This is a genomic window from Sphingobium sp. DC-2, from assembly GCF_000722555.1.
Taxonomy (GTDB): Bacteria; Pseudomonadota; Alphaproteobacteria; order Sphingomonadales; family Sphingomonadaceae; genus Sphingobium; species Sphingobium quisquiliarum.
In genome coordinates, this window is the sequence record NZ_JNAC01000026.1 from 165,251 (window position 1) to 221,201 (window position 55,951).

52 protein-coding genes (1 of these 52 only partly in view) are annotated in these 55,951 nt (G+C 64.9%); 19 read left to right on the plus strand and 33 right to left on the minus strand.

Translation table 11 applies throughout. From position 1 onward, the window contains the following. The 3 genes from glmS to glmU form a co-directional block, all read right to left on the minus strand. Positions 1-521, minus strand: partial view of a glutamine--fructose-6-phosphate transaminase (isomerizing) gene (glmS, locus tag ET21_RS0104575; protein ID WP_030538761.1) — the 5' end (the start) only. 1,303 nt of this gene lie to the left of the window's left edge; 521 of the gene's 1,824 nt are visible here — the first part of the coding sequence; it begins with the start codon at positions 519-521; the stop codon falls past the left edge of the window. 95 nt (positions 522-616) lie between these two features. Beyond that, a complete protein-coding gene (locus ET21_RS0104580; protein ID WP_237751488.1) occupies positions 617-1,444 on the minus strand; it encodes a metallophosphoesterase in 828 nt (275 codons plus the stop codon). A 26-nt stretch (positions 1,445-1,470) separates the two neighbouring features. Beyond that, the gene (gene glmU, locus ET21_RS0104585) at positions 1,471-2,763 is read right to left on the minus strand and encodes a bifunctional UDP-N-acetylglucosamine diphosphorylase/glucosamine-1-phosphate N-acetyltransferase GlmU (RefSeq protein ID WP_237751489.1); all 1,293 of its coding nucleotides are present in this window, start codon (positions 2,761-2,763) and stop codon (positions 1,471-1,473) included. A gap of 158 nt (positions 2,764-2,921) precedes the next feature. Between glmU and ET21_RS0104590 the strand changes: the two genes are divergently transcribed. Further along, a complete protein-coding gene (locus ET21_RS0104590) occupies positions 2,922-3,596 on the plus strand; it encodes an HAD family hydrolase (RefSeq protein ID WP_030538764.1) in 675 nt (224 codons plus the stop codon). Positions 3,597-3,731: 135 nt separating this feature from the next. After that, the gene (locus ET21_RS0104595) at positions 3,732-4,904 is read left to right on the plus strand and encodes a GGDEF domain-containing protein (protein ID WP_037470223.1); all 1,173 of its coding nucleotides are present in this window, start codon (positions 3,732-3,734) and stop codon (positions 4,902-4,904) included. Between the two features lie 59 nt (positions 4,905-4,963). On the opposite strand, the gene lpdA is transcribed toward ET21_RS0104595, so the two are convergent. The 10 genes from lpdA to ET21_RS0104645 form a co-directional block, all read right to left on the minus strand. Beyond that, complete coding sequence (lpdA, locus tag ET21_RS0104600; RefSeq protein ID WP_021237512.1) at positions 4,964-6,364, minus strand: dihydrolipoyl dehydrogenase; 1,401 nt, start codon at positions 6,362-6,364, stop codon at positions 4,964-4,966. 109 nt (positions 6,365-6,473) lie between these two features. Continuing rightward, positions 6,474-7,718, minus strand: a complete 1,245-nt coding sequence (gene odhB, locus ET21_RS0104605) for a 2-oxoglutarate dehydrogenase complex dihydrolipoyllysine-residue succinyltransferase (RefSeq protein ID WP_030538766.1) — start codon at positions 7,716-7,718, stop codon at positions 6,474-6,476. Between the two features lie 8 nt (positions 7,719-7,726). Continuing rightward, the gene (locus ET21_RS0104610) at positions 7,727-10,522 is read right to left on the minus strand and encodes a 2-oxoglutarate dehydrogenase E1 component (RefSeq protein WP_021237514.1); all 2,796 of its coding nucleotides are present in this window, start codon (positions 10,520-10,522) and stop codon (positions 7,727-7,729) included. Between the two features lie 89 nt (positions 10,523-10,611). Next, the gene (gene sucD / locus ET21_RS0104615; RefSeq protein ID WP_021237515.1) at positions 10,612-11,496 is read right to left on the minus strand and encodes a succinate--CoA ligase subunit alpha; all 885 of its coding nucleotides are present in this window, start codon (positions 11,494-11,496) and stop codon (positions 10,612-10,614) included. A 106-nt stretch (positions 11,497-11,602) separates the two neighbouring features. Further along, positions 11,603-12,565, minus strand: a complete 963-nt coding sequence (gene mdh / locus ET21_RS0104620) for a malate dehydrogenase (protein WP_021237516.1) — start codon at positions 12,563-12,565, stop codon at positions 11,603-11,605. 284 nt (positions 12,566-12,849) lie between these two features. Further along, positions 12,850-13,962 (minus strand): cell division protein ZapE, encoded by a 1,113-nt coding sequence (gene zapE / locus ET21_RS0104625; RefSeq protein ID WP_021237517.1) that lies wholly within the window; start codon positions 13,960-13,962, stop codon positions 12,850-12,852. Continuing rightward, positions 13,959-14,420: a PaaI family thioesterase gene (locus tag ET21_RS0104630; RefSeq protein WP_223308058.1), complete on the minus strand. Its 462-nt coding sequence runs from the start codon at positions 14,418-14,420 to the stop codon at positions 13,959-13,961. The genes zapE and ET21_RS0104630 overlap by 4 nt, the downstream gene beginning before the upstream one ends. A gap of 4 nt (positions 14,421-14,424) precedes the next feature. Continuing rightward, positions 14,425-15,213, minus strand: coding sequence for a succinate dehydrogenase iron-sulfur subunit (locus ET21_RS0104635; protein WP_021237519.1), 789 nt, complete (start codon positions 15,211-15,213; stop codon positions 14,425-14,427). Positions 15,214-15,349: 136 nt separating this feature from the next. Further along, a complete protein-coding gene (locus ET21_RS0104640) occupies positions 15,350-16,135 on the minus strand; it encodes a nucleotidyltransferase family protein (RefSeq protein WP_030538768.1) in 786 nt (261 codons plus the stop codon). Positions 16,136-16,174: 39 nt separating this feature from the next. Next, complete coding sequence (locus ET21_RS0104645; RefSeq protein WP_030538769.1) at positions 16,175-17,740, minus strand: M23 family metallopeptidase; 1,566 nt, start codon at positions 17,738-17,740, stop codon at positions 16,175-16,177. Positions 17,741-17,946: 206 nt separating this feature from the next. Between ET21_RS0104645 and ET21_RS0104650 the strand changes: the two genes are divergently transcribed. From ET21_RS0104650 to ET21_RS0104665, 4 genes are all read left to right on the plus strand, one after another. Then, positions 17,947-20,595 (plus strand): helicase-related protein, encoded by a 2,649-nt coding sequence (locus ET21_RS0104650; RefSeq protein WP_030538770.1) that lies wholly within the window; start codon positions 17,947-17,949, stop codon positions 20,593-20,595. Further along, a complete protein-coding gene (locus tag ET21_RS0104655) occupies positions 20,588-20,884 on the plus strand; it encodes an RNA-binding S4 domain-containing protein (protein WP_030538771.1) in 297 nt (98 codons plus the stop codon). The genes ET21_RS0104650 and ET21_RS0104655 overlap by 8 nt, the downstream gene beginning before the upstream one ends. A gap of 84 nt (positions 20,885-20,968) precedes the next feature. Next, entirely contained in the window at positions 20,969-21,307 is a 339-nt protein-coding gene (gene fdxA / locus ET21_RS0104660) for a ferredoxin FdxA (RefSeq protein ID WP_021237681.1), read from the plus strand. Positions 21,308-21,599: 292 nt separating this feature from the next. After that, entirely contained in the window at positions 21,600-22,127 is a 528-nt protein-coding gene (locus tag ET21_RS0104665) for a CarD family transcriptional regulator (protein WP_021237680.1), read from the plus strand. A gap of 275 nt (positions 22,128-22,402) precedes the next feature. On the opposite strand, the gene ET21_RS0104670 is transcribed toward ET21_RS0104665, so the two are convergent. The 10 genes from ET21_RS0104670 to ET21_RS0104715 form a co-directional block, all read right to left on the minus strand. Then, the gene (locus ET21_RS0104670) at positions 22,403-22,639 is read right to left on the minus strand and encodes a hypothetical protein (protein ID WP_030538772.1); all 237 of its coding nucleotides are present in this window, start codon (positions 22,637-22,639) and stop codon (positions 22,403-22,405) included. 106 nt (positions 22,640-22,745) lie between these two features. Beyond that, a complete protein-coding gene (locus ET21_RS0104675) occupies positions 22,746-23,255 on the minus strand; it encodes an asparaginase domain-containing protein (protein WP_021237678.1) in 510 nt (169 codons plus the stop codon). 54 nt (positions 23,256-23,309) lie between these two features. Further along, on the minus strand, positions 23,310-24,122 hold the full coding sequence (gene proC, locus ET21_RS0104680; RefSeq protein ID WP_030538773.1) for a pyrroline-5-carboxylate reductase: 813 nt from the start codon (positions 24,120-24,122) through the stop codon (positions 23,310-23,312). A gap of 11 nt (positions 24,123-24,133) precedes the next feature. Then, a complete protein-coding gene (locus ET21_RS0104685) occupies positions 24,134-24,640 on the minus strand; it encodes a YbjN domain-containing protein (RefSeq protein WP_021237676.1) in 507 nt (168 codons plus the stop codon). Between the two features lie 110 nt (positions 24,641-24,750). Then, positions 24,751-25,050 carry an accessory factor UbiK family protein gene (locus ET21_RS0104690; protein ID WP_021237675.1) on the minus strand — a complete coding sequence of 100 codons (300 nt, stop codon included), beginning with the start codon at positions 25,048-25,050 and terminating at the stop codon, positions 24,751-24,753. Positions 25,051-25,097: 47 nt separating this feature from the next. Continuing rightward, on the minus strand, positions 25,098-25,646 hold the full coding sequence (locus ET21_RS0104695) for a TspO/MBR family protein (protein WP_030538774.1): 549 nt from the start codon (positions 25,644-25,646) through the stop codon (positions 25,098-25,100). Positions 25,647-25,668: 22 nt separating this feature from the next. Then, positions 25,669-28,773 (minus strand): efflux RND transporter permease subunit, encoded by a 3,105-nt coding sequence (locus ET21_RS0104700; RefSeq protein ID WP_030538775.1) that lies wholly within the window; start codon positions 28,771-28,773, stop codon positions 25,669-25,671. 12 nt (positions 28,774-28,785) lie between these two features. Then, entirely contained in the window at positions 28,786-29,847 is a 1,062-nt protein-coding gene (locus tag ET21_RS0104705; protein ID WP_030538776.1) for an efflux RND transporter periplasmic adaptor subunit, read from the minus strand. Between the two features lie 89 nt (positions 29,848-29,936). Continuing rightward, positions 29,937-30,674: a TlyA family RNA methyltransferase gene (locus tag ET21_RS0104710; protein WP_021237671.1), complete on the minus strand. Its 738-nt coding sequence runs from the start codon at positions 30,672-30,674 to the stop codon at positions 29,937-29,939. Then, the gene (locus tag ET21_RS0104715) at positions 30,674-32,695 is read right to left on the minus strand and encodes a protein-disulfide reductase DsbD (protein WP_030538777.1); all 2,022 of its coding nucleotides are present in this window, start codon (positions 32,693-32,695) and stop codon (positions 30,674-30,676) included. The genes ET21_RS0104710 and ET21_RS0104715 overlap by 1 nt, the downstream gene beginning before the upstream one ends. A 78-nt stretch (positions 32,696-32,773) precedes the next feature. On the opposite strand from ET21_RS0104715, the gene ET21_RS0104720 reads away from it, so the two are divergent. After that, positions 32,774-34,423 carry an alkaline phosphatase family protein gene (locus ET21_RS0104720; protein ID WP_030538778.1) on the plus strand — a complete coding sequence of 550 codons (1,650 nt, stop codon included), beginning with the start codon at positions 32,774-32,776 and terminating at the stop codon, positions 34,421-34,423. On the opposite strand, the gene epsC is transcribed toward ET21_RS0104720, so the two are convergent. The 9 genes from epsC to ET21_RS27570 all read right to left on the minus strand — a co-directional run bounded on the left by epsC (position 34,424) and on the right by ET21_RS27570 (position 42,863). Then, positions 34,424-35,425 carry a serine O-acetyltransferase EpsC gene (gene epsC / locus ET21_RS0104725; protein ID WP_021237668.1) on the minus strand — a complete coding sequence of 334 codons (1,002 nt, stop codon included), beginning with the start codon at positions 35,423-35,425 and terminating at the stop codon, positions 34,424-34,426. Between the two features lie 110 nt (positions 35,426-35,535). Continuing rightward, entirely contained in the window at positions 35,536-36,867 is a 1,332-nt protein-coding gene (locus ET21_RS0104730) for an ATP-binding protein (protein WP_030538779.1), read from the minus strand. Further along, a complete protein-coding gene (locus ET21_RS0104735) occupies positions 36,864-37,574 on the minus strand; it encodes a response regulator (RefSeq protein WP_021237666.1) in 711 nt (236 codons plus the stop codon). Before ET21_RS0104735 ends, ET21_RS0104730 begins: the two co-directional genes overlap by 4 nt. 175 nt (positions 37,575-37,749) lie before the next feature. After that, positions 37,750-38,589, minus strand: coding sequence for a TorF family putative porin (locus ET21_RS0104740; protein ID WP_021237665.1), 840 nt, complete (start codon positions 38,587-38,589; stop codon positions 37,750-37,752). Between the two features lie 309 nt (positions 38,590-38,898). Then, the gene (locus ET21_RS0104745) at positions 38,899-40,395 is read right to left on the minus strand and encodes a SulP family inorganic anion transporter (protein WP_030538780.1); all 1,497 of its coding nucleotides are present in this window, start codon (positions 40,393-40,395) and stop codon (positions 38,899-38,901) included. A 5-nt stretch (positions 40,396-40,400) separates the two neighbouring features. Beyond that, positions 40,401-41,099, minus strand: a complete 699-nt coding sequence (locus ET21_RS0104750; RefSeq protein ID WP_021237663.1) for a carbonic anhydrase — start codon at positions 41,097-41,099, stop codon at positions 40,401-40,403. Between the two features lie 128 nt (positions 41,100-41,227). Next, positions 41,228-41,938 (minus strand): response regulator transcription factor, encoded by a 711-nt coding sequence (locus ET21_RS0104755; RefSeq protein ID WP_021237662.1) that lies wholly within the window; start codon positions 41,936-41,938, stop codon positions 41,228-41,230. 145 nt (positions 41,939-42,083) lie between these two features. After that, positions 42,084-42,638: a hypothetical protein gene (locus ET21_RS0104760; RefSeq protein WP_030538781.1), complete on the minus strand. Its 555-nt coding sequence runs from the start codon at positions 42,636-42,638 to the stop codon at positions 42,084-42,086. Between the two features lie 75 nt (positions 42,639-42,713). Continuing rightward, the gene (locus tag ET21_RS27570) at positions 42,714-42,863 is read right to left on the minus strand and encodes a hypothetical protein (RefSeq protein ID WP_156029018.1); all 150 of its coding nucleotides are present in this window, start codon (positions 42,861-42,863) and stop codon (positions 42,714-42,716) included. A gap of 57 nt (positions 42,864-42,920) precedes the next feature. Here ET21_RS27570 and ET21_RS0104770 point away from each other — a divergent pair, with 57 nt between their 5' ends. From ET21_RS0104770 to ET21_RS0104805, 8 genes are all read left to right on the plus strand, one after another. Next, complete coding sequence (locus tag ET21_RS0104770; protein WP_030538782.1) at positions 42,921-44,021, plus strand: glycosyltransferase family 4 protein; 1,101 nt, start codon at positions 42,921-42,923, stop codon at positions 44,019-44,021. 10 nt (positions 44,022-44,031) lie between these two features. Then, a complete protein-coding gene (locus tag ET21_RS0104775) occupies positions 44,032-46,251 on the plus strand; it encodes an amylo-alpha-1,6-glucosidase (RefSeq protein ID WP_030538783.1) in 2,220 nt (739 codons plus the stop codon). A gap of 56 nt (positions 46,252-46,307) precedes the next feature. Further along, a complete protein-coding gene (locus ET21_RS0104780; RefSeq protein WP_051768001.1) occupies positions 46,308-47,333 on the plus strand; it encodes an NADP-dependent oxidoreductase in 1,026 nt (341 codons plus the stop codon). Positions 47,334-47,336: 3 nt separating this feature from the next. Next, positions 47,337-47,633 (plus strand): GNAT family N-acetyltransferase, encoded by a 297-nt coding sequence (locus tag ET21_RS0104785; protein ID WP_021237657.1) that lies wholly within the window; start codon positions 47,337-47,339, stop codon positions 47,631-47,633. Between the two features lie 4 nt (positions 47,634-47,637). After that, positions 47,638-48,096: an NUDIX domain-containing protein gene (locus ET21_RS0104790; RefSeq protein ID WP_037470224.1), complete on the plus strand. Its 459-nt coding sequence runs from the start codon at positions 47,638-47,640 to the stop codon at positions 48,094-48,096. Between the two features lie 106 nt (positions 48,097-48,202). Next, a complete protein-coding gene (locus ET21_RS0104795; RefSeq protein WP_021237655.1) occupies positions 48,203-48,394 on the plus strand; it encodes a hypothetical protein in 192 nt (63 codons plus the stop codon). A gap of 384 nt (positions 48,395-48,778) precedes the next feature. Then, positions 48,779-49,069: a hypothetical protein gene (locus ET21_RS0104800; protein ID WP_030538787.1), complete on the plus strand. Its 291-nt coding sequence runs from the start codon at positions 48,779-48,781 to the stop codon at positions 49,067-49,069. 143 nt (positions 49,070-49,212) lie between these two features. Further along, entirely contained in the window at positions 49,213-49,974 is a 762-nt protein-coding gene (locus tag ET21_RS0104805) for an energy transducer TonB (RefSeq protein WP_051768004.1), read from the plus strand. Positions 49,975-50,074: 100 nt separating this feature from the next. Here ET21_RS0104805 and ET21_RS0104810 read toward each other — a convergent pair whose 3' ends face one another. Beyond that, positions 50,075-51,424 (minus strand): alginate export family protein, encoded by a 1,350-nt coding sequence (locus ET21_RS0104810; RefSeq protein ID WP_237751486.1) that lies wholly within the window; start codon positions 51,422-51,424, stop codon positions 50,075-50,077. Positions 51,425-51,470: 46 nt separating this feature from the next. On the opposite strand from ET21_RS0104810, the gene ET21_RS0104820 reads away from it, so the two are divergent. The 4 genes from ET21_RS0104820 to ET21_RS0104835 all read left to right on the plus strand — a co-directional run. Next, a complete protein-coding gene (locus ET21_RS0104820; protein ID WP_030538790.1) occupies positions 51,471-52,427 on the plus strand; it encodes a chromate resistance protein ChrB domain-containing protein in 957 nt (318 codons plus the stop codon). Beyond that, positions 52,424-53,824, plus strand: a complete 1,401-nt coding sequence (gene chrA, locus ET21_RS0104825; RefSeq protein ID WP_030538791.1) for a chromate efflux transporter — start codon at positions 52,424-52,426, stop codon at positions 53,822-53,824. Before ET21_RS0104820 ends, chrA begins: the two co-directional genes overlap by 4 nt. A 316-nt stretch (positions 53,825-54,140) precedes the next feature. After that, positions 54,141-54,617 carry a hypothetical protein gene (locus ET21_RS0104830; protein ID WP_030538792.1) on the plus strand — a complete coding sequence of 159 codons (477 nt, stop codon included), beginning with the start codon at positions 54,141-54,143 and terminating at the stop codon, positions 54,615-54,617. Beyond that, positions 54,614-55,951, plus strand: a 1,338-nt coding sequence (locus ET21_RS0104835) for an N-6 DNA methylase (RefSeq protein WP_030538793.1), incomplete at its 3' end; no start/stop codon positions are given. The genes ET21_RS0104830 and ET21_RS0104835, both read left to right, overlap by 4 nt.

Sequence of the window (55,951 nt, forward strand, 5' to 3'; positions counted from 1 at the left end):
AGCCGCGCGCCGATCAGCATGTCTGGGCTGCTGCGGAACAGGATGGCGAGCGCAAACGCGCCATGCAGCCGGGGAAGCACCTGCGCCACCGCGTCCTTGGGCGATATCCCCTGCTCCACCAGTTCGCTCACCAGATGGGCGACGACTTCCGTGTCCGTCTCGCTGTCGAACACCCGGCCGCGCGCCGTAAGCTCCTCCCGCAGCGCCTTGAAATTCTCGATGATGCCGTTGTGGACGAGCGCCACTTCCTTCGTGGCATGGGGATGCGCATTGTTCGTCGTCGGCGCGCCATGGGTCGCCCAGCGCGTATGGGCGATCCCGGTCGTCCCCGGCAACGGATCGCGGTCAAGCTCCTTCACCAGATTGGCGAGCTTTCCCTCCGCACGCCGCCGCTCGATCGCGCCATCGTGGATGGTCGCCACGCCCGCGCTGTCATAACCACGATATTCCAGCCGCCTCAGCCCCTCGACAAGCCGTTCCGCCACGTCGTCCTTGCCGATGATGCCGATGATGCCACACATGGATTCGGATGCCCCAAAACTGAAAAACAGACGGCTGGAAGCCGCCGCAGCCGCAGCTACCATGATCGGGCGGCAAGCGACAATGGCCTGTCACATCACTGCGGACGAATTGTGACCAGCCAGATATCGGGGGGCGCGAGCATGCGGATGGGAAGGCCGCTGGTGCCGACACCGGCCGACACCACCAGCGTCCTCTTTCCCTCATGATAGGCACCGCAGGCAAAGCGCTTTCCCAGCCGCGAAGGGACATAGACGATGCCCAGAAAAGGCAGCGCCACCTGCCCGCAATGCGTATGCCCGGCCAGGGTCAGCGACGGCCGGTCGGGCAAGGCGGGCAGGATATCGGGGCCATGCGTCAGGATCACCGGCGCGCCGCCCAGCGCCTTCATCGCCGCCAAGGTGCCGGGAATGTCCGGCCTGCCGGTATACAGGTCCCGCAGGCCCCCGATCGCCAGAGGCCCCCGCCGTACGGCCTGATTGTCCAGCAGGCGAATACCGATCCGGGCGAACAGGGTGCGCCAGTCCTTCCGCCCGGCCAGCGAATGGTGGCTCGCGTCATGGTTCCCCAATATCGCGACGACCCCCAGCGGCGCGCGCAGAGCGGCAAAGTGAGCGATGCTCTGCAACGCATCATAAGTCGCGCCACCCTTGTCATCGCCGATATAGTCGCCGCCCAGCGCGATCAGGTCGGGCTTGAGGCCATTCACCATTCCGGCGATGCGCGCCATCCGCTCCGGACTGTTGTCCGGCCCCGACAAATGCGTGTCCGTGATCAGGGCGACGCTCACCGCCCGGCGTGGCGCATCCTTGGGAAACGGCAGGGCGACATCCAGACGCCGCACGACCGGCATGGCGCGAGCATTGTCCACCAGCCAAAGGCCAAAACCGATTGCAAGCAGCAGCGCGACCAGAAACGCCGCCAGCCAGCGCCTGGTCCGGGAAATACCCTTCACTTGGCTGCTTTGCGCGCCTGCATCTTCGCCCTGAACCGGCTTGCCCAGCCCGGCTTGGCATCCTGTGCTGGCCGGACGAGACATAGAGCGTCGGCGTCGACATTCTTCGTCACGACACTGCCCGCGCCCACAATCGCCCCGTCGCCAATCTTTACCGGTGCGACCAGCGCACTGTTGGAGCCGATAAAGGCCGCTGCTCCGATCTCCGTCCGATATTTGAAGAAGCCGTCATAATTGCAGGTGATCGTCCCCGCACCGATATTCGCGCCAGCGCCGATGATGGCGTCGCCAATGTAGGAGAGGTGATTGACCTTCGCGCCTTCGCCCAGTTCCGCTTTCTTGATCTCGACGAAATTGCCGACCTTCGCCTTGGGGCCGACCTTGGCTCCCGGCCGCAACCGCGCATAAGGTCCGACCTCTGCCCCCACCCCGATATCCGCGCCTTCCAGATGCGAAAAGGCGCGGATGGTGGCATTGTCCGCCACCGTGACACCGGGGCCGAACACGACATTCGGCTCGATCAGGACGTCGCGGCCCAGAACCGTATCATACGCAAAGAAGACGGTATCCGGCGCAACCAGCGTAACGCCGTCGCGCATCGCTTCCGCACGGCGGCGGTCCTGCCAATCCGCTTCCACGCTGGCCATTTCGGCGCGGCTGTTGACGCCTGCCACTTCCCACGCCTCCGCTTCGATCACTGCGCTTTGCGCGCCGGGCAGCATGACGATGTCCGGCAGATAATATTCGCCTGCCGCATTATCGTTGCCGATCTTGTCGAGCAGCACGAACAGGTCGGTCGAACGCACCGCCATCAACCCGGAATTGCAGAGCGTCACTGCGCGTTCCGCCGCATCGGCATCCTTATATTCAACCATTTTTTCAATGACGCCCTGGCCATCGGCGATGATCCGGCCATAAGCGGCGGCATCGGCGGGCCGGAAGCCAAGGACCACGGCACGCGGCTCGTCACCCTGGTTCAGCCGGTCCAGCATCGCGCGCATCGTTTCGGCCCGCACCAGCGGCACGTCGCCGTAAAGGATCAGGATGTCGCCAGCAAAACCAGCGAGCGCGTCATGCGCCTGCGCGACCGCATGGCCGGTGCCTAGCTGCTTGTCCTGCACCGCGATCACCGCCCCCGTGCCCGCGACCGCCGCCTCCACCTGCTCGCGTCCGGCCCCGGCCACCACGACCTGCCGTTCAGGCTTCAGTTCCGAAACGCTTGCAAGCAGATGGAGCAGCATGGGCCGTCCCGCGACGGGATGCAGCACCTTGTGCCTGGCGGATTTCATGCGCGTTCCCTGTCCGGCGGCAAGGATGATGACGGCGACGGGGCGGGTGGCGGTCACGGGGAACGCGTCCTTCCTGAAAGATGAAGAGGCAAGAATCTGGAGGCTCTCTGCCACGTTTGACTTGCCTTTGCCACCGTCCAGGCCGCATGAGCCCGGCCATGTCACGGATTCCATTTGACGTCGTCGGCTTCGACCTGGACGGCACCTTGCTCGATACCAGCGGCGATCTGGCTGCGGCGGTCAATTATGCGCTCGCCACCATCGATCGGCCGCCTTTCGCCGTGGAAGCCATCCAGCCGTTTGTCGGAAAAGGCGCAAAGGTGATGCTGCAACGCGCGCTGACGGCGTCAGGCGGATATGACGACGAACTGATCGCCACAACCTTGCCGGTCCTGCTCGATTATTATGAGCAGAATCTCGCCATCCACTCCGTTCCCTATCCCGGCCTGATCGCGGCGATGGACCAGTTGGACCAGGCAGGCGTGAAGCTGGCGATCTGCACCAACAAGTCGAAGCGCTTCACCATTCCGCTGATGCACCAGATCGGCCTGTCGGACCGCTTCGCCAGCATCGTCTGCGGCGATACGCTGCACGTGTCCAAGCCCGATCCTGCTCCCATCCTGGAAATGGTGGCGCGCGCGGGCGGCGGCAGGGCGATATTCCTGGGCGACACGATCAACGACATTGCGGGCGCGCGCAATGCAGCGATCCCCAGCATTGCCGTCAGCTTCGGATTCCTTGACGGCCCGGTCGAAAATCTGGAGGCCGACGCAGTGATCCATCATTTCGATGAACTGCTGCCGTTGCTTGAAAGCTGGCCATCTAGCTGCTGAGCGGCCGATTATGTCCATATCGGACGAATAATCGTTCCATTCTGGAAGTATTTGTTAAGCCTCAGATTATAGGCGCAACTCTGGCTGCATTAGTCAGGCGGCAATCACCAGCTAGTGAAGGATGAGGCGACCGGCATGGGAGAAAATTTCGCTTTCTTCCTGCCCGTCATGATGGCCAGCTTTAGCATCGCCTTCCTCGCGCTCTATAGCCGGGGCGTACGTGTCGCAGGCTGGTGGAGCGCCGCCTATTTTTGCGTCAGCGCTGGCTTTTCCGTTCCCCTTGCTTATGCCGCCGTGGCCGCCCCTGTGTGGAGCCTGCTCGCCGACCTGCTGTTCGCGACCGGGTTCCTGTTCTTCAGCGAAGCGCTGCTCCAGCGCTGGCGGCCCTATTGGCTGCTGCGGACCCGCATCGCCATCTGGGGGCTGTCTTGCCTGCTTTGCACCACGGCCATCGCTATCGGCAATCTACCGCTGGAACTGGCTGCGTCCGATTTCGGCTGCTTCCTGCTGACCGCCCTTCCGCTGGTCGCTGCGCGCGCCCGGTTGAAAAGCGGAGCCGACCGCATCCTGTTCGGCGCGGCCGTGCTGGTCGCGCTCGACCATCTGGTGAGGGGCAGTACCGTCCCGATCACCATCACCCAGGGAACCGCCTTTCTGGGCAGCGAATATGCTTTCCTGACACAGGCGCTTGCCTGCATATTCGGGCTGTTCCTCGCTCTGGCGGCGCTCGCAACCCAGGTTTTCGATCTGCTGGCCCGCTATGAACGCCAGGCGATGATCGACCCGCTGTCAGGCTTGCTCAACCGCCGTGGCTTCGATGAGGCAGTGGGACAGCTACGCTCGAAAGCCCGTTCGGGCAGCCTCATCGTTTGCGACATCGATCATTTCAAGGCTGTGAACGACGAATTCGGCCATGCCCTGGGCGACCGGGTCATCATCGCGCTGGCCAGGCGGCTGGAAGCAGCCGCGCTCAAGCACGGGATTAGCGCCCGCTTCGGCGGCGAGGAATTCGTCCTCTTCCTCCCCGGCGCCGATGCCGCCCGCGCCGCCGCGATCGCCGACGACGTGCGCGAAGGCTTCACGCGCGAGATCGGCTCAACCTTGCCGATCACTCGCAAGGTGACCGCCAGTTTCGGCCTGTCCACCGTACAGCACGCCGACGCCTCGATCCATGACACCATCGCCCGCGCGGACAAGGCGCTGTACGAGGCGAAATCGCGAGGGCGGAACCGCGTCTGCGTGCGGCGCGCCCTTTCCTCGCCAGAAGCGCCGCCTCGCCCCTCTGCTCCCGCCGTCATCCACGCCTGACATGAAAAAGGCCGCTCGTCAGGAGCGGCCTTTTTCGTCCTTGCCGCAGCGGCGGCCGATTACATATGGATGGGCTTGCCGGTAACGGCCATCGCTGCTTCCTTGATCGCCTCGCTATGCGTCGGGTGCGCGTGGCAGGTATAGGCGATGTCCTCGCTGGAGGCGCCGAATTCCATCGCCTGGGCCGCCTGCGCGATCATCGTTCCCGCCACGGAGGCGATGATCCACACGCCCAGCACCTTGTCGGTTTCCGCATCGGCGATGATCTTCACAAAGCCATCGGGTTCGTGATTGGTCTTCGCCCGGCTGTTGGCAAGCATCGGGAACTTGCCGACCTTGATCGCGCCCTTTTCCTTGGCCGCTTCCTCGGTCAGGCCCACGCCCGCGATTTCCGGGCTGGTATAGACGACCGACGGAATGACATCATGGTTCACGATGCCGGTCAGGCCGGCGATGTTTTCCGCAACGGCAATGCCTTCATCTTCGGCCTTGTGCGCCAGCATGGGACCGGGGATCACGTCGCCGATCGCCCAAACGCCCGGCACCTTGGTCGCAAAGTCATGATCCGTCTCGATCTGGCCACGGCCATTCAGTTCCAGCCCGATCTTGTCGAGGCCAAGGCCTTCCGTGTTCGGGCGGCGACCGATGGATACAAGCACGACATCGGCTTCGATCGTTTCCGAAGCGCCACCGGCCGCCGGTTCGACCGTCAGGGTGACGCCCTTCTTATGCGCCTGCGCGCCGATCACCTTGGTGCCGAGCTTATATTCGAAGCCCTGCTTCTTGAAGATCTTGTGCGCTTCCTTACGGACTTCGCCGTCCATGCCGGGCAGGATCTGGTCGAGATATTCGACCACCGTGACCTTCGCGCCCAGACGGCGCCAGACCGAACCCAGTTCCAGCCCGATGACGCCGCCGCCGATGACGACAAGGTGATCGGGCACCTTGTCCAGCTCCAGCGCGCCGGTGGAATCGACGATCAGGCCCTTGTCATTATCCACTTCGACGCCGGGCAGCGGCGTGACGGACGATCCGGTGGCGATGACGATATTCTTCGCCGTCACCGTCTTGCCCGCCACCTCGACCGTGTTTGCGCCGGTGAAGCTGGCGCGGCCCTTCAACCAGTCGACCTTGTTCTTCTTGAACAGAAACTCGATGCCGCCGGTCAGGCCCTTGACCGCATCCTTGCGCTGCCCCTGCATCGTGTCGAGGTCGAGGCTCATCTTGTCGATCTTGACGCCCAGCTTGGCAAGCGCGCCGTTCGCGGCTTCCTCATACAGCTCGGAAGCATGCAGCAGCGCCTTGGACGGGATGCAGCCGACATTGAGGCAGGTGCCGCCCAGCGTCTCGCGGCTTTCAGCACATGCGGTCTTTAGGCCCAGCTGCGCCGCACGGATCGCGGCCACATAGCCGCCCGGGCCCGCGCCGATCACCAGGACATCATAATCGAAGTCTGCCATACCAATCTCCGTTCGCCCTGAGCCTGTCAAAGGGCATTACTTCTTCTTTTGTCCTGTAGGAAGGACGGGGCTTCGACAGGCTCAGCCCGAACGGGACGATAGGTTGATCTTACAGGTCGATCAGCAGCCGGGTCGGGTCCTCGATCGCGTTCTTCACCGCGACCAGGAAGGTCACGGCTTCGCGGCCGTCGATCAGGCGATGGTCATAGCTGAGCGCCAGATACATCATCGGCCGGATGACGATCTGACCGTCGCGGACAACCGGACGATCCTCGATCCGGTGCAGGCCCAGAACGGCCGACTGCGGCGGGTTGATGATCGGGCTCGACAGCAGCGATCCGAACACGCCGCCATTGGAGATGGTGAAGGTGCCGCCCTTCATATCGTCCATGGTCAGCGTGCCTTCCTTGGCCTTCTTGCCGAAGCTGCCGATCGTCTTTTCAATGTCGGCAACGCTCAAGGATTCAGCGTTGCGGATGACCGGTACGACCAGGCCGTTCGGGGCGGACACTGCCACCGAGATATCGGCGAAGTCGTTATAGACGATCTCGTCACCCTCGATCTGTGCATTGACGCCGGGAATGTCCCTCAGCGCCATGCAGACGGCCTTGGTGAAGAAGCCCATGAAGCCAAGGCGCACGCCGTGCTTCTTTTCGAACAGGTCCTTATATTTGGCGCGCGCCTCGATGACGTTGGTCATGTCGACGTCATTATAGGTGGTAAGCAGCGCCGCGGTGTTCTGCGCTTCCTTGAGGCGCTTGGCCACGGTCTGGCGCAGGCGGGTCATCTTGACGCGCTCCTGCTTGCGGCTCGGGCCAGCGGCGGGCGCTTCGGCGGCGGGCGCTGCGGCAGAAGCCGAAGCGGTCGCCTTGGCAGTGCCCGCGGCAACGGCGGCCATCACATCGTCCTTGGTCAGGCGGCCGTCCTTGCCGCTACCCCTGATCTTGCTGGGGTCCAGTCCATGCTCCAGCACCAGGCGGCGCACGGCGGGGGACAGGGTGAGGTTGCCGCCCTCCTCCTCATCGGCCGGAGCCGACGCGGCAGGCGCAGGCGCAACGGCTTCCGCCTTGGCGGCCGGAGCGGGAGCAGCAGTCGCGGGAGCCGAGGTTGCGGCAGCGCCCTCGTTGATCATCGCCAGCAACGCGCCGACATTCACCGTATCGCCTTCCTTGGCGATGATGTCGCCCAGCGTTCCGGCGACCGGCGCAGGCACATCAACGGCGACCTTGTCGGTTTCCAGGCTGACGATCGGCTCATCGGCCTTTACCGCCTCGCCGGGCTTCTTCAGCCACTGGCCAACGGTCGCTTCGGTAACGGATTCGCCCAGGGTGGGGACTTTGACTTCGGTAGCCATGAGCTGTGTCAGCCTTTCTTCTGGCGGCGGATTTCTTCACGAACGCTGTGACCCAGCGCATCGGCGACGAGCGCGCCCTGTTCGGCGACGTGGCGCTTGGCAAGCCCGGTAGCGGGCGAAGCGGACGCCTTGCGTCCCGCATAGCGCGCACGCGCCGGAGCCCTGCCCGCCTGTGCCAGCGCTTCCTCGATATAGGGTTCGACAAAGAACCAGGCGCCGTTGTTGCGCGGTTCTTCCTGGCACCAGATCACCTCCTCCAGGTTCGTCATGCGCTTCAGGCGCACGGCAAGGGCCTCGGTCGGGAAGGGATAGAGCTGTTCGATGCGGATGATCTGGGTGTCCTTGTCACCCGCCGCGTCGCGCGCTTCCATCAGATCATAGGCCACCTTGCCCGAACAAAGGACAAGCCGCCTCGTTTCCGCATCCGGCGCCGGATTGATGTCCGACAGGATGCGCATGAAGTGCGTTTCGCCCAGGAAATCCTGCGTCTTGCTGACAGCCATCTTGTGCCGCAGCAGCGACTTGGGCGTCATCATGATCAGCGGCTTGCGGAACGGCCGCAGCATCTGCCGCCGCAGGATGTGGAAATAGTTGGCCGGCGTCGTGCAGTTGGCGACCTGGATATTCCCTTCGGCGCAAAGCTGGAGAAAGCGTTCCAGACGCGCCGAGCTATGTTCAGGCCCCTGCCCTTCATAGCCGTGCGGCAACAGGCAGACGATGCCGTTAGACCGCAACCACTTGGTTTCCGACGATGCGATATACTGGTCGAAGATGATTTGCGCGCCGTTGGCGAAGTCGCCAAACTGCGCCTCCCACAGCACCAGGCTCTTGGGGTCAGCGAGCGCATAGCCATATTCAAAGCCCAGCACGCCATATTCCGACAATGGGCTGTCAAGCACTTCGAACCGGCCATGGGGAACGGTCGACAGCGGAATATATTTACTCTCGTTGTCCTGATCCACCCAGACGGCATGGCGCTGGCTGAAGGTGCCACGGCCTGAATCCTGGCCCGACAGACGGACGCCATAGCCCTCCGACAGCAGCGATCCGAAGGCCAGCGCCTCCGCCGTCGCCCAGTCGAAATTCTCGCCGGTCTTGAACATCTCCGCCTTGGCGTCGATCACGCGGCGCAGCGTCTTGTGGACATTATGACCTTCGGGAATGGTGGTCAGAGTCTTGCCCAGGCTGTCGAACAGCTTCTGGCTGATTGCGCTCTCGACATTCTGCCGCGCGGTTTCCGCGTCGGCGGGCTTGTGCAGGCCCGACCAGCGCCCGGCGAACCAGTCGGCCTTGTTCGCCTTGTAGCTCTTGGCCGCCTCGAACTCTTCCTCCAGATGATTGACGAAGTCGCCCGTCACCTGCGTGACGAAATCATCGTCGACCACGCCTTCTGCTTTCAGCCGCGCCGAATAGACGTCGCTGACCGGAGCATGCTGGCGGATCTTCGCGTACATCTGCGGCTGGGTAAAGCTGGGCTCGTCGCCTTCATTATGGCCAAAGCGGCGATAGCACCACATGTCGATCACGATGTCGCGATGGAAGGTCTGACGATATTCGATCGCCAGCTTGCACGCAAAGGTCACGGCTTCGGGATCGTCGCCATTGACGTGCAGGATCGGCGCCTGAACACCCTTCGCCACGTCGCTGGGATAGGGCGAGCCACGGGAGAATTGGGGCGAAGTGGTGAAGCCGATCTGATTGTTGACGATGAAGTGGATGCACCCGCCAGTATTGTAGCCGGACACACCCGAAAAGCCGAGGCATTCCCAAACGATACCCTGCCCGGCAAAAGCCGCGTCGCCATGGATCAGTACCGGCAGCACCTGCTCATGCCTGCCCAGATCGTCCCGGAAGGTCTGCTGCGCGCGAACCTTGCCCAGCACGACGGGATCGACCGTTTCAAGGTGCGACGGGTTGGGGACCAGCGACATATGGACCTTGACGCCGTCAAACTCACGGTCGGTCGACGTGCCAAGGTGGTATTTCACGTCGCCCGAACCGCCGACATCCTCGGGATTTGCGGTGCCGCCCGAAAATTCGTGGAAGATGACCCGGAAACCCTTGGCCATCACATTGGCGAGCACGTTCAGGCGGCCGCGATGGGCCATGCCGTAGACGATCTCGCGAACGCCCAGCGCTCCGCCATATTTGATGATGGCTTCAAGAGCCGGGATCATGGACTCGCCGCCGTCCAAGCCAAAACGCTTGGTGCCTACATATTTGCGGCCCAGGAACTTTTCATATTGTTCGGCCTGGATGACCTTGGACAGGATCGCCTTCTTGCCTTCGGGCGTGAACTGGATTTCCTTGTCCTTGCCCTCCATGCGGTCTTGCAGGAAACGGCGCTCCTCCACATCGGCGATGTGCATATATTCAAGACCGACATTGCCGCAATAATTGGCGCGCAGGATCGCAACGATCTCCCGCACGGTGGCATATTGAAGGCCGAGAGAACCACCGAGATAGACCTTCTTCTCAGGGTCATTAAGGCCGTGATATTCCGGCGTCAGGTCGGCAGGCAGGTTACGCTGGGACAGGCTCAGCGGGTCAAGATTGGCAGCCAGATGGCCACGTACGCGATAGGTGCGGATCAGCATCTGCGCCCGGATGGCGTCGTCGGCCGCGCTTACGGCGTCCGCATCCGTGACCGCCTTGCCCGAAGCCTTGGCCGCCGCCTTCACCGCGACCTGCATCTGCGTCGGGTCCATCGCCCCGGTCAGGTCATCCGTCTCACTCAGCGGCCAGTTGCTGCGAGCCCAGCTCGGCCCCTGTTCGACTTCGAAATCCTGATTCTCGTAACCCATTTTCCAGCGTCCCATGCCACCCGCGTGCAGTCACGGATCGGGGGTAACAAGCGGCCGGGGTGCAGCCCGGCCGCCTTGTCAGGCCTAGATCAGCCCTTGAGGACTTCGACCAGAGTCGAGCCCAGTTCCGACGGGCTGGCCGCAACCTTGATGCCCGCGGCTTCCATCGCGGCGATCTTGCTTTCCGCGTCGCCCTTGCCGCCCGACACGATTGCGCCGGCATGGCCCATGCGGCGGCCCGGAGGCGCCGTGCGGCCAGCGATGAAGCCAGCCATCGGCTTCTTCCGGCCGCGCTTGGCTTCGTCGATCAGGAACTGCGCCGCCTGCTCCTCAGCATCGCCGCCGATCTCGCCGATCATGATGATCGACTGAGTGGCGTCGTCGGCCAGGAACAGTTCCAGCACGTCGATGAAGTTCGTGCCGTTGACCGGATCGCCGCCGATGCCGACAGCCGTGGTCTGGCCCAGACCCGCGTTGGAGGTCTGGAACACGGCCTCATAGGTCAGCGTGCCGGAACGCGACACGACGCCGACCGAACCCTTTTTGAAGATGCTGCCGGGCATGATGCCGATCTTGCATTCGTCAGGGGTCAGGACTCCGGGGCAGTTCGGGCCGATCAGGCGCGACTTGCTGCCCGAAAGCGCGCGCTTCACGCGCACCATGTCGAGCACCGGAATGCCTTCGGTGATGCAGACGATCAGCGGGATTTCGGCGTCGATCGCTTCCAGGATCGAGTCAGCGGCGAATGGCGGCGGAACATAGATCACCGACGCATCCGCGCCCGTCTTCGCCTTCGCTTCGGCAACCGTGTCGTACATGGGCAGGCCGATATGGCTCGTGCCGCCCTTCCCAGGAGTCACGCCCGCGACCATCTGGGTGCCGTAGGCCAGCGCCTGTTCCGTGTGGAAGGTGCCAGTGGCACCGGTCATACCCTGAGTGATGACCTTGGTGTTCTTGTTCACCAGAATGGACATTATCGCCCCTTCATCTCAATGGCGTGGCATTTTGAGTTAGGGCGGCCCGCGTCAGGCTGCGCACTTACCTGAAGCGGACCGGTGCAGGTCGTTAGGACGCGAGCCGTCAGGCCAGCGAGGAATCGATGCCCTTGCAGGCGTCCAGCAGTTCCTTGACGGCATCGACGGACACCTGGAGGTTCGACTTGGCTTCGGCGTCGAGTTCGATCTCGACCACCTGCTCGACACCGTCCTTGCCGATAATCACGGGCACGCCGACATAGAGGTTGTCGACGCCATATTGGCCGGTCAGGTGCGCAGCGCAGGGCAGCAGGCGCTTTTGATCAAACAGATAGGCCTCAGCCATGGCGATGCCGCTCGTCGCGGGCGCGTAGAAGGCCGAACCGGTCTTGAGCAGGCCGACGATCTCGCCGCCGCCCGAACGGGTGCGCTGCACGATTGCGTCAATACGCTCCTTGGTGGAACGGCCCTGCTTGATGAGGTCGGGGATCGGGATACCGGCGACGGTCGAATATTGCACCACGGGAACCATCGTGTCGCCATGGCCGCCCAGAACGAAGCTGTTCACTTCCTTCACCGATACCTGGAACTCTTCGGCCAGGAAGTGGCTGAAGCGCGCCGAGTCCAGCACGCCCGCCATGCCGACGACCTTGTTGTGCGGCAGGCCGGAAAATTCGCGCAGCGCCCACACCATCGCGTCGAGCGGATTGGTGATGCAGATGACGAAAGCGTTGGGGGCGTTGTTCTTGATGCCCTCGCCTACAGCCTTCATGACCTTGAGGTTGATGCCCAGCAGGTCGTCGCGGCTCATGCCCGGCTTGCGAGCGACACCGGCGGTGACGATGATGACGTCGGCGTCCTTGATGTCGGCATAGTCGTTGGTGCCGGTGATCTTCGCGTCGAAACCTTCGACAGGGCCGCATTGCGACAGGTCCAGCGCCTTGCCCTGCGGCACGCCTTCCACCACGTCGAAGAGGACGATGTCGCCCAGGCCCTTCAAGGCGGCGAGATGCGCGAGCGTACCGCCGATATTGCCAGCGCCGATGAGCGCGATCTTCTTACGGGCCATGTGCAATCATCCTCCAATCACGGAAAACAAGGAATTGCCCGCCCGCTTAGGCCGATATCGTTAAGGTTTCAACCGCGGATGAGCCCCGCTGCCAAATTATCTTTGCAATTCATTCGCAGTTTCATTAAGAGCGGTTTTGCCCTGTCGGCGCGCGTTCCTACCCTGACGCACGGCCATTCCCGCAGAGGCCACCTGCCGGGCGCTTCCCTCCCTTGGGGAAGCGTCCGGGCCATTTCAAGACAAGGATAAATAGGCGAGCCGCGTCTTCTGTCGGCCAGCCGGAGCTATTTGGGCCCGTGACCCAGCGCCAGATAATCGTCCGACTGCATTTCCATCAGCCGGGACACGGTGCGCTCAAATTCGAAGGCCCCGTCGCCTTCTGGATAAAGCCTCGCGGGCTCCGCATCGGCGGACGCGAGCAGCTTCACCTTATACTCGTATAGCGCATCGATCAGGGTCACGAAGCGCGCCGCCTCATTGCGCTTTTCCGGGCCCAGCACCGGAATGCCGACCAGGATCACCGTGTGAAAGCGGCGTGCGATAGCGAGATAATCGGGCGCGCCGCGCGCCTCCGCACAAAGCCGCTTGAAGGAGAAGACGGCGACGCCCTTGAGGCTCTTTGGCACGTGCAGCGTGCGGCCGCCCTGTACCGCAATGTCCTCCGCCGGAACCTTCGCGCGATCCTCCACCGGATAATCGGTCAGCCGGAAAAAGGCTTCCGACAAAGCCTTGGTCGCTTCGGCGCCGTTGGGCGAATGCCACAGCTTCGCGTCGCCCAGGCGATCGAGCCGGTAATCGGTCGGCCCGTTCAGCGGCAGCACGTCCAGCCGCTCCTTGATCAAGTCGATGAAGGGCAGGAAAAGCTGGCGGTTAAGGCCATTTTTGTAAAGCTCGCCCGGTTCCCGGTTCGATGTCGTGACGACGGTCATCTGCCGGTCGAGCAGCCCCGCGAACAGGCGCGACATGATCGCGGCATCGGCCATATTGTTGACGACCATCTCGTCAAAGCACAGCAACCGCGCTTCGTCCGCCAGCGAATCTACCACTGGCGGGATGGGATCGCCCTTTTCCGACTTGCGCGCTTCGGCCAGCCGGGCATGCACGTCCAGCATGAATTCGTGGAAATGCGCCCGCTTCTTGCGATCGATCTGCACCGTGTCGAAGAACAGGTCCATCAGCATGGATTTGCCCCGTCCCACGCCGCCCCACATATAAAGGCCGCGCGGGGCTTCCGCCTGCTTGCCGAGCAGCCGCGACAGGAAGGACGTGCGCGGCGCGGCGGCTTCAAGCTGCTGCTGCAACTGGTCCAGCCTCGTCGCGGCGGCTTCCTGATCGCGGTCGGCCCGAAGCTCGCCAGCAGCCACCAGCGCGCGGTAACGCTCGATCACGCTGCTCATCTGGGCGTCGGCACCTTGCGCACCGTCGCGGTCGACGCCGCCACCATCCTGTCGTCCTGATGGAGGGTCAGGCGCATGAAAAACAGCCGCCCGGTTTCCTGCAATATCTCGACATCGGCGCGCAGCGGCCGCCCGATTTCACCCGATCCGCAATATTGCATGGAAAGATCGACCGTCACCGCCGCGGCTTGTTCCGGCCGGCCCACCGCGGCCAGCGCGGCGAAATAGGCATGATCGGCAAAAGCGGCGAGGAAGCCGCCATGCAGCGCGCCGTTGCGGTTGGCGTGCGACTGGAGGGTTTCCAGCATCACCGTCGCCCGGCGTTCGCCATCACCGCGCGAATAGCTGGGGCCGATCGACGTGTCGAGAAAAGTCCCCGGCACCGGATCGCTCCATCGCAGCCAGCCAGCCCAGGGGCCGTCCGGCACCCGGCTTACAGGCTCAGCATCACCGGTCACTGCATCAAAGCTGCCGTTCGACCATCATCTTCTTGGTCTCAGCGATCGCCTTGGCGGGGCTGAGACCCTTGGGGCACACATTGGCGCAGTTCATGATGGTGTGGCAGCGATAGAGGCGGAACGGATCTTCCAGCTCGTCCAGGCGCTCGCCGGTATATTCGTCGCGGCTATCGGCCAGCCAGCGATAAGCCTGGAGCAGGATCGCCGGGCCCAGGAACTTGTCCGAATTCCACCAATAGCTGGGGCAGCTGGTCGAACAGCAGGCGCACAGGATGCACTCGTACAGGCCGTCCAGCTTCTCACGGTCGGCGGGCGACTGGAGCCGCTCCTTGCCGCTGGGTGCGGGGCTGACGGTTTGCAGCCACGGCTTGATCGAGTTGTACTGCGCATAAAAGTGCGTGAAGTCGGGCACCAGATCCTTGATCACGTCCATGTGCGGCAGCGGCGTGATCCGCACTTCCTTGCCCGCGCATTCATCAATGGCGGTGGTGCAGGCAAGGCCGTTCTTGCCATTCATGTTCATCGAGCAGGAACCGCAAATGCCTTCGCGGCAGGACCGGCGGAAGGTCAGCGTCGGATCATATTCATTCTTGATCTTCAGCAGCGCGTCCAGGACCATCGGGCCGCAATTGTCCAGATCGATCTCGAACGTGTCGTACCGCGGATTCTGCCCCGAGTCGGGATCGTAGCGATAGACCTTGAAGCTCTTGACGTTGCTCGCACCGTCAGGCGCCTTGTGGGTCACGCCCTTACCGGAAATCTTGCTGTTCTTGGGCAGAGAGAATTCGGCCATGGGTTTACGATGTCCTCCATCCGCGCCGATAATCGTTCGGCTCGCGCAGGCGAAGCCCTTAGCGGCTGATCTCGCTCTTTGCTACCCATCAAAGGGCAAAAGCGAACAGTTGGCCGGATAAGGCGCGATCGGCGGCTCAGCCGCGCCTTTCGCCCAATATCCGTTCGATCAGCGCCACATCGTCGGGCTTGTCGGCATCGATGCAGGCCTCTGCCCGGTTCATCGCCACCAGCCGCGCGATGAGGCCAAAGCGCCGCCCCACCCGCGCGATCCCGCCCCTCAGGGTCGATATCCGCAGCATCGCGCCCAGCAGGGCGACCGGCCCGAAGGCGGACAATATCTTCCACCCCTTCTTCCGGTCCTGCTCCACCTCCTGCCACAAAGCGACCACAGGCCGCGCCTTGACGCTGCCGAACCAGAAGAGATTGGCCCCGGACCACCAGCCATCGCGGAACTTGAGCCAGGTGCGCCGCGAATCCGGGTAGCGGGCGAGCAATGTGGCGCGCTCCACCATGGCGACGGCGATGTCCGCCCCCTCCGCTTCCCGCACGAACTGGTCCAGCATGGCCGGGTCCAGCAGCACATGATCGGCCGTCGTCACCAGCAAGGGGAAGGTTACGTCCGGCCGGTCCAGCAGCGCCATCAGCGTGGAGGCGATCCCCGCGCCGCTCTGCTCGAATATCACGCGCGGATGCTCGCCCAGCCAGGCCGTCGCCGGATCACCGGTCAAGAGGGACGGCGTCTGCGTCAGGATCATCAGCTTGCCGATCGCGGGATGCGCCAGCAGGGCGCGCGCCGGATAGTTGATCATCGGCTCCCCCGCCACGGGCGCAAGCGGCTTGATCGCCACGCCCGCCGCCTTGGCCAGCGGGTCGGTGCCGGGACGCGAACCGGCAAGCAGGATGGCGGCGGCCTTGGTCATTCCCGCCGCCTAGCGAAGCGGCATCGGAACGCAAAGCGGTTAATTGGCGAGCGCGACCTGTTGCGGCGCCGGGCGGGCATTCTTCGCCATTTCGCCCGGCAATCCGATGCGCAGGCTTTTCAACTGCGCCAGCCGCGCGCGGAACGCCGCCAGCTCGCGGCCCGCCAGTTGCGCGGTCGTCGTGAACTTGACCGACAGCGGATTGACCGTGCGGCCGTTGCGGTAAAGCTCATAATGCAGATGCGGCCCGGTCGACAGGCCGCTGGAGCCGACATAGCCGATCACCTGCCCCTGCCGCACCCGCTGGCCATAGCGCGCGGCGATGCGGCTCATATGCGCATAGCCGGTCGCCAGGCCGTTGCCATGCTCCAGCCGCACATAATTGCCGTGGCCGCCATGCCGTCCCGAATAGGATACGACGCCATCCGTCGCGGCATAGATGGGCGATCCATAGCGCGCGGCGAAGTCGATGCCGGCATGCATGCGGGTATAGCCCAATATCGGGTGGCGGCGCATGCCAAAGCCCGAAGACATGCGGCCGGAGACGGGCGCGGACAGCACGCCGCGCCGCTCGCCAACGCCCGAAGCCTCAAACCACTGGCTGCGTCCCTCGCTCGTCCATTTGAGCATGTCGATCCCGCGCCCGCTGGCACGGCGCAGGCCAGCGAACAGCAGATCGCCGACCTCCGCCTCGCCGGTTTCAGCGCGGTGATATTCGGTGATGATGTCGTAGCGGTCGCCCGCGCGGACCGATCCCAGATCGATCTGCTGGGCAATGACGCGCAGGAAGGACTGAATCGCCTTGGGCGGAGCGCCCGCTGCACGCGCCGACTGATAGATGCTGTCGCCGATGACGCCCTGGATTCGCAAGGGCGTGTTGTCGACATGGATCGGCGTGCGCTTCACTTGCAGCACTCCGCCAACGCGGTTCACCTCAAGCGCGAGGTCGAGCCGTGCGCGGAAGCCGAGATGGTCGAGCGGCCGGGGCCTGTCGCGGCTGGCGCGGCGGCCAAGGATGATGTCGAGCGGCGTGCCCGGCTTGACCCCCGCCGCTATGTCGCCGCCGACCATGCTCATGACCGTGGCGACATCGCCGCTGCTGACCCCGGCGCGGGAGAGCGCGTGCCCGAGCGAATCGCTGCTGCCGATCTGGGCGCGCAATTCGATCTGCGGACGCTCCGGCGTCTCGCGCAGCGGCTGCACCGCATCCGTTGGCCCCATGCGCCGTCCGCTGTCCGCGCCCAGCGCCAGCGGGGTGATCATCTGGCTGCGCACTTCGTCGAATTGCGGCTGGGCGAGCAGAGGCTGCGGCTCTCCCGGCAAGGCGTGAAAGCCGGGGGAGAGATAAAGGGCCGCTGCGCACAGGCCGAAACAGGTCGCCAGGCCCCTGAACCAGGTGAGGCTGCCTACCCGCTGGCCAAGGTCGGGAACCAGTTCGACATCTTCCGCCCAGTCGCGCAGGCGGGCACGCCAGTCGCGCTGCTCGCTGGCAGGAGCGCTGCCCTTGCCGATGGCGTCCAACGCCCACAAGGACGCGGACGCGCCCCCCTGTTGAGGACCGAACTGGCTGCCATGAAACACGTTTAAAAGGCCCCCCGAGGGCATCAACCCGCACGACCCCCGCCGCGCGTTCGTCGGCACTGTTGTGAAGGCATAGGGTTAAAGTCAAATAAAGATGCCTTTTTCCTGCCGCTCCGCGCGACGAAACGTGCCCTTCAATCGTTCAACGCATGAATATCCGGCGAAAAGGAGATGAGGCCCACCGCTTTCCCCTTGCCCTTGTCTCCACCCTCCCCGACATAGAGAGGATCATGGCCCAGTTCGCCCGATCGCCCGTCACCGCCGTGCTGGGTCCCACCAATACCGGCAAGACGCATCTCGCCGTCGAACGTATGTGCGGTCATTCCAGCGGAATGATGGGATTCCCGCTGCGCCTGCTGGCCCGCGAAGTCTATGACCGGGTGGTCGCGATCAAGGGGCCTAACCAGGTCGCGCTGATCACCGGCGAAGAGAAGATCTTGCCGCAAGGCGCGCTTTATTATCTGTGCACGGCCGAATCCATGCCGGTCGGCGGGGGCCGGGAGGCCAGAGCCACGGCCAGCGGCCCTGGCGATTTCGCCTTCGTCGCGCTGGACGAAGCCCAACTTGGCGCCGACCCGGAGCGCGGGCACGTCTTCACCGACCGGCTGCTGCGCGCCCGGGGTCGCGAGGAAACGATGATCCTTGGGTCAGCCAGTATCAGCCGGGTCGTGAAGACGCTCGTGCCGGAAGCGGAGATCATCAGCCGCCCGCGCTTTTCCACCCTCTCCTATGCGGGCGCGAAGAAGCTTTCCCGCCTCCCCCGCCGCTCCGCCATCGTCGCCTTCTCCGCCGAGGAGGTTTATGCCGTCGCGGAAATGCTGCGCCGGTTCCGGGGCGGCGCGGCGGTGGTCATGGGCGCACTGTCGCCGCGCACCCGCAATGCGCAGGTTCAGATGTTCCTGAATGGCGAGGTGGATTATCTGGTCGCCACCGACGCAATCGGCATGGGGCTCAACCTCGATGTCGCGCATGTTGCCTTCGCATCGCTGCGCAAGTTCGACGGGCGGCGCACGCGGCGGCTGACCGTATCGGAAATGGCGCAGATCGCCGGGCGGGCGGGCCGCCATCATCAGGACGGCACCTTTGGCAGCCTGGGGCATGAAGATGGCGACGCTGCCTTCACGCCCGAAGAGATCGAGGCGATCGAGGCGCATAGATTTCCCCCCATCGACCGCCTTTACTGGCGCGACGGCGAGCCGGGAATGGACAGCGTCGGCCACCTGATCGCGGACCTTGAAGCGCGGCCCGATCGCCCCGAACTCGCCGCCGCGCCGGAGGCTGTGGACCTTGCGGTGCTGAAACGGCTGGCGGACGATCCGCTGGTCGGGGAACGGGCAAGGGGCACGAAACAGGTCGAGCGGCTGTGGGCGGCTTGCGGCATCCCCGATTTCCAGAAGCTGGGCGCTGATCATCATGCCCGCACCGTCAGCCGCATCTGGCGCTTCCTGTCCGAAGGCCACGGCCATATCCCGCGCGACTGGTTCGCTCAGCAGATCGCCCGCCTCGATTCGGTTCAGGGCGACATCGACATCCTGTCAGGCCGGATCGCGGCGGCGCGCACCTGGTCCTACATCGCGCATCGCGCCGACTGGCTCGCCCATCCAGCCGAAATGGCGGAGCGCACCCGCGCGCTGGAGGAAAGGCTGTCCGACGCGCTTCATGCCGCGCTGATGCAGCGTTTCGTCGACCGCCGCACCGCCGTCCTGCTGCGCGACATCGGGCAGGACGCCAGCAATCTGCCGGTCGAAATCGATCAGGATGGGACAGTCTGCGTCGATGGAGAGACGATTGGGCGACTTGACGGATTTCGTTTCTCGGTCGATCCGGCTACGCGGCATCAGGATAGAAAGATGCTGCTGGCGGCGGCGGAGCGCCGCCTTGGAAGGATATTGCGAGTGAAGGCTGACGAATTGCTGGGCGCGCCCGACACTGATTTCGCGCTCATGGATGAAGCGGGACAGGCGCCCGGCATCAGCTGGCAGGGGAATGCCGTGGCCGCGCTGCTGGCCGGTCCGTCGCTGCTGGCTCCGGAATTGCGGCTGGATCGCGCGCTCATGGCGCTGGGACAGGATGTGCAGAAGCAGATTGCCGCTCGTCTCTCCGCATGGTTCGAAGCGCAGAAGGAAAAGCATCTCCTCCCGCTCACGAAAATGGCGGCGAGCGCATCCGATCCTCAAGTGCCTGCCGTAGTGCGCGCCGTCTTCGCGCAGCTTGCCGATGCTGGCGGCGTGATAGCACGCACGGACCTCGATTCGGCGCTGGGGCATCTCGACAAGGATCAGCGGCACCTGCTCCGCCGCGCGGGCATCGATATCGGCGTGCTCGACATCTACCATCCCGGCCTGCTGAAACCCGGCGCGGCCCGCTGGCGCGCGGCGCTGCTGGCGGCCCGGCTGGGCAAGCCCTGCCTGCCGCTGCCCCAGCCCGGCCTCACGCTCATCAAGGCGGGCGAGAAGGCGGATCAGATGGGCGCGCGCGTCGCCGGATTCCGGGGCTTTGGCGATCAGATGCTGCGCATCGACATGGCAGAGCGCATGGCCCGGACCGCGCACGAAGCCATAGCTAAGGGCGAGGCCTTCTCCGCGCAAAGCCCGCAGATCGTCTCCCTTGGCCTGGATGAACCATCCTTCCTGCACCTCATGCGCCTGGCCGGGTTCAGGCCGGTCGAAGCGCCAGCCGAAGGCGCGCCGAACTGGGCATTCCGTGGACGGCAGAAGGCGCGGCCGAACGAACAGCATCATCCGCGCGGCAATCATGGCAGGCGCAGCGCACCGGCGCGCGGCGGCGCGCCCGGCCGTCCCGCTCCAGCCGCATCCCCTGCTCCTGCCGCCAATCACGCCTTCGCCGGGCTTGCCGATCTGCTCGGCCGCAATGGCTGAGACCGCAGCGGCCGGAGGCCATGGGCCAAGCCTGCGCATCGACAAATTCCTGTGGTTCGCGCGCCTCGCCAAAAGCCGATCGGTCGCGCAGAAAATGGCGGAGGACGGCCATATCCGGCTGAACGGGCGCCGCATCGAACGGGCGCATTCCCCTGTCCGCGCGGGCGACCTCATCACCTTTCCGCATCCCAATGGCGTACGCGTCGTCCGCATCGTCCAACTGCCCGGCCGCCGCGGCCCCGCGCCCGAAGCGCAAAGCTGTTACGAAGAACTGAAGCTTGGCCATTAGGCAGGCAAAAATATCCTCATTGACCTTCGGGCGCGCCGCGCATAGCAGGGCCGCCGCTGTCCAAACCCTATAGAGTGCTGACCCATGACCTATGTCGTGACCGACAATTGCATCCGCTGCAAATATATGGATTGCGTTGAGGTCTGTCCCGTGGACTGTTTCTACGAGGGCGAGAACATGCTGGTCATCAATCCCAACGAATGCATCGACTGCGGCGTGTGCGAACCGGAATGCCCGGCCGAAGCGATCCTGCCGGACACCGAAAGCGGCCTGGAACAGTGGCTGGAACTCAACACGAAATATTCCGCCGAATGGCCCAACATCACCGTCAAGGGCGAAGCGCCTGCCGACGCGGATGAGATGAAGGGCGTCGAGAACAAGCTGGAGAAGTTCTTTTCTCCCAATCCCGGCTCCGGCAGCTAAGCGGCAGGCCTGACCGGCCTGTCATCATGGCCGCGCCGCCGTTGCAAGCCGCCCTGTGAAAAAGACTAGCCATTGCGCCTGATTCCGGCCCTTGCCGCTCGATATTGTGGCGGGGCTGGAATTTTTGTTACGAATCTGCTAAATGAGTTGCGAAAGACGGATATGGTCGCATCCGTTCTGGAGAATTCGCCTCATGTCTTCACGGTAGCGCCGCGGGCCTCTTCACTTGTGCCGCATTCGCGCACCTGTTCCCGTGACGTTCACCGTATCAGCTGAATTAGAAAGGTTGCAAATGGCTGCCAAGGCGCTGTCCTTTGATGTTGGTGATTATGTCGTTTACCCCAAGCATGGCGTTGGCCGTGTGGTGGAATTGCAGAAGGAGCAGATTGCGGGCATGGAGCTTGAGCTTTATGTCCTGCGCTTCGAAAAAGAACGCATGACCCTGCGCGTCCCCACCAACAAGGCTGAGGGAGTCGGCATGCGCAAGCTGTCCTCCAACAAGACCCTTGAAGAAGCGATCGACACGCTGAAGGGCAAGCCCAAGGTGAAGCGCACCATGTGGTCGCGCCGCGCCCAGGAATATGAAGCAAAGATCAATTCGGGCGACCTCGTGTCGATCGCCGAAGTGACGCGCGACCTTTTCCGCGCCGACGATCAGCCGGAACAGAGCTATTCCGAACGGCAGATCTTCGAAGCGGCGTCCAGCCGCCTGGCACGCGAACTCGCCGCCATGGAGGAAACGGACGAGCCGAGCGCGCTCAAAAAGATCCTGCGCATCCTGAACGAGGCCGCGCCCAAGCATGCAAAGGCCGAAGCCTGAACAATCTTCGCCTGGACGATCTTCGGTTGAGCCGTCAACGGCATACCGGAATAAAGAGCGCCTGAAAGGGCGCTCTTTTTTATGGAGTAAACTCCTTCCGTTCGGGCTGAGCGAAGTCGAAGCCCTTAACCGAGCGGAGCGAGGCCAGGCGAGAGCTTGTCCCAATCATGCTCTCCCATGTTCCTGCGAAGGCAGAAACATGGTGCACTTCGTTCCAAACAGGCAAATGGCCTCGGCACACTGATACGAGAAGTATTTCGGTCGTCCCAGCCGGCCTATTCGCTCTTACCGCTGGCAGCGCTCTGCGCCGCATCGCCGACATCGCTCGCCGCCTGACCCACCTGGGTCGCAGCGCTTTCCACCGCGCTATCCTTGCGGGATTCGCTGCTGATCAGGAAAAAGGCCGCAATCGCCACCACAAGCACCAGCAGCAACACGGCCAGGGCGGTGCCGCCGCTGCGCTTTTCAATGACGGTCGTCGTCGTTGCCGGGCGTTCCTGATAATCCGCCATCATATCCTCCTCATCATTACGCCTCCCGCACGAATAATGTCCAAGTGCGGCAGCGGTTCCTGACGAGAAGAAAACGGCTGATCCTTGCATCCCCGGCGCCCGCCGGTCAGCCCTTTGGATTCAGGGGCACGAATGCCCCTTTCTCCCGGTCCTTCACGACCTCATCTGCACGGAACACCGATCCGCTCATGGTGATGTAGATGCCGGGCGGCGACATTTGCACCGTTGCGAACGCCATGCCCAGATTGAAGCTGGCGTCACTTTCACCAAAGCGCGCCGGGGCCAATGCGCCCACCAGCACCACGGTCTTGCCGGGAATGGCACGCAACCATTTGGCCGTTTCCGTCATCGTGTCGGTGCCATGCGTGATGATGACGTGCTTTTCGGGAGCCGCCGCTACGCGATCGCGAATTCGCGCCCGGTCGGCGTCATCCAGGTCAAGGCTGTCCTTCCGCGCCACTTCTTCGACCCGGAACGGCCGCTTGACGCGTGCGATCTCCAGCAGCTTGGCCATGACCGTTTCGCCGACCTGATAATCAGACAGGGCGTCGAAGTAGATTTTGTCGATAGTGCCGCCCGTGGTGAGGATCAGGATCGGCGTTTCAGGAGGCAGCATGGTAAATGGCTCCGCACTCGGTCACTCAGGCGCGCTGACGATCGTCCAATAGATCTAACCGCCCCGCGCCATTTCCTCCCCCCGGTCGCGCGCGGCGGTCAGCGTATCGGTCATCAGCTTTAGCAGCCTGCCGTCAGCATCCAACACGTTGAGCCCCTCACGCGTCATGCCTCCGGGGCTGGCAACCCGGTCGGCCAGCACGCCGGGACTGTCCGCGGCCTGCTTTGCCATATTGGCCGATCCCCACACGGTCGCCATAGCCATGCGCGCCGCCTGTTCAGCGGACAGGCCGATCGCCTCGCCTGCACGGGCAAAGGCATCGATGAAGCGGAACAGGAAAGCCGGACCGCAGCCCGACAGCGCCGTCACCTCGTTGAACTGCCCCTCATCAGCGATCCGTTCCACCAGACCGAGCGGCGACATGAGCGCCTCGACCGCTGCATAACCCTCAACCGCCGTCCGCTCGTCAGCGCAGAGCGCAGTCACGCCGCCGCCAATCCCGACGGGCAGGTTGGGCATGGCCCGGACGATATCGCGCACCGCCGGGAAATGCTGGCGCAAATCCGCCAGACGCGTGCCAGCCAGAATGGATACCAGCCGCGCCTCCCCGTCGCTGATGGGCGCCAGCGATTCCGCAACATCGGCGAGTTGATAGGGCTTCATGCCCAGCAGGATCGTCGTGCCCGGCGGCAGGGTCGCGGGATATTCCGATATGACCCGCACCCCTTCCGCCACGGCCCGGCCGCTTGGGCGAAGCACCGTCACCCTCGCGGGGTCCAACCCGCACGCGAGCCAGCGGGCGAGCATCTGCCCCGCCATATTGCCGCAGCCGACAAGGAAAAGATGATCGGGCCAGAGCGTGGACATCGACTGCCGCCTCAGGCTTCGCCGCGCGTTTCGATGAGGCTGGCGGAGATCGCCTCCGCCGGGCTCTTGCCGCCCCACAGCACGAACTGGAACACCGGGTAAAAGCGCTCGCACTCGTCGATCGCCGTCTCCACCAGAATCTGCGCCTGATCGAGCGTCAACGTCCCGCCCGCGCCCAGCAGAGCGCCGTGGCGGAACAATATGATGCCGCTGGAGGACCAAAGCTCGAAATGGCCAAGCCAAAGCTGCTCGTTGATCAGGCCCAGCGTTTCGTAGATGGCGGCGCGCTTTTCATCGCTGACCCGGATGTCGGGCAAGGCCAGCAATTGCAGCACCTGATCCTCGTCGCGCCATATGCCGCGCAGTTCATATTGCGCCCAGGAACCCTGCGTGCTCGCAACGATTTCGTCCTCGCCGACCTGATCGAAGCTCCAACCATGCGCTTCGAAATAGGCGGCCAGCATGTCGATCGGCGCGGCTTCCTGGCCGCCATTTTCATATTCGTCGCTGTCCATCATCTGCCGGCCTTAGAGCATGTCCCGATCGGTAGGGGAACCGATCGAATCGGCAAAATGCATGAAAGCTGTGGATCGTTGCAGAAAACGAACGGATGGGGATGCAGCGGCCGCTATTGCGCGTCCGTGGGCTTGTCCTTGGCGGGACGCACGGTCTTGGTCACCGGCTCGGGCGAACGGCCTTCCAGCGCGTCGATCCGAGCCTTCAGCAACTCCACTTCCTCGCGGGCGGCAGCGGCCATCGCCTTGACGGCATCGAATTCGTCGCGGCTGACGAAATCCATGCCGCCGATCCACTGCTTAGCCTTTTCACGGGCGTTGGTCTCGAACTCCCGGCTCATGCCCGCGACCGTCCCGGCGGCGCCGTTCACCAGCTTGGCGAGGTCGTCGAAAAAGCGATTTTCGCTCTGCATGATCTGCTTATCCTGTCTTGATGGGCGCATCACCATGCGCCCGGCATCTATATCTGGGCCTTGAGCGCGGGCGCGACAAGGGTTTCCGCATCGGGATTGAGGCGGCCGATCTCATAATTGAGCGCCGCGGCGAAGACCAGCCATGCAAGATAGGGCAGCAGCAAAAGGCCCGCAGCCGCCCTGATCCTCCAGAAGAGAAAGGCGGTGATGGCGACAGTGACGATCAGCAGCAGGATCAGGATCAAGGCATTATCCACCTGATGCGCGCGGAAAAAGAGCGGCGACCAGAGCAGGTTCATGACGAGCTGGACCAGGAACAGCAGGATGGCCGCCCCCCGCCCGCGCGATCCCCGCGCATGGATGATCATCGCCAGCGCCAGGCCCATCAGCACGTAAAGGACCGTCCACGCAGCCCCGAAAGCCCAGCCCGGCGGCATGAAGGCGGGCTTTTCCAGCGCGTCGAACCAGCGGTTGCCACAGCCGCTATTGGCTATCCGGCCGGACAGGAAGCCCAGGAACACGATCGCGGGGACGCTCACCAATGCCCAGCGCAGATAGGCGAGGCGCAGTTGGCCAGGGGACGCGATCTCGTTCATCGGCAGGATGACTCCCTCATGCTCACTCGGCAGCTTCGGGCGAATCCTTCAATGCCGAGTCAAGCCGCCTGCCCACGGTTTGCGGTGAAACGGTTCGTCTCGCAACCCGCGAATAGAGGATGGGGATCAGGAACAGCGTGATCAGCGTCGCCAGCGACACGCCGAACACCACCACGACGCCGATGGACTGGCGCGCGGCCGCCCCCGCTCCGCCCCGGATGACCAGCGGAACAGCGCCGATCACTGTCGCGATGGATGTCATCAGGATGGGGCGCAGACGCCGCGCCGCGGCCTGCCTGATCGCCTCCGCAATCTCCAGCCCCTCGTCGCGCAACTGGTTCGCGAACTCGACGATCAGGATGCCGTTCTTGGCCGCAAGACCCACCAGCATGACGATGCCGATCTGGCTGTAGAGGTTGATCGACCCGCCGCTGAGCGCCAGCCCCAGCACGCCGCCAGCCACGGCCAGCGGCACGGTGGCGATGATGACGCCGGGGTGGATGAAGCTTTCGAACTGCGCCGCCAGCAGCAGGTAGACGATCAGGATGGTCAGCCCGAACACCAGCCAGATCGACCCGCCCGTCTCCCGCAGCGACTGGCTTTCGCCGCGATAGCCGATGGCCAGCACTTCGGGCGACTGGCGCGCCTGCCCTTCCAGATAGGTGAGCGCCTCGCCCAGCGAATAGCCGGGCGCAAGGCCCGCGGTCAGCGTGATGGCGCGCAGCTTGTTATAGCGGTTGAGCTGGCGGGGCCCTGCGACCTCGCGCACCGTCACCACCGCCGACAGCGGCACCAGCGCGCCGGTGCGGGTGCGCACCTGTATGCGCTCCAGATCGGCCAGCGTCTGCCGCCCCTCCCGCTCCGCCTGGAGCAGGACGCGATATTCCTCGCCACGATCGACATAGGTGGTGACCCGGCGCGATCCCAGCAGCGTCTGCAACGCCTGGCTGATGTCGTTCGCCGACACGCCCAGGTCGCCCGCGCGCTGCTGGTTCACCTCGATCCGCATCTGCGGCTTGGTTTCCTTATAGTCGCTGTCCAGGTTGACGAGGCCGGGATTGTTCGCCGCCGCCGCCATGATGCGGTCGCGCGCGGCGACCAGTCCCTCATAGGTCGATCCCGTCAGCACGATATTCACCGGCAGGCCCCTGCCCCGCCCCAGCCCCGACCGGGGGGCGACATTGCCGCGCACGCCCGGCTGGTTCGCGATCGCCTTGTTGATGATGTCGGCGATTTCGGCCGTGGTGACGGTGCGGTCTTCCCATGGCCGCAGGAAGGCGATGACATTGCCGCTGTTGAAATCGTCGCTCGCGCCGAAACCGCCCGGCGTGCGCGTGATCAGCACTTGCAGGCGGCCGTCCTTCAGCAGCGGGGCCAGATCATTTTCCAGCCGCTGCATATAGCTTAGCATCCGGTCGAAGCCCGTGCCTTCGGGCGCGCTGATCTGGCCATCGGCGACGCCCGTATCCTCGGCCGGGGCCAGTTCGTTAGGCAGCGTCATGAACAGCGCGCCCGCCGCCCCCAGGAACAGCGCCAGCGCGATGAAGGCAGCGAGCGGCCGCCGCAGCACCTTGTCGAGCAGCCGCGCATAAGCGCCCTCCAGCCGCTGGAACCGGTTGTCCACCCATTTGGCCAGCCGCCCGCGCTCGCTATGCCGCAGCAGCTTGGAACAAAGCATCGGCGCAAGGCTGAGCGAAATGAAGCCGGAAAAGGCGATGGCGGCGATCATCGCGATCGCCAGTTCGCGGAACAGCAGACCGGTCTGCCCCGCCAGGAACATGACCGGCACGAACACGGCGCAGACGACCAGCGTCGTCGAAATGATGGCGAAGCCCACCTGCCGGGTGCCCAGATAAGCGGCGACCAGAGGGTCCTCCCCCTGCTCGATCCGGTGATAGACATTTTCCAGCACCACGATCGCGTCATCGACCACCAGCCCGATGGCGAGCACGAAGGCTAGCAGCGTCAAAAGGTTAATCGAAAGACCGAGCAGCCACATGACGGCGCAGGTGGCGAGCAGGCAGATCGGCACCGTGACCGAAGGGATGATGGTCGCGCGGAGAGACCCCAGGAACAGAAAGATGACCATGATGACCAGGATCGCCGCTTCCAGCAGCGTGTCATAGACATTGTCGATCGCCCGGCTGATGAACAGCGACTCGTCCGACCCGATATTGACGCTCATCCCCTCCGGCAGGTCCGGCCGGATCTGCTCGATCAGCGCCTTCGCCCGGTCGGCGACCTCCAGCGTGTTCGCGCCCGACTGGCGGATGATGCCCAGCCCGACGCCGTTCGCCTGATTGGTGCGGAAGGAGACATAGGGATTTTCCGGCCCCTCCTCGATCCGCGCGACATCGCCCAGCTTCACCTGATACCCGTCCGCGCCCCGGCCGATGACCAGTTGCGCGAACTGCTCCGGCGTCGAAAAGGCGCGTTCGACGCGCAGCGTCTGGTTCTGGTCCTTCGATTCGAACCGGCCGGCGGGCAGCTCGACATTCTGCGCGCGCAGGGCCGCTTCGACATCGGCGGGCGTCAGGGAGAAGGCGGCGAGCCGTTCCGCATTCAGCCAGATGCGCGTCGCCGGGCGCTGGTCCCCGCCGCCGCTGACGCGCGCCACGCCGTCGATCGCGGAAAAGCGGTCGACGATATTGCGGTCCAGATAGTCGGCGATCCGCACGGGCGACCATCCGGGCCTGCTGAACGCAATATACATGATCGGCCGCGCGTCGGCGTCCACCTTGCGGATTTCGGGCGCGAGCGCGTCTTCGGGCAGGTCCTCGATCACCGCGCCCACCCGGTCGCGCACGTCATTGGCCGATGAATCGATGTCGCGCGAAGGATCGAATTCGATGCTGATGGTCGACGTGCCGTCGCGCGATGTGGATGTGATGTTGCGGATGCCCTGAATCCCGGCAACCGAATCCTCTATGATCTGCGTGATCCGCGTTTCGATCACCGACGCCGCGGCGCCGGTATAGGTCGTCTCCACCGACACGATGGGGGGATCGGTATCGGGATATTCGCGGACGGACAGGCTGATATAGCCCACCACGCCGACGATGCAGAGCAGCACCGCGATGACCGCCGCGAAGACCGGGCGGCGGACGGAGATGTCGGACAGTTGCATCGGCCCGGCCCCTCAGGCGCCGGTCGCGGCGCGATCCGCAACCTTGGGCGGCTCGCGATCCTCACCGGCCAGCCGTACCGGGGCGCCATCGCTCAGCTTCACGACGCCGTCCGTCACCACCTTCTGGCCCGGCTTCACCCCGTCCAATATCTCGACCAGTCCGTTCTGGCGCATGCCCGTGGCGACTTTCACCCGCCTCGCCTTGCCTTCCGCCACGATGAACAGATAGCGCTCGTCGCCCTCGCCCACCACCGCAAGCTCCGGCACGGCGAGCGACTGGCGCTGCCGCGCGGCGACGCTCACGGTCAGCAGCATGCCGGGTTTCAGCATCCTGTCCGGGTTGGGCAGGATGGCGCGCACCCGCACGGCGCGGGTCGCCGGATCGATCACCGGATCGATGGTGGCGATGGTGCCGGAAAAGGGACGGTCCGGGTAAGCGGAAGAGACCGCCTTGATCGGCTGTCCCTCGCGGATCATCGACAGGCGCGTTTCCGGCACGGTGAAGTCCAGCTTGATCCGGCTGATGTCGCTGACGGTGGCGATGGCCGTTCCGGCCGTCACGATCGCTCCGGGCGATACGGTGCGCAGGCTGACCCAGCCCGAAAAGGGGGCGCGGATGATGCGGTCGCCGATCGACGCGCGCGCCAGTTGCGCATTGGCGCGCGCAGAATTGGCCGCCGCCACCTGCTGGTCAAGGCTGGCGACGGTGGCGAAGCCGCGTTTCTTGAGCGCCTGAATCCGCTCAAGCTGCTGGTTCGCCTGCAATGCCTGCGCTTCGGCCGCCGCCAGTTCCGCCCGTTCCTGACCCACTGCCAGAGTGGCGATCACCTGACCCCGGCTGACCTGCGCGCCGTCGGCGAAGTTGATGGACGTGATCCGCTCCGTCACCGGCGCGGACAGCACCACCTGTTCATTGGCCAGCGCCGTGCCCACTGCCTCCAGAGTGTCCGTGAAGGTCGCGCGCGTAATCGGCGCCGCCTCCACCAGAGCGGGCGGACGGGCTTTCTTCTCCTTTTCCCCGCCGCACGAGGCAAGGGTCAGCGCAAGGAGGCACAGGGACAGGATAGGGCGCATAGGAAGGGGCTAACGAGCCTTTGCAAACGAGGCAACTGGAGCAATTGTCGCGAAATGTAACCGCCCCCTCAGTAACGAACTCGGCAGGATTATCCACCAAAGCGGGCGTGGATCAAAAATTCGATATTGCCCTGTGGCCCGGTGATCGGACTGGGGGTGATGCCGGTCACATTCCACCCCTTGACGGTCAGCCAGCTACGCACATCCTCGCACACGCGCGCATGGACTTCGGGGTCGCGCACCACGCCGCCCTTGCCCACTTCCTCCCGCCCTGCTTCGAACTGCGGCTTGATGAGGGCGGCCAGATGTGCGCCGGGACGGGCGAAGGTCATCGGCCGCTCCAGCACCTTGGCCAGCGATATGAAACTGGCGTCGCACACGATGATGTCCACCGCTTCGGGGATATGGTCATCGGTCAGGATGCGTGCGCTGGTCTGTTCATGCACGATGACGCGCGGGTCCGACCGCAGCTTCCAGGCGAGCTGGTTGGTGCCGCTGTCGACCGCATAGACCCGCGCCGCGCCCTTGCTCAGCAACACGTCGGTGAAGCCGCCGGTCGAGCTGCCGACATCGATCGCGGTCATGCCGGTCACGTCTATGCCGAAATGGTCGATGGCATGCGCCAGCTTTATCCCGCCGCGCGACACCCAGGGATGGTCCTTTCCCCGCACCTCCAGCACGGCGTCCTCAGGCAGTTGCTGCCCCGCCTTGTCGATCTTCCTGTCGCCCAGGAACACCAGCCCCGCCAGGATCAGCGCCTGCGCGCGCGTGCGGCTTTCCGCAAGGCCGCTGTCCACCAGCAGCTGGTCGGCGCGCAGCTTGGCCATCAGCGCACCAGCGCCGTCAGCGTGGCGGGCGTCAGGATCTGCGGCAGGACCTGCGCCTCCTTGCCCGGCGCATACCAGAGGTAGAGCGGCACGCCCGACCGGCCTTTCGCTTCCAGAAAGCGGGTGATCGCGGGGTCCGCGCTGGTCCAGTCGCCGACCATCACCGTCACTCCGCCTTTCGCAAAGGCGTCCCGCGTCTCCACCCGGTCGATCGCCGCTGCCTCATTGGCCTTGCACGTAAGGCACCAGTCCGCCGTGAAATAGAGGAAGACCGGCTTTCCCTGCGCGCGCAAGGCGGCCAGCCGGGCCTCGTCGAAGGGGATGACGCCGCTCTCCGCCTTCGCAGCGGCGGGCGCATGGGCGGGCAGCAGCATCACGCCCGCGCCCAGCAGCAGCGCCGCTCCCGCCGCCGCGATCATGCCGCCCCTGCGTCCACGCTGCTGGCGAGCGCCCAGCCACCACAGCAGCAGGCCCAGCCCCAGCGCGGCCCCCACGCCCGCGGTGATCGCGCCAACGCCGCGCTGCTGGCCGAGCAGCCACGCCAAGCCAAGGGCGGTGAGGAACATCGGCACCGACAATATCTTCTGGAACGTCTCCATCCATCCGCCCGGCCGCGGCAGGCGGCGGCGCAGCGCGGGGGACCAGGCGAGCAGCAGGAACGGCGCGGCAAGGCCGATGCCCAGCCCGGCGAACAGGGCCAATGCGGCGGGCAGCGGCAGGACCAGCGCCGCGCCCATGGCCGCGCCCATGAACGGCCCGGTGCAGGGCGTCGCGACGAAGGCGACCAGAGCGCCGGTCCAGAATGCGCCCGACGCTCCGCTCTTGCCCGCCAGCCGTTCGCCCCCGCCAAAAGCGCCAAGCTGGAACAGGCCAGCCAGGTTGAGCGCGATCGCCGTCGCCAGCAGCAGCAGCAGCAGGATGACGCGCGGGTCCTGCAACTGGAACGCCCATCCGGCCGCGCTTCCCGCAGCCCGCAGCGCCAGCAGCACGCCGCCTAGCAGCAGGCAGGTCAGCACCACCCCCGCCGCATAGGCCAGCGCTTCGCGGCGCGCCGTGCGCTCGTCTCCGCCCGCGCGCGCCAGCTTCAACGCCTTGAGTGCCAGGATCGGGAAGACGCAGGGCATGATGTTCAGCAGCAACCCGCCCAGCAGCGCCCCGCCCAGCGCGATCAGCGTGGTTCGCAGCACGCCGCTCCGCGCCTCCGCCACCTCGCCCGGCCGCGCCGTCAGCAAAAAGCCGCTATGATCGCCGGTCCGCAGCACCGCCCGGACCGTGCCGCCCCTGAACCCCTCCCCCGCCTCGCTTTCCAGCAGCAGGCGGTCGCCGTCGCGGCGCACCTTCTGCTCCGCCGCATAGCGCACCGCGCCTTCGGTCAGGGGGAACAGATGAATGTCGCTCGCCGCCGCCTCCGCCGGGAAGGGCACCGACAGGCGGAACCTGCCGCCGCTGATCGCGTAGCGCGCCTCGCTGCCAAGCGGCCGGGGCAAGCGGGCGCGCCATGCGTCGAACCGGCTCGCATCCTCCGCCGTCGCCGCGCCGTCACCGGCGGTCAGGTTCAGCGCCAGTTCGGCGCTTTCGGGCACGCAGACCTTGTCCGTGCAGACAAGCCATTCCGCCTTGCCCCGGATCGGCAGAGCCGTCCCCACCGGCACGTCCGCCGCCACCGTCAACGGCGCGAGCACCGCATAAGGCCCTTCATAGACGTGGTTCATCAGGCCTGAGATCAGCAGCGTCTCCGGCACCGGATAGCGCAGCGCGCCGATGCTGACGCCCTTGGGCAGCGTCCATTTAACGCTCATGCCCACGCCCGCATCGCCGGGATTTTCCCAATAGCCATGCCAGCCATCGTCCGGCTTCATCGAAAAGGCGATCATCGCCGTCCGCCCCGGCGCGGGCGCGGCGGTTTCCGCCACCAGCGCCGCGCGGATATGCGGCACGCCCGGCGCGAACGCGCCCTGCGCCCCCGCCGCGCAGGCGAAGAGAAACGCGAACGTCATCAGAAGGACATGAAAAATCCGCATTGGGCCTCTGGCGGGGTCGACGGCCTTGGGGCTAGGTCTCCCTGCATTCGCCGTCAAGGTCGAGGAGGCCTCCACCCCATGTTCAAGAAAGTCCTCGCCGCGCTGATCCTGACCAGCGCCGCGCCCGTCATCGCCCAGCAGGCGGCAGCGCCCGCCCCTTCCGCATCAGCGCCCCGGCTGATCGTGGCGATCGCGGTGGACCAGTTTTCCGCCGACCTCTTCAGCGAATACCGGCCCTTTTATACCGGCGGGTTGAAGCGCCTGAGCGAAGGCGCGGTCTTTCCGCGCGGCTATCAAAGCCATGCCGCGACCGAAACCTGCCCCGGCCACAGCACCATCCTCACCGGCAGCCGCCCGTCACGCACCGGCATCATCGCCAACAACTGGTTCGACCTGAAAGCCAGCCGCACCGACAAGCAGGTCTATTGCGCCGAGGATGAAAGCCAGCCGGGCACCAGCAGCGGCAATTATGCCGCATCGCCCATCCACCTGCGCGTGCCGACGCTGGGCGACCGGATGAAGGCCGCCAATCCGTCCACGCGCTCCGTGTCGATCGCGGGCAAGGACCGGGCGGCGATCATGCTGGGCGGGGCCAGGGCGGATCATGTCTGGTGGCTGGGGCCAAAGGGCTATGTCAGCTATCCCGGCGTCCCCGTCCCGCCGCTGGTTCAGCAGGTCAACCGCGCCTATGAGCAGCGTCTGGCGCAGGCGAACCCCGGCTTTGAACTCCCCGCGCAATGCGTGGCGAAGGATTTTCCGGTCAGCGTCGGCAATGGCAAGACGGTGGGCACCGGCCGTTTCCAGCGGGAAGCGGGCGATGCCAGGGCGTTCCGCGTGTCGCCCGAGCAGGACGCCATGACCCTGGCCTTCGCCATGGCGGCCATCCAGAGCATGAGCCTTGGCCAGCAGGCGCAGACCGACATCATCTCCATCGGCCTGTCCGCGACGGACTATATCGGCCACAGCTACGGCACCGAAGGCACGGAAAGCTGCATCCAGGTGGACAGGCTCGACCGCGAACTGGGCGTCTTCTTCGATCATCTGGACAGGATGGGAATCGACTATGCCGTCGTGCTGACCGCCGACCATGGCGGCCACGACCTTCCCGAACGGCACCGGCAAAACGCCATGCCCATGGAACAGCGGGTCGATCCGGCGCTGATGCCGCGCGCGCTGTCTCAGGAAGTCGCCACCCGCACCGGCATCAGCGGCAAGACGCTGATCTATGGCGATGGCCCGTCAGGCGACCTCTATTTCGACCCCGGCCTTTCACCCGCTGAGCGCGCCAGGGTGGAAGCCGCCGCGCTCGCCCTGCTGCGCGCTCATCCCCAGGTCGAAACCGTCTTCACCAGGGCGCAGATCGCCGCTGCCCCCTCCCCGTCCGGCCCGCCCGAAAGCTGGAGCCTGCTTCAGGAAGCGCGCGCCAGCTTCGATCCTGAACGGTCGGGCGACCTGCTGCTGCTGCTCAAGCCCCGGATCACGCCCATCGCCAATCCAGGCACCGGCTATGTCGCGACGCACGGTTCGCCATGGGACACCGACCGCCGCGTCCCGATCCTGTTCTGGCGCAAGGGCATCCGCGCGTTCGAACAGCCGCTCGGCGTCGAAACGGCCGACATCATGCCGACGCTGGCGGCGCTCATCCACCTTCCCGTGCCGAAGGATCAGATTGACGGCCGCTGCCTCGACCTGATCGCTGGCGAAGGCAGCAGCTGCCCGGACCAGTGATCAGATATTGCCGGCAAAGCCTGACTGCTCCTCCACCAGCGCATGAACGCGGTGGGGGGCGGACACTTCGACCCGGCTCGTGACCTCATATTGCGCCTTGGCCTGCCGCACATTGCTGTTGGCGGGCACGCTGTCGGTCAGCCAGACATTGCCGCCGATGACCGACCGGCTGCCGATGATGATGCGCCCCAATATCGTCGCGCCGGCATAGATGACGACGTCATCCTCAATGATCGGGTGGCGGGGCTGCGCCTTTTCCAGCCCGCCTTTCTCGTCCGCCGGAAAGCTGCGCGCGCCCAGCGTCACGCCCTGATAGAGGCGCACGCGATCCCCCACGATCGCCGTCTCGCCGATCACGACGCCGGTGCCGTGATCGATGAAGAAGCTGCGGCCGACCCGCGCGCCGGGGTGGATGTCGATGCCGGTGCGGCTGTGCGCGATTTCGGAGATGATCCGCGCCACCAGCGGCGCGCCCAGCTCGTAAAGCTGATGCGCCAGCCGGTGATGGATGATCGCCAGCATCGATGGATAGCAGATCAGCACCTCATCCACGCTGCGCGCGGCGGGATCGCCCTGGAAAGCGGCCTTAACGTCGCTGTCGAGCAGGGTGCGCAGCCCCGGCAGGCTCTGGGCGAAGCTGCCGATGATGCGCGCGGCCTGCGCGTCCACCTCCGACGCCGCCTCCCCTTCCAGCGCGTACAGCAGCTCAAGCCGGATCTGGCCATAGAGGCGGCTGAGCGCCGTCTGGAGCGTCTGCTCGACAAAGGCGTCCTCATTATGGATGCGCACGAAGCTGGGGCCAAGCCGCAGGGGAAAGAGCGCGGCGCACAGCGACGCCGTGATCTTCGCCAGGTCCGCCCGCGAAGGAAAGCCTTCCGCCCCATATTCGGCATGATGCTGCTGCTCCTGCCGCCATCGGTTGCGGGCGGCGCTCAGGTCGGCCGTCAGTTGGCCGATGTCCCAATATCCTTCGGGAATGGAGTCTTCGCCCTCGTCCGTCATACACGCCTCATGTCAATCCTGACGGCGGCATAGCGCGGCACGAAGCGTTCGGGTAAACGAGTTTTGCTTGGGGCCCCCCAATTCTCTTTCGTGTCCGCAACAGCGGCGGGCTAGCGCTTCACTGGTGCGATAGGCGCAGGCAGGCGGATTTCCGCGCGCAATCCTCCCTCTTCCCGGTTCACCAGCACCAGCCGCCCCCCGGCCCTTTCCACCACCCGCGCCACGATCGCCAGGCCCAGGCCCAGCCCGCGCGTATTGCGTTGCCGCGCCTCGTCCAGTCGGGCGAAGGGCTTCAATACCTCCTCCAGCTTTCCGGGCGGAATTCCGGGGCCGTCATCGTCCACGCGGATGACCACCTCCTCGCCCTCCCGCTCGACCGCCACCCGCGCGCGATCGCCATAATGCAGCGCATTTTCAATCAGGTTCATCACCGCCCGGCGCAGGGATATGGAGTGGGTTTCCATCTCCAGATGGTCCAGCCCCTCATAGGTGACGTCCTTGTCCTGATCCTGGAAAGCGTCCACCACCGTCGCCACGGTCACGGCGACATCGGTGCGCACCGCCGCTTCGCCATTTTTTTCGCCGCCCAGGAACGCCAGCAGCGATTCGATCATCTCCGCCATTTCGGTGACGTCGCCGCTCATCGCCTCGCGCGCCTCGGCATCGCGCAGATTTTCCAGCCGCAACTGCAAGCGGGCGAGGGGCGTGCGCAGGTCATGGCCCACCGCCGCCAGCGTTTCGGTCCTTTCCGTGATCAGCCGGTGGATGCGCTTCTGCATCGCGTTGAAGGCGCGCACCAGATCGCGCACGTCGCTGGTGCCGCTTTCCGGCACGATCACCTCGTCCGACAGGCCGATATGCTCGGTCGCCCTGGTCAGGTCCTTGAGCGGCGCGAGCGTGCGGCGGATGAGCACGCCGCCCGCCACCAGCAGCGCGACGACCGGGATCAGCGCCAGCCCCATCCGCCCGATCGCGAAAGCCCATTTGCTGCCGCTATGATGCATGCCGAAATAGATCCAGCTTCCATCCGCCAGTTGCAGCCCGCCGTTGATCTCGGACACGCGGCCGGGGGAGGCGAGCCGCAGCCATAGGCGTGACTGCTCCAGACTGGGTTCCCAATCGATGATCTGCCGCCGCATCCGCTCCAGATCGGGCGTGAGCGGCGGCGGCGGCGGCGCGACCCGGCTCCAGTGGATATCGTAGCGATCCGTGGTCAGCTGGATCGCCAGCGCCGTGCGCTCCGCTTCGGGCTGTTCGGTCAGCAATTTGCGGGCAATGACCAGATGTTCGGCCAGACGCCGGGCCTCGTCATCCTGCAAAGACAGATGACCGGCCCGCTCGTAGATCAGCGTGCCGACCGCAAACTCCAGCGTCAGCGCGAGCAGCAGGATGACGAACAGCCGCCCGACCAGTCCCAGCGACCGGCTGACATGCAGTCTCAAGCGCGGCTGACTTCCGCGTTGAACATATATCCCACGCCGCGCACGGTCGTGATCGGCGCGGCCTTGTCTTCCGTCGATAATTTGCGGCGCAGGCGGCTCACCAGCACGTCGATGCTGCGATCGGAACTGTCGCCCATGCGAGTGCGCGACAGTTCGATCAGCCGCTCGCGGGCGATGACGCGCTGGGGATGGCTGAGGAAGCTGCCGAGCAGGTCGAACTCAGCGCCGGTCAGGTCGACGATGCCGCCCGTGGGCGACCGCAGTTCGCGGCGGGGGAAGTTGACGATCCAGCCGTCGAAGCGCGCTTCATTGTCGCGATGCTCGTCCGGTCCCCGCTCCACCCCGACGCGGCGCAATATGGCGCGGATGCGCGCGATCAGTTCCCGCGTGCCGAACGGCTTGGGCAGATAATCGTCGGCGCCCAGTTCCAGCCCGACGATCCGGTCCGTCTCGCTGCCTTTGGCGCTGATGAAGATGATGGGAACGTCGCTCTTGCGGCGGATCTGGCGGCACAGGTCGATGCCGTTGGTGCCGGGCAGCATCACGTCCAGCACGACCAGATCGACCGGCCCGGCATCGAACGCCACCCACATTTCCGGTCCCGACGATGCGGGGCGGACCTGATATCCATGTTCCTGAAGCGCCCTGGCCGTCAGCGTGCGCAGCGGCGGGTCATCCTCCACAAGGATGATGGTTGGAGCCGTCATGCCGGAAATATCGCGCGGAAATCTGCGTTCATGGCTGTGAAATAAAGGCGGGGGTCCGGGCGGTCAACCAAACCTTGGCTCGCGGGCAGCCATCCGCCCCGCCAGCAACAATTTGTCATGGAGCGGAGCAAGAGCATGCGCCGGGCCCGGCGGACCGGACCCGGCGCTTTATGGATCAGAAGGCGGCGGTCAGGGAGAAGACCACCTGGCTGCGGGCGATGGATTCGCCATAGCCCTTGCCGTCGTTCACCATGAAGCCCGGACGGATGTAGTTTTCCTCGACCCGCGCGATGTCGGTATCGACATAGGAAACGCCCACGGTCAGCGGCGTGCCGGGGATGGCGGCTTCCGCGCCCACCAGCCAGTCGAGATACTTGCCGGTCGGGGCGATCGACGTGCCGTTCGGACCCAGGCCCGAATTGCCGTTCGACCAGCCAAGATGCGCCTTCAGCGTGACGGGCGTGTTGGGCACCGCGCCGCTGATGTCGCCCCAGATGTACAGATTGTCTTCCTTGTCGCCCGGATCGGCCACGGTGCAGGCGGCATCGCTGCACCACTTGCCCAGCGCTTCCTGCTTGGGCGCATAGGCGACGCCCAGCAGGCCCTTGACCGGACCGATCTGGCTGGACAGCTTCACATAGGGTTCGGCGAAGTCGGTCTTGTCGGCGCCCGACGGATACATGTACCAGGTCAGGCCGACGTCCAGCGTCGCATTCTCACCCAGCGGAATGGCGTAACCGGCGAACAGGTCCAGTTCCATGTTCGCGCCGCCGAAACGGCCCCAGCCGCCCAGGTTCGAACCCCAGGTGCCGACATAGGCGCCGCTTTCATGGGTTGCGGTGATGCCGCCCTGGATGGCCATGCCCTTGTCGGTCTGCGACACGCCGCGGAAGCGGTAGTCGGACACCAGCGCAACGCTGCCAGAAACGGTGACGGGACCGGAAGGTTCTTCCTGAGCGAAGGCAGGCACGCTCGACATCAGGGCGAGGGCCGCACAGGCGATCTGATATTTCATGAAACATTCCCCTTTATGGTAAGAATGTTCCGTCCTGCGTCCGCGCAGGGTCCGAAGATCTTGATGTCTTCGATACCGGCGGATCGATCCCTGGATAGGACGCTCCCGCCGCCAAGAGAATGGCATTCTTTCGCACTCGCGAAGACAATCGCCATCTGTGCTCCCGAAAGCACAGTTTCTTTCCAAACATTATCTAGATTATTTCTATATTGTTTCTGATATGACAAGTAGCAACAAGAAGCCGCCGCGCCATCAGGCACGGCGGCTCAGGGATCAGCCCCGGGGGAGAGGCTGACCAGGGGGACTTCGTCAGATCGCCAGATTGCGCAGATTTCCCGCGCCCGACAGTTCCACCGTCATACCGGCGCTGCGGCGGCGGTCGATCCACTCGCGCAGCATCTCCGCGCAGGTATGGTCGATATGGCCCAGCCGGTCGAGGTTCAGCACCACCTGGCGCCCGGCGGGAACGGATTCGAGCTTGGCCGACAGCTTGGGCAGGGACAGGAAGGTGGCCGATCCGTGCAGCGCGACCTCATGCCTGTCGTCGCCGCGCGGCGCATCCTCCACGCCCAGGCGCAGGCGGCGCACATGGGGCAGCAGTTCCAGCAGGGACAGGCCGATGCCGACCAGCACGCCGGTCAGAAGGTCAGCCGCCACCACCATGATCAGCGTCGCCGCCCACACGATCGCGGGCAGAGGGCCGTAGCGGTGCAACAGATGCTTCGCATGATCGACGCTGACCAGCCGGATGCCGGTCACCACCAGAATGCCCGCCAGCGCCGCCATCGGGATTTCCCGCAGCAGCCAGGGAAGAAGGGCGACGAAGCCCAGGATCCACACGCCATGCAGGATCGTCGACAGCCTCGTCTTGGCGCCCGCCTGCACGTTGGCGGAGCTTCGCACGATGACGCCGGTCATCGGCAGCGCGCCCGCCACGCCGCAAAGCAGGTTGCCCACGCCCTGCGCGCTCAGTTCGCGGTTATAGTTGGTGCGCACGCCGTCATGCATCCGGTCCACCGCCGCCGCCGACAGCAGCGTTTCGGCGCTGGCGATGAAGGCGATGGCGATCGCCGTGGTGATGACCGCAGGGTTCAGCAGTTGCTGGACTAGCCCCTCGCCCGGCAAGGTGATCGCGGCGGTGATGGATTCGGGCACCACCACCCGCGCCACCGGCAGGTTGAAGAGGAACGCGACCAGCGTCGCCAGAACCACCCCGACCAGAGCGCCGGGCAGCAGCTTGAGCGAGGCCGGGCGGATCTTTTCCCAGCCCAGCATGCCGCCGATGGTGACCAGGCCGACTGCGAATGCCATCGCCGCGTTCTGGTTGCTAAGGCCAAGGATCTGCCCCGGCATCGCCACCAGATTGGCCAGCCCGCTGGAAAGCGGCTTGTCATCGAACAGGACATGGAACTGACCGACCACGATCAGCACGCCGATGCCCGCCAGCATGCCGTGGACGACCGCCGGGGAAATCGCGCGGAACCAGCCGCCGACCCGCAACAGGCCTGCCACCACCTGGATGATGCCCGCCAGGATCAGGATCGGCCCAAGGGCGGACAGCCCCTGTTCCTGGACGATTTCGAAGACGATGACGGCAAGGCCCGCGGCGGGACCGCTGACCTGCAACGGTGATCCTGCGAACAAGCCAACGATCACGCCGCCGATGATGCCGGTGATCAGCCCTTTTTCCGGGGGAACGCCTGATGCGACCGCGATGCCCATGCAAAGCGGCATCGCCACCAGGAACACGACGATGGATGCGGTGAAGTCGCGGCTGAACGCGCCGCCGGAAAGGGCTTTCAGCATGGGGCTTACTCCGCCGCTACCGCGACGCTGATCTCACCGGCGAGGCGGCGGGCCTGCGCCTGCGCGATGGGCAGCGGCTGGCCTTCGCGCATGGGGACGAAACGTCCGGTTTCGCCGTCAAGGCCCAGCACCTGGCCCGCATGGATGTCGACATACCAGCCGTGCAGGGCGATTTCGCCGCGCGCCATGCCCGACGCCACCGACGGATGGGTGCGCAGGTGGGCGAGCTGCACGACGATATTCTCCAGCGCCATGTTGCGCAGCTTTTCCGCGTCGCTGAGGTCGGCGGGATAGTTTTCGCGGCACACCTTCTGCGCGGCGTGCGAGTGGCGCAGCCAGGCGGCGACGTTCGGCATCGCCGTCAGGTCGGCGTCCGTGGCCAGCGCCTTCATCGCGCCGCAGTCGCTATGCCCGCACACGATGATGTCGCGCACGCCCAGAACCATCACGGCATATTCGACCGTGGCGGTGACGCCGCCAAGCTGGGTGGCGTGCGGCGGCACGATGTTGCCGGCGTTGCGGCACACGAACAGGTCGCCCGGATCGGCCTGCATGATATGTTCCGGCACGATGCGGGAGTCGGCGCAGGAAATCATCAGCGCCTTGGGGCTCTGTCCATCGCTGGCGAGCCGGTTGTAGAGCGCGCTCTGATTCGGGAAGACATGCTTCTCGAAGCTGAACACGCGGCCGATAAGCTCGTTCATGGCTTCTTTCCTTCATTTGCTTTCCGGTCAGGGGGCAGACCGGGAGCATGAAGGATAGGAAGCTGCTTTTGCTGCGGCGCAGCGCTTTTGTTAAATTATGTGTCCGGCGTTATTTCGTGAAACAGGCATCAGCGCCGGTCGACGGCCGCGCTCAGCATATAGCCCGCGCCGCGCACCGTGACGATCGGCGCCGCATGGCCGCCCTGCCCCAGCTTCCGCCGCAACCGGCTGATCAGCACGTCGATGCTTCGGTCGGAGGAAGGCGCCTCGCGCACGCCCGCCATTTCCATCAGGCGCGTACGCGCGATCACCGTCTGCGCATGATCGATCAATATGGCCAGCAACGAAAATTCCGCCGCCGTCAACTGAACCTGCGAGGTATCGGGCGCGACCACCTCGCGCCGGGCGAAGTCCACCGCCCATCCCGCGAACCGGGCCTGGGTCTGGCGGCGCAGGCCCAACGCGCGCTCGTTCCGCCCGCGCCGCATCACCGCGCGCAGACGGGCGGCGAGTTCGCGCGCGGAATAGGGCTTGGCCATATAATCGTCCGCGCCCAGTTCCAGCCCGACCACCCGGTCGACCTCGCTGCTGTTGTGGCTCACCATGATGATGGGCACGCTGCTGCGTTCGCGCACGCTGCGGCAAAGGTCCATTCCGTCCGGCCCGCGCAGCGATGCGTCGAGCACAAGGGCGCTCACGGCCACGCTGTCGAGCGCGCTCCATATATCCCCGGCCGTCGCGGCGGCGAGCGCGCGAAAGCCGTTCTCCTCCAGCGACTTGCACAGCTGCTGGCGCATGTCCTGCTGCGCGTCGGCGACAAGGATCAGCGGCGGGTTCATCCGCCCCGGACTGCCATAGCCGGGAGAATGGCGGACTGCCCCGCTGTAGCACGGGCAAAAAGAGACAGCATCGCTTATCCTTTGCAAGGCGGGAGCGCTTGTAAAGGCCTTATAAGCGATGAATGTCTCTCAAATTTGCCGAACGTTACAAATTCTTGCTGAACGCCATCTCATGCGGCGCGCGCATCCACATGGCGGGAGCCGCCGGGACCCGCCCGGACACATGATGGATCAGGCAGGCTAGCCATTCCGCGTCGCATCGGGCGCGGTGGCGCACCGGATGGCGCTCGTCGGCGAAGGCGACGGCCGCGCATATGCGCTGTTCGTCGGCGCCATGCTCGTCCAGCACCGCCGACACATGATCGATGAAAAATGGCGCCGCCGCGCCAGCCGCCGCGGCCAGCGTTTCCAGCCAATATTGATCGATCACGCTGTCGGCGACCACGCGGCATCCTTTCACCGCCGCCGTCAGCTTTTCGAACACGGCCTCGACCGGCAGGCCTTCGTCCCGGATGCGCTCCAGGCTGAGGCCATGCAGCGCCTCCGCCTGCCGCGTCCAGTCCCATCCCTCCCAGCTTTCGTGCGGCCGGATGAGCCAGCTTTCCGCCGCGCCCGCGCCAGCCACGCCAACCTCGATCGGGAAAGAGCGGCCATGCCTTGGCAGGCAGGATGCCTCGAAATCGATGGTGCGGATGTTCAACGCCTTCTCCTTAGGTGCGGAAATGTCAGGGCAGTCTCCCCCGCTGACCGCTTCTGCCGCGCTCATGACTCCCGACTATTGCAGTCCGAAGTCATTGTGGCCGGAAATGATGCCGGTTGCCGCCCGCTGGCGATGAATGGAGCGGGTGCGGCGCAGCAAAAAATTAGCGTGGATCAACTTTTTCGTGAAACCTGAACGGCCGATCGCGCTTTTGATGCTCGTCACCGCCCGGTGCGCCCGCGCCGGAGCGGCATCTTTCTTATGTACGGAGGAATCACGCGCATGAGGATTGCCCAGATCGCCCCATTGGCTGAAAGCGTGCCGCCCAAACTCTATGGCGGCACGGAACGGATCGTATCCTATCTGACAGAGGCGCTGGTCGATCAGGGTCATGACGTCACCTTGTTCGCCAGCGGCGATTCGATCACCCGCGCCGAACTGGTGCCCATCACGAAGACGGCGCTGCGCCTCAATCCCTATGTGCGCGACCCCATTCCCTATCACATGATGCTGCTGGAAGCGGTGCGCCAGCGCGCCGACGAGTTCGACGCGCTCCATTTCCACATCGACATGCTGCACATGCCCCTGGTGCAGGATTTCGTGGGCCGCACCGTCACCACTCTGCACGGCCGCCTTGACCTGCCCGACCTTCCCGCCTTCTACCGCGCCTTTCCGCATCACAGCCTGGTGTCGATTTCCGACAATCAGCGTCTGCCGATGCCGCCGGTGAACTGGGCCGGAACAGTGCTGCACGGCCTGCCGCGCGACCTGCTGCCGCCGCGCATCGGCAGGAAGGAAGGCTATCTCGCCTTTCTCGGCCGCATCTCGCCCGAAAAGCGCCCTGACCGGGCGATCCGCATCGCCGCCCGTTCCGGCAAGCCACTCAAGATCGCGGCCAAGATCGACAATGTGGACCGGCAATATTGGGAGGAGCAGATCGCGCCGCTGCTAGACCGTCATCCCAACATCCAGTTCATCGGAGAGATCAACGAGACCCAGAAAGCCGAATTTCTGGGCAATGCCAGCGCCCTGCTGTTCCCCATCGACTGGCCCGAACCCTTCGGCCTCGTCATGATCGAAGCCATGGCCTGCGCCACTCCGGTCATCGCCTTCCGCTGCGGCTCCGTGCCCGAAGTCATCGATCATGGCGTTTCCGGCTTCATCGTCGATGATGAAGATCAGGCGGTCGAAGCCGTGGCGCGGCTGCATGAGCTTGACCGGGGCCGGGTGCGCGCCGCCTTTGACGCACGTTTCACGGCAGATCGTATGGCGAGCGACTATGTCGCCATCTATCGTGACCTCCCCGGCGCCCGCACGCCCGCACCTTCGCTCCCGCGGCAGCGCCGCGAGCAGGCGGACCTTCAGCTTCAGGCCGCCGGATAAGGAGGAAGGCATGACGGCCAGCCAGTTGCAGCCCGAACCCCCGGCTCCAGAGCCGGGCCAGCTTCTGTCGCAGGCGCAGATGCAGTTCTTCATTCCGGCCACGGCGTCCTTGCATGAACGCAGGCCAAGGACGATGAAGCATGGCGACAGCTTCGCCGTCTTCGACCATAGCGGCGACGCGATCGCCGGGCCGGGCAGTCCAGAGGGGCTTTATCATCGCGACACGCGCCATTTGTCGCACCTTTATCTCACCATCAACGGCCTTCGCCCGATCCTGCTCAGTTCCGCCTTGCGGGACGACAATGCGATCCTGACCTGCGACCTCACCAACCCGGATTTCGCGGGCAGCGACGGGCGCGTCGATGTCGAACATGACCTCATCCACCTGCGCCGCACCCGCTTCCTGTGGGAAAGCGCCATCCATGAGCGGATCACGATCCGCAATTTCGACGCGGAGCCCCGGACGGTCAGCCTCGATGTCGGCTTTGCCGCCGATTTCGCCGACCTGTTCGAAATTCGCGGGATGACCCGCCTGCGCAAGGGCGTGACGAACGCGCCGGACATCGGCGACGCGGACGTGCTGCTCAGCTATGAAGGGCGGGATGGACAGACCCGCGCAACCCATATCTGCTTCGATCCGCAGCCGCAGGAGCTGACTGAAAATCACGCCCGCTTCGACATCACGGTGCCGCCGGGCGATCGTGCCACCATCTACATGCGGGTCAGTTGCGAACGGATGGCGCGCCCGTGCGAACCCCTGTCGCGCCAGTTCCTCAGATCCCTGCGCGAATCCATGCAGGCATTGAAGCAGTCCCGCGCCCGCTCCGCGAGGCTGCATTCCTCCAACCAGCTGTTCAACGAAGTGGCGCGCCGGTCGGTCGCCGACATCACCATGCTGTCCACCGACACGGAATATGGCCCCTATCCCTATGCCGGCATCCCCTGGTTCAGCACGGTATTCGGCCGCGACGCGATCATCACCGCGCTTGAAACGCTGTGGCTCGACCCTAGCATCAGCCGGGGCGTCCTGGGCTATCTCGCCGCGCATCAGGCGACGCAGTTCGACGCCACGGCCGACGCCGAACCGGGCAAGATCCTGCATGAGGTGCGCCATGGCGAAATGGCCGAGCTGGGCGAAGTGCCGTTCCGCCATTATTATGGCAGCATCGATTCCACGCCGCTGTTCGTGATGCTGGCGGGCGCTTATCTGGAACGGACCGCCGACAGCGCCTATCTGGCGTCGCTCCTGCCGAACATCGAAGCGGCCCTGCAATGGATCGACGAGCATGGCGACCGCGATGGCGACGGCTTCGTCGAATATGGCCGCCTCACCGACCAGGGCCTCGTCAACCAGGGGTGGAAGGACAGCCATGATTCCGTCTTCCATGCCGATGGCGCGATCGCGCGCGGCCCCATCGCCCTCGCTGAGGTGCAGGCCTATGTCTATGGCGCGTGGACGGCGGCGGACGCCATCTATGCCGCCCTTGGGCAGCAGGAGCGCGCGCGCCATTACCGCGACCGCGCGCAGGCGCTGCGCACCCGCTTCGACGAAGTTTTCTTCGACGGCGATTTGGGCACCTATGTGCTGGCGCTGGACGGGGAAAAGCGCCCCTGCCGCGTGCGTTCCTCCAATGCCGGGCATGTGCTGTTCACCGGCCTCGCCCTTGAGGAACGGGCGGGACAGGTGGTGCGCACCTTGATGGCTCCCTCCTCCTTCTCCGGCTGGGGCGTCAGGACCATCGCGTCGACCGAAGCGCGCTACAATCCCATGAGCTATCATAACGGGTCGATCTGGCCGCATGACAATGCGCTGATCGCGGCGGGATTTTCGCGCTACGGCTACCGCGCGCAGGCGGCGCAGATATTCGAAGGGCTGTTCGCCGCCGCGACCTATGTCGATCTCATGCGCCTGCCCGAACTGTTCTGCGGCTTTCCCCGCCGCCGGGCGCAGGGGCCGACCTTCTACCCCGTCGCATGCAGCCCGCAGGCATGGGCGGCCGCCGCCCCGCTCTCGCTCGTTCAATCCAGCCTGGGCCTCGGCTTCAACGTGGCGGGATCGGAGGTCACGCTGTGCGAACCGGCCCTGCCGCGCTTCCTGGATGAATTGCAGCTTCACGGCCTCGCCGTGGGCGAAGCGCAGGTGGACATCGCCTTCGACCGCATGGGCGACAAGGTGGTGGTGAAGCCGATGGACCGGATCGGCCGGGCAAAGGTCGTGACCATCGCCTGACCCTCTTTACCCCCAGCGCTGGCCCCTCTATCCAGCCAATGAAAGAGGGAGGAACGATGACACAGCAAGACGGCATGACGCAGCATCCGGCCGAAATGCGCGCCATGCTGATCGACGGCTTTGCAGGCCCCGAAGCGATCCGCCAGCGCATCCTGCCCGCGCCACAGCCGGGGCCGGGCGAGCTTCTGGTCCGCATGAGCGCGGCGGGCGTCAACCCCGCCGACTGGAAGGCCTGCGCTGGCTGGCTGCCTTTCCTCCAGGGGTTCGACCCACTGATCGCCGGTTTCGACGGCGCGGGCACGGTGATCGCGACCGGCGATGCCTCCGTCCCCTTCCAGCCGGGCGATCGCGTCGCCTTCATGTCCTCGATCGCGATCGACGGGCGGGGAAGCTGGGCGGAGCTGGCCTGCTGCAAGGCGGCGCATGCGACGCGCCTGCCCTCCTCCGTCAGCTTCATGGAGGCGGCCGCCCTCCCCGTCCCCGGCACCGCCGCGCGAGAGGCGCTGATCGCAGGCGAACTCAGCCGGGGCGAAACCCTGCTGGTCAACGGCGGATCGGGCGGCACCGGATCGCTCGCCATCCAGCTTGCAAAGGATATGGGGGCGCGCGTCGCCGCCACCTCCAGCGCAGCCAATCTGGACCTGCTGCGCAGCCTGGGCGCGGAGCTGGCGCTGGACTATCGGGACGCAGGCTGGCGCGACGCCCTGCGCCAATGGTCGCCCGGCGGCGTCGACCTGCTGCTCGATACGGTGGGCCAGCAAAGCCTGGCCGAACCCCACGCCCTCATCCGCCAGGGCGGACGCCTTGCCGGCATCGAAACCATGATCCCGGACGAAATCCTCCCCGACATGGCCGCGCTCGAACAAGCGGGCATCCGCTATATCCGCGCCTCGGCCAATTTCATCAGCCTGGGCGAGCATCTGCGCGCCATGGTGGCGCAGATCGACGCGAAAAGGCTGGCCGCGCCTCCCTATACGGTCCTCCCCATCTCCCGCGCCGCCGAAGCGATGATGCGCGTCAGGGACGGCCATGTACGGGGCAAGCTGCTGCTCGGCATCGATGGCAAGGAAGATTGGGGATAAGGCATGGGCAGCATGGGTCCGGTGAAGAATAACGAAGCGGCCAGCCGCTACGAGCTGGAGGATGACGGCCAGCTATGCATCGCCGCCTATGAACTGGACGGCGGCGAAATCACCTTCACCCACACCAGGGTCCCCGAAGCGCTGGAGGGCCGCGGCCTTGCCAGCCGCCTCATCAAGGGCGCGCTCGCCGATGTGCGGTCGCGCGGGCTGAGGGTCGTCCCGCAATGCCGCTTCGTCGCCGCCTATATCGCCCGCCATCCCGAAGAACAGGACCTGCTGGCCGCCAGCGCGCGGGGCTGACCCTGTGCAGCGCAGCGCTGGCCTGCTCCTCTACCGCCTCGCCGCCGGAACGATCGAGGTGCTGCTGGTCCATCCCGGCGGCCCTTTCTGGCGCAACAAGGATGCGGGCGCATGGCAAATCCCCAAGGGGCTGATCGCGCCCGGAGAAGAACCGCTCGCCGCCGCCCTGCGGGAAGCGTCGGAAGAACTCGGCATGGCATTTGACGGCACCCCCCTGCCGCTCGGCGAAATCCGGCAGGCGGGCGGCAAATATGTCGATGCTTTCGCGCTGGAAGCCGACATCGATGTGTCGCAGGTGGTGAGCAACCAGTTCGAAATGGAATGGCCGCCCCGCAGCGGCAAGCGCCAGTCCTTCCCCGAAATCGACGCCGCCCGCTGGTTCACGCTGACGGAAGCGCGCACGATGATGCTGACGAGCCAGCAGCCTTTTCTCGACCGGCTGGAACCGCTCGTCCGGTCCTAACCCAGGTGGGTCGATCCCGCCCCCGTCCAGTGGAACCTTGCCCCGCCGCCGGTACTTCCATGCCTTGATCCGCGCTTGCCCCGCAGGCGCATCAGGAGGATGCCCGATGCCCAACGTCATTTCCGGTTTCACCATCACCCGCTCCGCCGACGACTATCTCCTCACCTTCGAAACGGAGGATGGATCGGCCATCGAACTGTCCGCCAGCTACGAACAGCTCGACCTGATCGCCGAAACGCTCGACGCCCAGCTCGACAGCGATGAAGAGGACGCGCTGGAGGTCGACCCCGACGACTGAGCGACGCTCCAGCCTCCCTTCGCCCTGAACCTGGCGAAGGGCTTCTCTTCACTTCTTCAGAACAGGAGAGGGCTGGCACATGCTCGTCCCGAACGGAATAACCCGATCAACAACCAATCCGATCACAGTGAACGAAATCGATCAATGGCGCATCACGATCGCCAGCCCTAATAAGCCCGCGCTGAGCCGGGGGTTTGCCATGGGTCGCACGCGGGACATCCCCGGTTCAGCACCTTGATCCTGGCCCGGCGCCACGGCCGCGCATGACATCCCGGCCAACTCGCCTGAGCCTCCGCCTGTCCAAAAGCTTTGCCATCAAAGTTCGCGGCATCGAACCATTTGCCGCCTGCGTCGTTCTGTAGAACAGCAACTTGGAGGCGAACCATGCGTAATATGATCTTATTGGCAGCAGGTCTGGCCGCGGCGGCCAGCGTGGGCGGATGTTCGCGCGAAACGACGCGTGACGGCCTGCGCGGCGCGGGCATCGGCGCTGTCGGCGGCGCGGTCGCAGGCGCGATCGTTCCCGGACTGGGCGTGGCGGAAGGCGCGGCCATCGGGGCTGCGGGCGGCGCTGTCGTCGGTGCGGCGACCTCGGATGGCGATCGCCGCTGGCAGCGGGACCGCCGTGGCCGCGAATATTATATCGATCGCAACGGCGATCGCGTCTACCGCTAGGAACTATCGGCATCCCCGTCCAAGCTGAGCATGTCGAAGCCATGACCTGAGCGCCTGCCGCAAGCAGGCGCTCAGGGCCGCCCGGCGATGCCGATACCCTTAAGCGCCAGGGCCTTTACCGGCGGCGCAAGGATGCCGCTTCAATGCGACGGCTGACACTGCAACGATGGTGGCGGGCGGACAGGATCGCCCCCGCACTCGCTGCGCTTCTGGTCAATGCGCTGATCGGCTACGCCCTGCTGATGGGGCTGCGCGGCGCGCCGCTGCTGCGTGCGGTCGCGGAAGACGTGCGGCTCTCCCTCTTCGATCTCCAGCCGCCTGTCCCGGAACCGCCTGAACCCGCAAGGCCCGTTAGACCTCCCGAAGCGAAGCCGCCGGGCGGCGCGCCGCCGCCTGCGCCCGCGCGACAACCGGACAGCACCCCTCCCCGCCCCGCTCTCCCGGACCTGCCCGCGCCCGCGCCGGTCATCCTCGTGCCAGCGCCGGTCCTTCCCGCCGCTGGCGTCCCGGCCGCGACGGGAAGCGGCAACGGACCGGCCGGAGATAATGGCACCGGCAATGGAAGCGGATCGGGCGGCAGCGGCGCAGGCCGTGGCAGCGGGTCCGGCAATGGCGACGGCGGCACATTCTCGCCCGCCCGGCAGACCGGCGGACGCTTCCGCAACTCCGACTTCCCCGACTGGCTGCGCGGCAAGGTGCGCTTGAAAATCGGCGTACGCTACAGCATCGGCGCGTCAGGCCGCGTCGATAAATGCGAGATCATAGAAAAGAGCGGCTATGCCGAGGTAGACGACATGACCTGCCGCGTCATCATGGAACGCTATCGCTTCCGCCCCGCCCGCGACCCGAACGGCTATGCCGTGACCGAAGTCAGGGAAGAGGATTATCGCTGGCAGGTACGATGATCAACGGGCAGTCCGCGCTAACCCGTCACCGTTCGGGCTGAGCCTGTCGAGCCCGCCTGAGCGCTTCGCCCGAGGCCTCTCTCCGCAAGGAATCCAAGGCTTAAAAACTCGCCGTCACATTGAACGAGCTATAACGCGTCCACTTTCCACCGGGCGCATTCGGTGCGTCCCGCAGGAACCGCCCCTTGGCGAGCAGCACCCCGTCAAATTCGAAACGCAGCCGCGCCGGAATGATCCAGTATCGCACCCTGCCCTCCAGCTGATGTCCGGCAAAGCTGCCCGACCGGCCCGAACTGTCGCGCACGCCGGTGGCCGAAAAGGCGTCCGTCCGCGACGCAAGCCACAGGGCGCGATAGACCGCGAACCAGTCCCACCGCTTTCCCGGCGCCGCCTCGATGCGAAGGCCCGGCGTTACGATATTGGTGCGCGCAATGGCATTATAGAGGCCAGCGGGGGCCAAATCCGCCCTGCGCATGCCGAACAGCGTGTCGAACCGGCCATAGCGCCCGCCTGCCCTGTCGCCGCTCGCCCGATCGAACTCGACCGACAGGCGCGCCTTCCATGCGCCGGGAAAGCTGTAGCCCGCATCGGCATGCACGAAATTCGCGCTCACCTCTTGCCGCGCGGCCCCCGCCGCCAGCGAGGCGCTGATGCTGCCCGTCTGGTAGAATGCCTCGACCTCATAATCGAAGCGGCCCGTCTCCGGCTCGCGGATGATCCGCCCACCGAACGTGTCGAGCGACCGGTCGCGCGTCGGCCTGCCCGGCGCATCGCGCTCGCCTAAGTGAAAATAGGTCAGTTCCGCCATGGCCGGGCCGATGATCTTCGCCTTGCTGACGATGCCGCCCCACAGGACCTGATCGAAACTCTCCCGATCCACCTTCACCCGCTTGTTCCTGACGCCTTCCGCGTCGTCGGGCCGCCGAAGCTGCGGCAGCGTATAGATGAAGACCGCTTTCACCCCATGCGGCGCGCTCAGATCGGCTCGCAGGCCCGTATAGCCGTTGGTCGTGTTGCGATAATCATCCGCCGCGACCAGACGCCGCGATCCAAGGTTCAGCGTCATGCGCCCCGCCGTCAGGTCCAGTCTGCTCCCCCTGCCCACCGGATCGTCTATCCGCACTCCGATATAAGCCTGCACCAGTTCTAGCGCATTGACCTCATTGGTCGAAACCGGCGTGCCCGGATCGGCGCCATAGACGCGGCTGTCGAACAGTTCAGCGCCAATGCGGAACGCGCCTGACCGGTATTCGCCCAGCAATTGCGACCGGATGTTGAACAGGCTGTCCTCCCGGTCAAAGCCCGCCCGCGCCTGCCCCTCTATCTCTTCGAAGCGCAGGCGGACGCTGCCGCTCAAGCTGAAACCGTCATCCTGCGCCGCAACGGGCGTCACGCCCAGCACGGCGGACAGGAGGCTGGCCATGACGGCGAAGCGAGCGGCATGTGGCATGGATATTCCTGTTTCAACGAATCATATATGTTGATACATATGCATCATGACCCAAGCCGAAACCAGCCCCTGGCTCGCTCTGCTGCACCAATTGCCCGCCAAGCCGCCTTATCTTCGCGTGAAGATCTGGCGGCGGCTGCAGTCCATCGGTGCGGTGCCGCTGAAAAACGCCGTCCATGTCCTGCCCTCTTCGCCGGAGGCCGAGGCGGCCCTCCTCGGCCTTCTCGGCGAAATCGCCGAAAATGGTGGCGAAGCAACCCTGATCGAAGCGCGTCTTCTTGCCGGGCAGTCGGATCAGGATGTGCGGCTGTTGTTCGATACCGCGCGTGACGCCGATTATGACGAGATCGCGCAATCGGCGCGGCGGCTGCTGGAAACCGGCCCCGCCAGCGGCGCTGACATCGCGCGCCTGCAAAAGCGGATGGAAGAGGTGGGACGCCTCGACTTTTTCGGCGCTCATGGCAGGCAGGATGCCGAAGCGGCCCTCGCGGAACTCGACCGCCAGCGCTACCAGCATCCCGATGTCAGCCGCTCCGAACCGGCCAGCACGCCCCCGGCCGCCGACCTTACCGGACGGACATGGGTCACGCGCAGCGGCGTCCATGTCGACCGCATCGCCTGCGCCTGGCTGATCCGGCGCTTCATCGACCCGGACGCCCGCTTCAAGTTCGTCGACAGCCGCCATTATGATCCGGCGGACGGCGAGTTGCGCTTCGACATGGCGGACGCGGAATTCACCCATGAAGCAGATCGTTGCAGCTTCGAAACAATCCTGCTCCGCGCAGGCCTGGACGCCGATCCCGCACTGCGCGCAATTAGCGAGATCATTCATGATTTAGACATTGCCGACGACAAATTTTCCCGCCCCGAAACCGCTGGCGTCGGCGCCATGCTCTCCGGCGTCTGCGCCTCCACCGACGACGATCTCCAGCGCATCGCCATGGCCAGCGAAGCGCTCAACCAGTTCCACGCCTATTTCAGCAACAGAAAGGCGGACCGATGAACGCCACCGCATCCCCCATCGCCTCCGGCTCCATCGCGGCAGGAGAACACGGCATCCCGCTCGGCGAAGCAACACGCGTCTGGGCACGTATCGCCGCGCTCAGCTTCGGCGGCCCCGCCGGACAGATCGCCGTCATGCACCGCATCCTGGTCGAGGAAAAAAGATGGATCGGCGAGGAGCGTTTCCTCCACGCTCTCAACTATTGCATGCTGCTGCCCGGACCCGAAGCGCAGCAGCTCGCCATCTATATCGGCTGGCTGCTCCACAAGACGAAGGGCGGCCTGATCGCGGGCGCCCTCTTCGTTCTGCCGGGCTTCCTCGCCATATTGGCGCTCAGCTATCTCTATGTCCTTCTCGGCCATGTCCCGCTGATCGAAGGGCTGTTTTTCGGTTTGAAGGCGGCGGTGCTGGCGGTGGTGGTGCAAGCGGTGGTCCGCGTCGGATCGCGGGCGCTCAAGAACAATGTCATGCGTGGCATCGCCGCGGCGGCGTTCGTCGCCATCTTCTTCCTCGACGCGCCCTTTCCGCTGATCATCCTGGCGGCAGGCGTCGCCGGTTATATCGGCGGCCGCAGCGGAGCCGCCCAGTTCAAGGGCGGCGGCGGCCATGGTCCGTCAGCCAGCAACGTCATCCATGACCGCGACACGGCGCTGGGCGAAATGCTCCCCGCGCATGCGCAGCCGAACCTGCGATGGTCGCTCAAGATATGCTCCATCCTTCTGGCCCTGTGGCTTGGCCCGGTGCTGGCGCTATTCCTCGTCCTGGGGCCGGATGACATATTCACCCGGATCGCCAGCTTCTTCAGCCAGATGGCGGTGGTGACCTTCGGCGGCGCATATGCCGTGCTGGCCTATGTCGCGCAGGAAGCGGTTGGCACCTTCGGCTGGCTCCAGCCTGGTGAGATGCTCGACGGCCTGGGAATGGCCGAAACCACGCCCGGACCGCTGATCATGGTCACGCAATTTGTCGGTTTCCTCGCCGCCTTCCGCGACGCGGGCCCCCTCTCCCCGCTGGCGGCCGCCACATGCGGCGCGATCCTCACCACATGGGTCACCTTCGTTCCCTGCTTCCTCTGGATCTTCGCGGGCGCTCCCTTCATCGAAAGGCTGCGGGGCAACAAGGCGCTGTCCTCCGCACTCACAGCCATCACGGCCGCAGTCGTCGGCGTCATCCTCAACCTCGCCCTGTGGTTCGCCATCCACACGCTTTTCCGAAGAGTGCAGCAACTGCCCACCGCTTTGGGGACGATCGATGTCCCGCTTTTGGCCTCGATCAACATCCCGGCGTCCCTGCTCTCCACCGCCGCGCTGGTCGCAGTGTTCCGCTTCAAGGCTGGCGTGCTGCCGGTGCTGGGGTCCTGCGCAGCCCTGGGCGCCGCTTATGTGGTCCTTGGCTGAAGAAGCAGCCGGTAAGGGATGATGTGTGTGGTGCCCCGCCCAGGATAAAAATAACGAATATGAGTCGCCGTTCTTGCTACTCTAGGGCCGCTTCTCAGCGCCTGCTACCGACCTGTGCCGCACCACGGCGCCGCCAAACCTATGAAAGGGTACGCTGAGTTAAACCGCCTCGCGAGCCACTAGCGTTTTGACGGTCCAACTGGGTTTCGCATCCGACGGCGGGTTACCCACTTCCAGGGAAGTTGCGAACATATAGTAAACGGATAGGGTGTTAACCCCCGATTGATAAGTGCCAGCTCCCCGGCTACTAGGGCATATGCGCTATACCCAAAGCCAGGTTCGTGGACTGATTTCGATTTCGGTCGATGACTTCAAAACGTGGCGTAAGCTCATTTCAGCCTTGGCTGCGCATAAGGGACACGGCCCGACGTTCACGCCGGGCGAAGTCGTGGCCCTAGCAATCGTCGCCGAGTTAGTGCGGGATTTTGGAATCCGAGTGGGGACGATAGCGGCTCAGCTCGATCGCCTTTTTTCCGACTGTCATGGTCGATCCTGGCTGTCGTTGGAAAGCTGCGTGGTGCTCCTCAAAGCTGACGAGGTGCAGCTGACAGATGAAACCGCGGCGCAGGGCCGGCTGAGCGAACAGACCACGATCGCTGTTCCCTGCGCTCGCATCATTGCGCGCCTACAATCCGCGCTGACGGACTCAGAGGCGGATACAGCACAGGGCTATCTGCATTTTCCACCCACTTCGCTCCCCGGCGCGCTTGAACGCAGCGGTAAGCGCGCATGACGACGGTGACGCCTCGACCCCTAGACCAGGGTTGGAAGGACCGCCTTGGCCTAACCCACCGGCGCTCACCCGAACTCTACGAGTCCGTCGAAGCCGTCCGAGATGTCCCGCACGCCGCAGCGATCCGGGCGGCATTGGAAGAGATGGGCGTATCCGCGGTCTTCTGCGTCCAAGGCGTCCCGACTGTCGCGATCCTCGCGGCCGATCAATACGATCGCGCCGCCGTCGTCGACCTTCACGGCGCACTGTGGAATCAGGGCTTGGCGAGCCTGCTCCTCGTTATCACCAACGATACGCTGCGCGTCTTTTCACTCGCTCGCACACCAATCAAGGATCCCGGCGACGCCTTCGAAACCCGGTGTCTCATCGAGACACTGAGCCTTACGGCGGAAGTCCTGCAGTTCCAGAACCTGATCTATGGCGCAGAATCTGGCCGCCTTTGGCGCGACTACGGCGACTTCTTCAAGCCTAAGGAGCGCATCGATCAGGTACTGCTCGATAATCTCAATGCATCCCATACGCTGTTGCAGACTGAGGGACTGTCTTCGGATGCCGCGCAGGCGCTTCTGATCCAAGCGATGTTCATTGCCTACCTCGAAGACCGGGAAATCGTCACACCGGCCTATTTCGCCACAGTTTCTGAAAAGGCCTCGAACAGCTTCCTGGAGTTGCTCGCTTCAAACGACGTTGCAGCGTTTCGAGCCTTTTTCCAAACGCTTCGCAATGATTTCAATGGCGACCTGTTTGTAGCGCCCTGTTCGTTCGAACCCGATTCCGAAGCACCTGAGATTACCATCGCGCAGTTGGCGATCCTCGCTCGGTTTCGATCTGGCCGAGAGGAGATGGGCCATGGCGGCCAGCAGCGTTTTTGGGGCTATGACTTCCGCTACATACCAATCGAACTGATAAGCGCCGTCTACGATCGCTTCCTCGGCGAGAGGGAAGAAGAGCGGCGGGCGAAGGGTGCCTACTATACGCCGATGTTTTTAGCCGACACGGTCGTGTCCCAAGTTTGGGACATGCTGTCGGATAAGGTCCGGACAAAAGGTCAATTTCTCGACCCGGCGTGCGGATCGGGGGTTTTTCTCGTCCGTTCGTTCCAGCGTCTTTGCGAACACTGGCGCCTGAATCATCAGAAGCGCACGATCCCCTGGAAGACACTGCAAGGACTCCTTAGCCAAATTCACGGTTGGGATCTGAATGGCGGCGCGATCCGAGTGGCCGTCTTCTCGCTCTATGTGGCTTTGCTGGAGGAGGTTTCGCCTCGGGATATTCGGGAACTCATCACTGAACCGCGCCGGGTTTGCCGGAGGCTGGTTGGTTTGAGTCACGCC

What these genes read in the sequence shown, in the direction of transcription:
- glmU (WP_237751489.1), bottom strand. Translation starts at nt 2,763, where the DNA reads ATGAAATCCGCCAGGCACAAGGTGCTGCATCCCGTCGCGGGACGGCCC.
- ET21_RS0104590 (WP_030538764.1), top strand. Translation starts at nt 2,922, where the DNA reads ATGTCACGGATTCCATTTGACGTCGTCGGCTTCGACCTGGACGGCACC.
- ET21_RS0104595 (WP_037470223.1), top strand. Translation starts at nt 3,732, where the DNA reads ATGGGAGAAAATTTCGCTTTCTTCCTGCCCGTCATGATGGCCAGCTTT.
- lpdA (WP_021237512.1), bottom strand. Translation starts at nt 6,364, where the DNA reads ATGGCAGACTTCGATTATGATGTCCTGGTGATCGGCGCGGGCCCGGGC.
- odhB (WP_030538766.1), bottom strand. Translation starts at nt 7,718, where the DNA reads ATGGCTACCGAAGTCAAAGTCCCCACCCTGGGCGAATCCGTTACCGAA.
- ET21_RS0104610 (WP_021237514.1), bottom strand. Translation starts at nt 10,522, where the DNA reads ATGGGTTACGAGAATCAGGATTTCGAAGTCGAACAGGGGCCGAGCTGG.
- sucD (WP_021237515.1), bottom strand. Translation starts at nt 11,496, where the DNA reads ATGTCCATTCTGGTGAACAAGAACACCAAGGTCATCACTCAGGGTATG.
- mdh (WP_021237516.1), bottom strand. Translation starts at nt 12,565, where the DNA reads ATGGCCCGTAAGAAGATCGCGCTCATCGGCGCTGGCAATATCGGCGGT.
- zapE (WP_021237517.1), bottom strand. Translation starts at nt 13,962, where the DNA reads ATGAGCAGCGTGATCGAGCGTTACCGCGCGCTGGTGGCTGCTGGCGAG.
- ET21_RS0104635 (WP_021237519.1), bottom strand. Translation starts at nt 15,213, where the DNA reads ATGGCCGAATTCTCTCTGCCCAAGAACAGCAAGATTTCCGGTAAGGGC.
- ET21_RS0104640 (WP_030538768.1), bottom strand. Translation starts at nt 16,135, where the DNA reads ATGACCAAGGCCGCCGCCATCCTGCTTGCCGGTTCGCGTCCCGGCACC.
- ET21_RS0104645 (WP_030538769.1), bottom strand. Translation starts at nt 17,740, where the DNA reads ATGCCCTCGGGGGGCCTTTTAAACGTGTTTCATGGCAGCCAGTTCGGT.
- ET21_RS0104650 (WP_030538770.1), top strand. Translation starts at nt 17,947, where the DNA reads ATGGCCCAGTTCGCCCGATCGCCCGTCACCGCCGTGCTGGGTCCCACC.
- ET21_RS0104655 (WP_030538771.1), top strand. Translation starts at nt 20,588, where the DNA reads ATGGCTGAGACCGCAGCGGCCGGAGGCCATGGGCCAAGCCTGCGCATC.
- fdxA (WP_021237681.1), top strand. Translation starts at nt 20,969, where the DNA reads ATGACCTATGTCGTGACCGACAATTGCATCCGCTGCAAATATATGGAT.
- ET21_RS0104665 (WP_021237680.1), top strand. Translation starts at nt 21,600, where the DNA reads ATGGCTGCCAAGGCGCTGTCCTTTGATGTTGGTGATTATGTCGTTTAC.
- ET21_RS0104670 (WP_030538772.1), bottom strand. Translation starts at nt 22,639, where the DNA reads ATGGCGGATTATCAGGAACGCCCGGCAACGACGACGACCGTCATTGAA.
- ET21_RS0104675 (WP_021237678.1), bottom strand. Translation starts at nt 23,255, where the DNA reads ATGCTGCCTCCTGAAACGCCGATCCTGATCCTCACCACGGGCGGCACT.
- proC (WP_030538773.1), bottom strand. Translation starts at nt 24,122, where the DNA reads ATGTCCACGCTCTGGCCCGATCATCTTTTCCTTGTCGGCTGCGGCAAT.
- ET21_RS0104685 (WP_021237676.1), bottom strand. Translation starts at nt 24,640, where the DNA reads ATGATGGACAGCGACGAATATGAAAATGGCGGCCAGGAAGCCGCGCCG.
- ET21_RS0104690 (WP_021237675.1), bottom strand. Translation starts at nt 25,050, where the DNA reads ATGCAGAGCGAAAATCGCTTTTTCGACGACCTCGCCAAGCTGGTGAAC.
- ET21_RS0104695 (WP_030538774.1), bottom strand. Translation starts at nt 25,646, where the DNA reads ATGAACGAGATCGCGTCCCCTGGCCAACTGCGCCTCGCCTATCTGCGC.
- ET21_RS0104700 (WP_030538775.1), bottom strand. Translation starts at nt 28,773, where the DNA reads ATGCAACTGTCCGACATCTCCGTCCGCCGCCCGGTCTTCGCGGCGGTC.
- ET21_RS0104705 (WP_030538776.1), bottom strand. Translation starts at nt 29,847, where the DNA reads ATGCGCCCTATCCTGTCCCTGTGCCTCCTTGCGCTGACCCTTGCCTCG.
- ET21_RS0104710 (WP_021237671.1), bottom strand. Translation starts at nt 30,674, where the DNA reads ATGGCCAAGCTGCGCGCCGACCAGCTGCTGGTGGACAGCGGCCTTGCG.
- ET21_RS0104715 (WP_030538777.1), bottom strand. Translation starts at nt 32,695, where the DNA reads ATGCGGATTTTTCATGTCCTTCTGATGACGTTCGCGTTTCTCTTCGCC.
- ET21_RS0104720 (WP_030538778.1), top strand. Translation starts at nt 32,774, where the DNA reads ATGTTCAAGAAAGTCCTCGCCGCGCTGATCCTGACCAGCGCCGCGCCC.
- epsC (WP_021237668.1), bottom strand. Translation starts at nt 35,425, where the DNA reads ATGACGGACGAGGGCGAAGACTCCATTCCCGAAGGATATTGGGACATC.
- ET21_RS0104735 (WP_021237666.1), bottom strand. Translation starts at nt 37,574, where the DNA reads ATGACGGCTCCAACCATCATCCTTGTGGAGGATGACCCGCCGCTGCGC.
- ET21_RS0104740 (WP_021237665.1), bottom strand. Translation starts at nt 38,589, where the DNA reads ATGAAATATCAGATCGCCTGTGCGGCCCTCGCCCTGATGTCGAGCGTG.
- ET21_RS0104745 (WP_030538780.1), bottom strand. Translation starts at nt 40,395, where the DNA reads ATGCTGAAAGCCCTTTCCGGCGGCGCGTTCAGCCGCGACTTCACCGCA.
- ET21_RS0104750 (WP_021237663.1), bottom strand. Translation starts at nt 41,099, where the DNA reads ATGAACGAGCTTATCGGCCGCGTGTTCAGCTTCGAGAAGCATGTCTTC.
- ET21_RS0104755 (WP_021237662.1), bottom strand. Translation starts at nt 41,938, where the DNA reads ATGAACCCGCCGCTGATCCTTGTCGCCGACGCGCAGCAGGACATGCGC.
- ET21_RS0104770 (WP_030538782.1), top strand. Translation starts at nt 42,921, where the DNA reads ATGAGGATTGCCCAGATCGCCCCATTGGCTGAAAGCGTGCCGCCCAAA.
- ET21_RS0104775 (WP_030538783.1), top strand. Translation starts at nt 44,032, where the DNA reads ATGACGGCCAGCCAGTTGCAGCCCGAACCCCCGGCTCCAGAGCCGGGC.
- ET21_RS0104780 (WP_051768001.1), top strand. Translation starts at nt 46,308, where the DNA reads ATGACACAGCAAGACGGCATGACGCAGCATCCGGCCGAAATGCGCGCC.
- ET21_RS0104785 (WP_021237657.1), top strand. Translation starts at nt 47,337, where the DNA reads ATGGGCAGCATGGGTCCGGTGAAGAATAACGAAGCGGCCAGCCGCTAC.
- ET21_RS0104795 (WP_021237655.1), top strand. Translation starts at nt 48,203, where the DNA reads ATGCCCAACGTCATTTCCGGTTTCACCATCACCCGCTCCGCCGACGAC.
- ET21_RS0104800 (WP_030538787.1), top strand. Translation starts at nt 48,779, where the DNA reads ATGCGTAATATGATCTTATTGGCAGCAGGTCTGGCCGCGGCGGCCAGC.
- ET21_RS0104805 (WP_051768004.1), top strand. Translation starts at nt 49,213, where the DNA reads ATGCGACGGCTGACACTGCAACGATGGTGGCGGGCGGACAGGATCGCC.
- ET21_RS0104810 (WP_237751486.1), bottom strand. Translation starts at nt 51,424, where the DNA reads ATGCCACATGCCGCTCGCTTCGCCGTCATGGCCAGCCTCCTGTCCGCC.
- ET21_RS0104820 (WP_030538790.1), top strand. Translation starts at nt 51,471, where the DNA reads ATGACCCAAGCCGAAACCAGCCCCTGGCTCGCTCTGCTGCACCAATTG.
- chrA (WP_030538791.1), top strand. Translation starts at nt 52,424, where the DNA reads ATGAACGCCACCGCATCCCCCATCGCCTCCGGCTCCATCGCGGCAGGA.
- ET21_RS0104830 (WP_030538792.1), top strand. Translation starts at nt 54,141, where the DNA reads ATGCGCTATACCCAAAGCCAGGTTCGTGGACTGATTTCGATTTCGGTC.